The organism is Lacticaseibacillus camelliae DSM 22697 = JCM 13995 (genome assembly GCF_001436615.1).
GTDB classification, from domain to species: Bacteria; Bacillota; Bacilli; order Lactobacillales; family Lactobacillaceae; genus Lacticaseibacillus; species Lacticaseibacillus camelliae.
The window spans coordinates 77,984-134,538 of sequence record NZ_AYZJ01000028.1 but is presented as its reverse complement, the minus strand read 5'-3'; the positions used below and the strand labels follow the sequence as shown (position 1 = coordinate 134,538).

The window sequence follows — 56,555 nt, the reverse complement described above, 5'->3', positions numbered from 1 at the left end:
GTCGCCGGTGCCATGCCAGACGGCAGCATTGGTGAGGACCACCACCCTGAGACGCACCTGATCCCAATTATTTTGCAGGTCGCGGCAGGGACGCGCACCGGACTGCAGATTTTCGGTGATGATTATCCGACCAAGGACGGCACCAACGTGCGCGATTACGTCCATGTGGTCGATTTGGCCGATGCCCACATTCTCGCGCTGAAGTACCTGCGCGAAGAACACGACTCGAACGCCTTTAACCTGGGTTCCGCCACGGGCTTTTCCAACTTGGAGATCCTGAACGCGGCGCGCAAGGTGACCGGCAAGGAAATCCCGGCCACGATTGGGCCGCGGCGGGCCGGGGATCCCAGCACGCTGATTGCGGCGTCTGATAAAGCTCGCGAGATTCTGGGCTGGAAGCCGCAGTACGATGACGTCGAAAAGGTCATCGAAACCGCCTGGAACTGGCACGAAAGTCACCCGAAAGGCTACGGTGACCGGGCATGACAGCAGTCGAGCGCCAGGTTGATTACATTCTCCAGCTGAACACGGCGTACTCCGAGCTGGATCGGACCTTTCTCGTGAATCGAATCCTGAACTTGGTTGGTGATGCCGCCCGCGATTTGCCGGCGCAGGCTGATGCGTTAGCGAACCTCGATCAGCTGGTTGAGGCTGGGATCCAAAGCGGTAGGATCGAAGACCGGCTGAGCGCCCGCCAGATTCTGGAGGCCGAGCTGATGGCCTTGGCCACCCCGACGCCAAGCCAGACCAACGCGGCCTTTTGGCAGAAGTATCAGGCGTCGCCGAAAACGGCCACAGATTGGTTCTACGGTCTGTCACGAGCGAATAACTACATTCAAACCCGTGCGATTGCCAAGAACATCGGCTTCACCACGCGCACGGACTATGGCGACCTGGAGATCACCATCAACCTATCCAAACCAGAAAAGGACCCGAAGGACATCGCTGCGGCAGCTCATGCCAGCGCCACTGCGACTTACCCGGCCTGCCAGCTGTGCATGGAAAATGAGGGGTACGCCGGCCGCAGCGATTATCCGGCGCGGGGCAACCACCGCATCGTTCGTTTCACTTTAGGGGGGCGCACTTGGGGCTTCCAGTACTCGCCGTATGCGTATTTTGGGGAGCACGCGATTTTTCTGGACAGTGTGCATGAGCCGATGAAAATCACGCGCACGACCTTCACGAACCTGCTGGAGATCTTGACGCTGTTCCCGGATTACTTTGTCGGCAGCAATGCCGACCTGCCGATCGTCGGCGGCTCAATGCTGGCGCACGAGCACTATCAGGGCGGCAAGCACGTGTTTGCAATGAACAAAGCTGCCGTGGAGACGCCGTTTAAGCTGACCCAGTGGCCGCAGGTGTCCGCCGGGATCGTGAAGTGGCCAATGAGTGTGATCCGTCTGGAGTCGGCGGACAAGGAGGCGCTGGTTTCAGCGGCCGAGCAGGTTCGTGCGACTTGGGCGGCGTACACCGATGAGTCAGTCGATGTCCGGGCCCAAACAGCAGGTGAGCGTCATCACACAGTGACGCCGATCGCCACGCGCGATGGAGACGTCTTTCGCCTGGATCTAGTGCTGCGGGATAACCAGACCTCGTCTGAATTTCCGGATGGCATTTTTCATCCGCATCAGGACGTTCAGCACATCAAGCGCGAAAATATCGGTTTGATCGAAGTGATGGGCCTAGCCATTTTGCCGGCACGGCTCAAGACCGAACTGGTCGAGGTCAAAAAGTATCTGCTGGACCAGCCCAATCAGATTGCCGCCAGTCACAAGCCCTGGGCGGATCACCTCAAGGAGCAGCAGACCTGGACGCCAGCCAATGCCGATGCCCAGCTTGATGACGCCGTGGGCCACGTGTTTGCGCGGGTGCTGGAAGACGCCGGGGTGTTCAAGCGTGATGCGGCAGGCCGCGCGGCGTTTGGCCGGTTCGTCAAGGCGCTATGACAGGAGGCATGTCATGAGCATTCAAATGCACAAATACGGCACGCTGCGCGGCGAGCCGTTGTATGAGTTCATCCTGACCAACCAGGCGGGAATGGCCGTTCATCTGCTTAACTACGGCGCGACCTTGGCGCGCGTGGTGGTGCCGACTGCACACGGGCCGCTGGATCAGATCCTGACCCTGCCCAGCATTGCCGACTATGCCAAGGAGCGCAACTTCCTGGGCGGGACGGTCGGCCGCGTGGTCGGCCGCTTGCCGGGTCATGTCTGGCACCGTGCGGGTGGGGATGTGACCCTGCTGGCCGGCGAAGGCGACAATGCCATCCACGGCGGTCCGGAAGGGTCGGACACGCAGGTGTTCACCGCCCGTTATCAGGAGAGTGAAACCGGCGACCAGGTGACGTTCACGCTGCTGGATCCGGCCGGCCACAACTGCTTCCCGGGGAATGTCAAAACGACCGTCACCTACACCTTGCATGCGAACAACACGCTGACCTTTGCGCTTCACGCCGTCACCGACGAGGAAACGCTGTACAATCCGACCAATCACGTCTACTTCGCACTGGACGGGCTGACGGCCGGGATTGACGACGCAACGCTGACTTTGGCGGCGGATCATTACGCACCGCTTGACGACCACCACCTGCCCAGCAGCGGCTGGGCGCCTGTGGCCGGGACCCCGTTTGATTTTCGCAGCGGGGCCAAGCTGGGCGACCGAATGCCGCAGGTGCTGGACGAGCAAGGCTTTGACCACCCGTTCCTGATTAAAAAGGCGCAGGCCGTGCTGCTCACGGGTAAGACCGGTCGCAAAATGGCACTGACCACGACGGCGCCGGCGGTGGTCATGTACACCGCCAATCACTTTGACCACAGCGGCATCGCCCACAACATTGGGGCGCACAGCGGCGTGGCGCTGGAGGCGCAGATTGCGCCACCAAGCGGGCAGGACTGGTCCAGCATTACGCTGCTGCCAGGCGAGCCGTATGATCTGGAAACCAGTTGGCGCTTCTTTGAATAACACTAATACCCCTTCGCAGCCGCGAAGGGGTTATTTTTTCATCGCAAAAAAGTCTTTTCGCAATATGGAATCACTGCGAAAAATTCATAATTTACACCTAATTGGCCGATAATCTAATCTCTGTCGTGAAGACGAAATCATTCAGATTGGAGCATCGACCATGAATTTTATTAAACGTGCATGGCTTAACCTGATTGCCAGAAAGGGCCGCAGTCTATTGCTGATCTTGGTGACCGGGGCCATCATGCTGTTCGTCATGGCAGGCTTGTTGATCAAGTCGGCGGCGAGCCAAGCCGTCGCCAACGCCAAAAGCAGCGTGGGTGCCACCATTACCTTGACCGCCAACCGCCAGGCGGCCTTCAAGAAAATGCGCAGTGGCAGCAGCGGTACCCCCGGTGGGCAGCCAGGGGGTCAGCCCCCCAGCCTGACGCTGACCCCGGTCAAACTAAGCAGCGCAAAAGAAATCGCTAAGCTCGACTATGTTTCCGGCTATAGTGTCGCCGTTTCGGCCTCAGCAAACGCCAAGAATTTTGACGCGATCAGTACCTCCTCTGCCAGCAGCCAAGGCCCAAGCGGCATGACGACCAGCCGTGGTGACATCAGTCTCTCAGGGGTGTCGAGTACCAGCAGTAGTAGCAGCTTTGCTGACGGCACAGATAAGCTCACTAAAGGGCGCGGCCTGAAGACCAGCGACGTTGGCACTAATAACGTCGTGATCGAAAGCGAACTCGCCACGCAAAACAGCCTTAAGGTCGGCGACACGATCACAGTCAAGGCGACAAGCGGGACCAAGAAGACGCATGCCCTGAAAATCGTCGGCATCTATAAGGCGAAGAGCACCGCCACGGCAACCATGGGTCCCGGTGCCAGCGACCCGGCCAACACGATATTTACGAGCTACACGCTGGCCAACACGCTTAAAGGTAGTAAATACCAAGGAACGGCGGATTCGGTGGTCTTCACTGTCAGCACCCCGAGCCAGGTCGCTGCAGTCAAGAAGCAGGCGAGCAAGCTGGTCTCCAGTAAGTACAGTCTGAGCCTGGATGACCAGAACTACCAGATGGTCAAAACCTCAATGAGCAGTGTGACGAGTTTTGCGGACAAGGTCGTTTGGCTGGTCGCAATTGCCGGGACCATCATCCTGGCCTTGATCGTGATTTTGATGATCCGCGAACGGCGCTACGAAATTGGAATCTTAATGGCGATGGGCGAAAGTCGCTTTAAGATCATTGCCCAGTTCTTCGTTGAACTGTTTGTCGTGCTCCTGGTCGGCGTTGGCATTGCGGCCGCTGGGGGTACCTTCGTCGGCAACCGGTTGGCCGCGCAAGTGACAGCCAGTGCGTCGAGCACCAGCACCGGCCAAACCGCGAGCCAAATGCTCGGCGGCAAGGGCGGCGCGCCAAGTGGGCAAGCACCAGCTGGCGGTCCTAGCGGCCAAATGCCTGGGAGCGCACGGACTGGTGCGGCCACACAGCAAAAGCAGACCAAACTGGCGGTCAAGGTGACGGCCAAAGACGTCGCGCTGTTGTTCGGGCTAGGGCTTGCCATCATTTTATTGGCGATTCTGGCTGCGGCTGCGGGCATCTTGCGGCTTCAGCCCAAGATGATTCTGATTCAATAGACTGGAGGGTCAACGATGTTAGAAACTGAGAAGATGACTTACTGGTATACGACCGCATCGGACTACTTGTTCAAGGACGTCGACCTGCGGTTTGAGCCCGGGCGCTCCTATGCTATTGTCGGCCAGTCCGGCACTGGCAAAACCACCATGGTGTCGCTGCTGGCGGGGCTAGACGCGCCCAAGGCCGGGAAGATCAAGATTGCCGGGCAGGACATTGCCAAGATGGGTCTGGGCGCTTATCGAAGGCGGCAAGTCAGTGTCGTTTTTCAAGCGTTCAATCTCTTCACCTACATGTCGGCGCTGGAGAATCTGATGACCGCGATGGCCATCACGAAGTCCAGCCGCCGGGGCGATCAGGAATTTTCCCGGGACATGCTGCGCAGGCTGGGCCTGACGGATGAGCAGATGACCCAGAATGTCCAGCGTCTCTCGGGCGGTCAGCAGCAGCGCGTGGCCATCGCCCGCACGATGGTCTGCGACGCGCCGCTGGTGGTCGCCGATGAGCCCACTGGGAACCTGGACGAGGCCAACACGGATGAGGTGATTGCCTTGTTCAACCAAATCGCCCATGAGCAGGGCAAGTGCGTGATCATCGTCACCCATGAACCCAGCGTGGCCGAGCAGTGCGATGGCGTGCTGCGCCTGGCTCAGCGGACCTTCAGGTGGGAGAAAACGCCCACCGCCGCAGCAGTGTGAGGGGTGAACATAGGAATTAACCTGACAAAAAAGCTCAACCCGCTGAGGTTGAGCTTTTTCGCTAGATTTACTTGCGCTCGCTGACGCGCCAGGATTGCGGAATGGCGAAGTCGTAGGTGGTGGTAAGCACCTGGCCATTTTGGCCGGAGCCGGCGAAGAGGAAGGCGGCAAAGGTGTCCTTGTAACGCAGCTCGGTGCGCTTGATAGTCACGTGCGCTTGCCGTGAATTGGTGCGGTGCAGCTTTACATCAGTATTGACGCCGGGCTTTGCCACTGAGACCTTTTTGCTGAGCGGATTCTTGCGGTAGACCACCGCGAGATTTTGCTTGGCGGTGCCGATTGGGACGGTCAGGATTGTGTGATCAGCCGCACCGACGATTTCAGTGGTTTGGGTGAACACTTTGGTGGTCATGCCGAAGCGCGAGGCGTCATTGGCCGCAATGGCGCCGACGCTGGCAATCAGCAAGACGCCGAGCCCCGCGATCCAGATCCGGCGGCGCAGGGAGCGTTGGCCCAGCACCGCGACCAGAAAAAGCGCCAGTGCCGCAACAATTAGGATAACCAGAATCATGAGCGGTCCCCTCCTTGATCAATGGTGTCGTTGGTTAGGCGCAAACTAAGCAGAAACCCGATGGCGGCAAAAATCAGCGACACCACGAAGGCTGCGCGGTAGCCGGCCACGGTCGCAGTTTGCATTTGGCGCGCAAAGGCGATCGGGTTGCTTTTGGCTAAGCCGGCGGTCGGCGTCTGGCCTTTGGTGACCGAGGCCAGTACGGAAACCAGGATCGCGGTGCCAATTGACGCCGCAATCTGGCGCACGGTGTTGTTGACAGCCGTCCCGTGGTTGATCAGGTTGTCCGGCAGGGCGTTCATGCCGCTGGTGGTGACGGGCATGGTGACCATGGTAATACCGAACATCCGGACCGTGTACAGCACCGTCACGAACAGGATAGGCGTATCCGGCGTCAGGGTGATCAGCGGGAACGTGCCGACCAGCAGCAGGAACAGGCCGGTCGTGGCCAGCCGCTTGGCGCCCATGCGGTCAAAAATCCGGCCGGTGATCGGCGACATGATCCCCATCATGATGGCCCCAGGCAGGAGGATCAGCCCTGAGTGGAAGGCGCTTTGGCCGCGAATCGTCTGGATGTACATCGGCAGGACCATTTCCACGCCGACCATCGACATGAAGGCGACGGCCGTCAAGATCACGGACAGGGTGTAGGTTTTGCTGGTGAACACGCGCAGCTCCAGCAGCGGTTTGTCCAGGTGCAGCTGGCGGTAGACAAAGGCCGCCACGACCACAATGCCGAGGACCAAGCTGCCGATGACGATCGGGGAGCCCCAGCCGGCATCGCCGACGCTTGAGAAGCCGTACAGCAGCGAGCCAAACCCGATGGTGGACTCAACGACGGATAGCACGTCGATTTTAGGATTCGTCGTGGTCAGCACCTTGCGCATCGAATAGGATGACAAAATGAGCACCAGCGCGGCGATCGGCAGGATGACGGAAAACAGCGAGCGCCACGAGTGGTTGAGCAGGATCCAGCCAGACAGGGTTGGCCCGACCGCCGGTGCCAGGCCGATGACGATGCCAGCCAGACCCATGGCGGAACCCCGTTTGTTTGGCGGGAAGACTGAGTACATGACGGTCTGGAAGGTCGGCGCGGACATGCCGACGCCCATCGCCTGAATCAGCCGGCCTGTCAGCAGCATCGGGAAACTGACCGCGAAGCGCGAGATCAAGGTGCCGACGAAAAAGATTGAAATGGCGGTCATGTACAGGTACTTCACGTTGAATTTGCTGAGTAACCACGCCGAAACGGGGATCATGATCCCCATCACGAGCATGAACCCGGTGGTTAACCATTGGACGGCCGACGCGTTGATGTGGAAAGTTTTCATCAGCGTGGGAAAGGCCGTGGTCAGGATCGTCTGCGTCAGGAACGTCGTAAACGTCCCAATCAGCATGGTGACAACGAGCAAGTTTCGATTGTAAGGCTTGCCGTTGACGTCTGTGGGCTGAGTCATGTAATTTTCATTCCCTTCAATAATTAAAATTGCAATTAATAAGTCTATCACTAATTAATGGTAAGTTACAACTCTTACGTATGGAAAGCTGATTGCCGACCGCACGCGGTCCCTACCTCAGAGGACAAAAAAATAGGCCTGAGCCCAGGTCTATCCGCTTTTCTGAAACTTAAACTGGTAATTCTTCATCTTCACCGTCGCCGTCAACGTCCATGGCCTTCGGAATCTCCGGCCCCACTGTGACGTTGAACCAGTTGGCAAAGCCGCGGCTATAATCCGTGACAGTGAGATTGAACCGGTCCAGCACCACTGAATCATTGAGCTTGAGGTCGGGGTAATCTTCCATCAAAAAGCCCGCGATAGTGACGATGTTGGCATTTTCAAACTGCTTGAGATCAACGTGGAAGAACCGCTCAAAGTCGTACAGCGTCGTTTTGCCAGACACCTTGAAGACGTTTGCCTGGCCTGTTTTGATGATGTACTCGTCGGACACGTCATCGATCTCGTCCTTGACGGTCCCAAACAGTTCCTCGTAGATATCCTTATCAGTGACGATGCCGCTGGTGCCGCCGTACTCGTCAACGACCACGACAATTGGGGTCTGTTTTTTGATCATCTGCTGCAGGATCGAGTTGATTGGCGTCGCTTCAGGCACCGTGACCATGGCGCGCAGGAGCTTGGACACGTGAACCGTGTCGTCCACTTGCGCTTGTTTGACGAGGTCGTAGATGTAGACGTACCCGAGCACCTTATCCTTGTCGCCGTCAGCCACGACCGGGAAGCGAGAGTAACCCTCTTGCAGGTAGTCGCGAATGACCTCGTGCACGGTCGCGTTGATATCGATCACGACCAGACTGGTGCGATCCACCATAATGTCGTGCGCGGTTTTGTCGTTGAGATCAAAGGCCCGCTGCATATAGGTGACATCGTTTTGCTCCATGTCGCCGTTATCAATGGCGGCCTTGGACAGGTTCAGGATTTCGGCTTGGCTGAAGGCCTCGTTGCTTTCATCGGCCGGTTTCATGCCCATCAGGCGCACCAGCCCGTTAGCGCTGACGTTCAGCAGCCACACGAACGGGTAGAAGATGCTGTGAAAATAGTGTAGTGGGGTGACGACGATCATCAGGACCTTGACGGGAATATCGATCGCGATGTTTTTCGGCACGATTTCCGTGATCACGACTTCTAGGTACGTCAGCACAATGACCCCGAGCACGGCGCCAATCGCGTGGAGACTCCCGTTAGGCAGTGCCAGATGCGTCATTTTCATGACGTCGATCAGCAAAAAGGTGACAAAATCTTCCCCGATCCAGCCGAGGATGATGCCGCAGACTGAGGTGCCGACCTGCGTGGTGGATAGATATTCATTCAGTCGCTGGACCATGCGCAGCGCGCGCTGCAATTTTTTGCGATTGCCCTGACCCTTGTCGATCATGTCTTCCAACGCGCTTGGCCGACTTTGGACCAGCGCAAACTCCGCTGCCACGAAAAAAATGGCAAACACAAACGTAATGACTAACACAACTAGATTAGAGGCAACTTGGCCACCATCCATTGATTCGATTCCTCATTTCTTGGTATTCTTTGAGACTATTGTAGCATTATACACGTACCAGTGAGTTATGCTAGCAAAAGAGGGGAGTGATTCTCGTGGACCAAATCACCATGGTACGAAAAAGCGTGGCAGCGTATCAGCAGGATCCGGTTAAACCGCAAGGCGAGCTGATTTCGGAACGGCTGCCGGAAACGCCAGCCAAGGGCAAAACTTCGCCGCAGTGGCAGGTGATCAACGAGGACGTGGTCAAAACCATGGCTCGCCTGAGCGGTCACATCGGCGTGATGAACTTTGCCAGTCCGACGACGCCCGGCGGTGGGGTCGAGTACGGCGCCCACGCCCAAGAGGAAAGCATCGCCAAGTGCACCTACCTGCTGCCTGTGCTGCAGCAGTTCGAGCAGTCGTATTACCAGCCCAACCGACTAGATGCCAATAGGGGCCTGTTCAGCAGTGCGTTGATTTACGCCGCCCGCGTGCGGCAGGTGTTTGATGACGCCAGCCGCGAGCTCACTGACCATTATGTCGATGTTGCGACCGTGGCGGCACCAAATCGCAGCGCGTATCCTGGCTTGACCGACGCGGATACCACCCCGGACATTACCCTTAAAATCAGCCAGACGCTGCGGGCGTTCAAGACGCACGGCGCTGATCACCTGATTTTAGGCGCGTTTGGCAGTGGGGTATTCGGCAATCCGCTGCCCCAAGTTGCCACGATTTTTCGCCAGCAGCTGCTGCGGCCTGAATTTAATGGGGCCTTTCCAGAAATTGTTTTCTCGATCTATGACCCGGACGGCGGCCGCGTGCAGGTGTTTGAGGAAACCTTGGCTGGGTGGCACGACTAAAAAAGTGCCTCCCGCGATGCGGAAAGCACTGACTGGTTAAACTAGCCACGATTGCGCCGCCACTTAGATGCCGGCGGCGTGATTTTGGCGCGATGGGCGACCACGACAAACAGTTTCGTGCCGGTGGGCTGCTGACTGGGCGCAAAGCATTCACTGACGGTGATCAAGCTGGATAAGTTTGCCTTGACCTGGCTGGCATCGGCGGCGCCAGTGACGGCGAGGACCATCTCGCCGCTTGGCCGCAGCAGCTTGGCCAGGTGATGAGTGCTTTGGCGCAGATCTTCTGCCGGAAAGGCAAAGGGGCCGATAATCACGTCGTAGGGCCCGGTCAAAAGATCGAAGCGCCGGTCCGGCATGATGCGGTAGCGTAGACGATCAGAGCTCGCAACGGCGCGCGCGGCACTGATTGCATTGCGGTCGCGGTCCACACCCAGCACCGCAATCGCACCGGCGTTGATGGCAGCGCGGCAGAAGGCGCCGTCGCCAGAGTGAATCGCAAGGACCCGCTTGCCTTCAAGGTCAGGCGCTTTTTGCGCAAGCACGGGCCACAGCGGCTGGTTGCTGCTCGTCGGCAAGGCGCCTTCAGCAGGTTTCATGGTGGGATAAGGTTCCATATTTGCACAACCTTTCGCTACTATTATACGAGAACTGACCTTAGGGTGCCAGGCTGGCAGTTAGAGATAGCTGAGGTCGTTTTTCGTCAGGTCGGCGTAGCTTTCGCGGCGCACAACGAGTTTGGCCTGGCCATTTTCGGCGAACACGACGGCAGGGCGCGGGTTGCGGTTGTAATTGGAGGCCATTGAGTAGCCGTATGCGCCAGTGGCCAGCACTGCGACCACGGCGCCAGCTTCTAAGTGGGGCAACTTGGCCTGATCGATCAAAATATCGCCCGACTCGCAGTACTTGCCGACCAGCCGCACCGTTTCTGTTGCTTCGGCGTGCGGGTCGGCGGCCGGCACCGCCTGGTAGTCGGCCTGGTAAAGCGCCGGGCGAATGTTGTCGCCCATCCCGCCATCCACGGCAACAAACGGCTTGAGTCCTGGCACGTCCTTGCGACTGCCAACGGTGTAGAGTTGGTAGCCGGCAGGGCCGACAATCGAACGGCCGGGTTCGATCCAAATCGCCGGGGTGGCAAACGGCAGGTCGGCCGCTGCAATGGTATCAAGGATGGCGGCAACAAAATCTTCCGCGGGCAGCGGGTCATCACTGTCGGTGTACGCAATCCCAAAGCCGCCGCCAAGGTTCAGAACCGTAGGCGTGAAATCGAGGGTCTCGTGCCAGTCGGTCAAGATGGCGAGCAGGCGCTTTGCCGCTGCCACAAACCCCTTGACCGCAAAAATTTGGCTGCCAATGTGGGCGTGGATGCCCAGCAGGTGCAGCTGCGGATCGGCCAGCACGCGGGTGGCTGCGGCCTTGGCCTGGCCGGAGTCGACATCAAAGCCAAACTTGCTGTCGGTTTGCCCTGTTTGGTCATACGCGTGCGTGTGGGCGGAAATTCCCGGCGTCACGCGCAGCAGGACGTCTTGGGTCCGGGCCGGCTGCTGCTTGAGCAGATCGGCCAGCAGGTCAAGCTCATGGAAGTTATCGATGATGATGGTGCCGACGTGCGCCGCTAGCGCCTGCTGAAGTTCTGCTTCGCTTTTGTTGTTGCCGTGAAAAGACACATGGGCCATTGGAAACTGCGCGGCCTGGGCCGTGTACAGTTCACCGCCGGAGACTACGTCCACATGGGCGTGCTCCTGGGCGGCGACTTGGTACATCGCGACTGTGGCGAAAGCCTTGCTGGCATAACTGATCGCGTACTTGGCGTGGTGCGCCTTGAAAACCTTGGCAAACGCGCGAAATTGCGCGCGGATCGCCGCGACGTCGTACACGTAGGCCGGCGTTCCAAATTGCTGGGCCAGCGTCAATGCGTCGCAGCCTCCAATCACCAAGTGACCTGCCGCATTCGTTTCAATCTTCATGACAATGCCTCCCGAAGTCAGTTTAAGCAAAGTCTAGCCTTTGCCAGTCGGCTGGTCAATCATCGATGGCAAGCCGCATGCGCTTGTGCTACAATTTAGCCACTTATTATGAGGAGGCTTTCGAATGGCTGAATTGCGCCGCGTCCACGGCTCGGAAAACACTTTTTTTCTATTGGATCAAACCACGCTTGAGCACCAATTATCACGCGCGGAATTGGTGACGCTGACCAAACGGCTGAGCAGCCGGGAGACCGGACTGCTCGGTGGGGCGGACGGTATGCTGATCGTCGACGACGCGGCAGGCGCTGTGGGCCGCATGACCGTCATCAACGCGGATGGTAGTCTAGCCAAGATGTGTGGCAATGGGCTGCGGACCGTTGCGCGCTACCTCAGTGAGAAGACTGGCCAGCAGCAGTTCACCGTTCAAACCGAAGAGGCGGCGCTGCGGGTGCGCCATGTGGCAGATTTTGCTGCCGGCGTGCCAGGCTTTTCGGTGGAGATCTCCCCAGTCAGCTTTGCCTCCAGCGCTTTGCCGTTTGCCGCGTTGGGCACGGATAAAATCGTTGACCAGGTGCTGCCGGCACTAGACCCAGCGTTGCGCTTCACGGCGGTGGCGGTGCCGAACCCGCACCTGATCGCGTTCGTCTCTGAAGCTGAACTTAATGGAGAAAAGATCGGGGCGCTGGGCAAAAAGCTTAACGCGCCCAACCCGTACTTCCCAGAAGGGGTCAACGTCACGTTTGCCGCCATCGAAGGGGCGCACACCTTGTTCGCGCGCACGTATGAGCGTGGGGTCGGCTTCACCAATGCGTGCGGTACCGGGATGGCGGCCACCAGCCTCGCCTTTGTGCTGACGCACCCTGAGGCCGCTGCACTGGATCAACTCAACACGGTTTACAATCCGGGCGGCGTGGTCCAAACCAACGTGCACGGCAGCGGGGCCGATTACTGGATCGAGCTGATCGGTAACGCGACGACGACCCACCTGATCGATGTGCCGGAAACCGCGTTGCACCAGGGCCGGTTTGGCGGCGCCCAAATCGCCGAAACCGGCGAGGAGGCCGCCTACCAGCGATTTGTGGCGACCTTGCCTTACCGCGACGTCATCGCCGCAATCTAAGCTTAGCTAAAAAACGCCCCGGTTCAGTTTTTCGCTGAACCGGGGCGTTTGCGTCTGGCTAGTCCACAAAGACGAGCTGGAACTCATTGTTCTTAGTATCAATGTTGACGGCCACGTGGCGATTGAGGTCTTGAACCATGTTGCGCGCGAAGTTCATTTTATCCTCAAAATCCTTGTAGGCCTTAGTTTCCGGAATACTTGTGTAGTCAAAGTTTTCGCCGATAAAGGCGGGGTCCGTGACAAAGCGCAGGTTGTTCTGGTCGTGGCGACTGCCTGGCTTCAGGACGCTGTCAATGTAGTGGAAAAGCGTCGTCGGCGCAAAGTTCAGCGGCTTGTCGAGCTCCGTTTGAATCGTGAAGTTCGGCGCGTCATCGACCAGCGAGTCGTTCACCTGCACCTGGGTCAATCCTTGGTATAGTTTCATAAGCGCACACTCCTTTCCGCTTTGGGTCTATTATAACGCACATGGGTCAAGACAGGTTTGCACATCACTTCAGGTACAAGGCGCGCAAATCGCGACGTTCGGCGTCGCTTAACGTGAGCTCGTTTTTCAGGTAGTTCGGCAGGTTGCCGTATTCCCGGTTTATGGTGTTAAGCGCGGAGTCCAGGTACTCGTTGGCCACGCCGCCCAGGGACCGGTACGACGATTGCAGCGCTGGTGAGCCGCCCGCCTGAATCACCTCGTCCACCATCCGCTGGCCTTCCGCCACTAGGTAAAGATTCGAAGCCAAATAGTCCTGGCGAATCGTGATGGGATCGACGCCGAGCGCGGTCAGCAGGTACACCGCGCCCATGCCGGTGCGGTCCTTGCCGGCGCTGCAGTGAAACAGGACCGCGCCGTCACTGCCTTGGCTTAAAAGCACATCGAAAAACTGGCGGTACGCTTTTTTTGCGCTGGGCTGCACCACGATGCTGGCGTACGTGTTGACCATGCTGCGAAAGCCGGCGAGCGGGTCCTTGGCCAGCTCGGTGTGGCGCGCTTCTTCCGCCTCTTCGGTGACCTTGGTTTCATCAGTGGGGAAAACCGGATCGAACAGGTCCTGCGCGCCGGCGGGAACCTGGTCAGGGGCATCGGCGCGTTCCTGGGGCGAGCGGAAGTCGACGATGGCTTGCAGCCCGTAATCCGTCAGATAGGTCAGATCAGTTGCGGAAAGCTCATTGAGTCGGCCCGACCGCAGCAGGCGGTGGGTGCGCACCGTTTGGCCGGCCTTCGTCTTGTAGCCGCCGAGGTCGCGAAAATTAAAGCCGTGGTGAATGGGAAGAACGATGGGTGTCACGATAAAACCTCCTTGATGGATTCGGTTTCAGTATACCGAAGGCGGCCAAAATAAAAAAGCCGCCTGGACAGGCGACTTTGTGACGCGCTTAGTCCTGCTCCGCCGCACTGCCGATGATCATACCGGCGGTGAAGGAAGCCACTAAGTCTTTTTTGGTCTGCGGCAAGCGAGAGCCGTTGTACGTCAGTATCGTGTTGTCTGCAAGCAGATCTTCAACGCGGATCACATTGTACTCATCAAGGTCGATCGCATCGCGATTGGTCGCGTACTTGTCCGGGTAGGCAAGTGCGAGGATATTGTTCGCGTCCGTGTTGTAGTACTCCGCAAGCTTGCGGATACTGCGTTCACTGGGAATCGTTTGATCGTTTTCCCACTTGGTAAAGCTGGCCGGGGAGGTGTGCGTGGCCTTAGCGACTTCAACGATGGACTCGCCGCGGCCCTTGCGAATCTGACGCAAGGCACTGCCAACTGTTTCTGTCATATTTTCACCACATTCCTATAAGTTAGAATCACTAAACCAATTGAAATCGGTTCACCGTTCAATTTAGCTTTTTTACTGGGAAAATGCAATTATTCGCGGGCGTTTTTATCGATTTTTTTATTGTCAACATTCAATAGAAACCCTTTGCAAATCTGAAAGCCCCTGTTAGACGATTTTTTTACTCTTAAAAAAGCTTATCTGTGGTCTGCGAAAGCGTCTGCCGCCGTGATGCTTCTGCTTGTTTTTAACGGGCTGATGATTTACGCTTGAAGAAAGAGAGGGTGTGATCACATGGATCAAGAATATACCACGATACTGGTTCCAGTTGATGGCTCCGACGAGGCTGAGCTGGCATTCAGCAAGGCGGTCAAGGTCGCACAGACCAACCACGCCCACCTGGACATCTTGAACGTCCTTGACACGAAGCAGTTTATTGGCGGTTACGGCGGCATGATTTCAGGCGATGCGATTTATCAGCTGACCCAGGATGCGCAAAAGTATCTGGAGGGCTTGCAGGAGCGGGCCGAGAAGGCCGGACTGGCCGACGTGGCGATTCACGTGCGCTTCGGCAATCCGAAAAATGTCATCGCGACTGATTTTCCGCACGATCACAAGACTGATTTGATCATGATCGGCGCCACGGGGCTGAATGCGGTCGAACGCGTGCTGGTGGGCTCGGTCACCGAGTACGTCAACCGCACCGCGCCATGTGATGTGCTGATCGTCAAAACTGAAGCTTAGTCAATCACTGAGGGTCTCGCTGCGGCGGGGCTTTTTTAGGTGGGCCAGTCTGTGTTTGACGACAGCTGGCCCTTTTTTGGTCAGGCCTTGGAAAACTGCTTTTTGGCCGCGTAATCTACCTGCGGAGGTGCTAATATGGAAGAATCAGTTTGGTGGGCCAAAAGCCCGGTGCTAAAAGACTATCACGATCATGAATGGGGCGTGCCCAAGCACAACGAACGCCAGCTGTTCGAGCTGCTCAGCCTGGAAAGCCTGCAAATTGGGCTGAATTGGGAGCTGGTGCTGAACAAGCGCGCCGCGTTTAACGAGGTGTTTCACGACTTTGATATTGAGGCCGTTGCGCATATGACGGATGCAGACATCTTGCCGCTCATGGCAGACGCGCGGCTCATCCGCAATCGGCGCAAGCTCGCGTCGATCCCGCACAACGCCCGCGCGGTTCAGCAGATCCAACAAGAGTTCGGCAGCTTTGCGGCGTATGTGTGGCACTTTACCGACGGCAAGCAGCTGGTCAATAAGCCGCGCCGCTGGGCCGATGTGCCGGCGTACACGGACCTGTCGACAGCGGTCGCCAAGGACATGAAAAAACGCGGCATCACCATGATCGGGCCGACCACGGCGTACAGCTTCCTGCAGGGGGCTGGAGTGATCGACGACCATCTGGCCTGACTGAAAAATTAATTTCTGGTAGGACAATCATGCACAATAAACGGTTACTAGGGTTAGGACTGGCGATTTTTGGCTCGTGCCTGTGGGGCGTGTCAGGGCCGGCCAGTGAAGTGCTATTTCAACAAGGAACGGACGTGGCCTGGCTGATTTCGGCTAAGATGCTGATCGCCGGTATTTTAACGATGGCATTTGCCTGGCTGCGTGAGGGCAAGCAAATTTTTGCCCCGTGGCAGAACAAACATGACGCCTGGCAGATGACGATTTTTATCCTGTTTGGCATGATCACGATGCAGTTCATTTACTTTAAGGCCGTGGAAGTGGCCAACGCACCGACTGCCACCACGCTGCAGTATTTGTCGCCGGTTGTGATCCTTTTGATCCTGGCCGTGCAGACGCGCCAGCTGCCGCGCCGCATTGACGTGCTGGTGATCGCCATGGCCATGTTTGGCACGCTGCTGGTGGTCACGAAGGGCCACCTGACGACACTGGCGATTTCGCCGAGCGCGCTGATGTGGGGCCTGGGGGCAGCGCTGGCCGCGGCACTTTACACGCTGCTGCCGGCGGGGCTGCTTGCGCACTACTCGCCGCTGGTCGTGGTCGGCTGGGCGCAGCTGATTGGTGGGCTGCTGATGACGCTCTATCGGCCGCTGTGGATCGGCGTCCCGCACCTGAACGGCCTGGGCTGGGGTGCGTTCGGGTTTGTCGTCATTTTTGGGACGCTGATCGCGTATCTGGCGTATCTCGCCAGCCTAAGGTACATTTCGGCGACGGCGGCGGGGCTGCTAGACGCCTTCGAACCCATTGGCGCCACCATCACCTCAGTGCTGTTTTTACACTTGCACCTCGGGTTTGCCGAGCTGCTGGGCACGGCGGTGATTATCGGGACGGTGTTCTTGATGGCGGCGACAGGCCCCAAGGCACCCAAGACGGTCAAGCCGCGTGACCCCGCGGCATGATTTTGGCTTTGCGAGTTTGCGCAAATTGGTTTGGTGCAGTACAGTGGCCGAACTGACTTGCGCTTTTTGCTTGTGAAAAATTTAACGCTTATCTGTTGCACTGCTCGGCCTGGGGGTGTACAACTGAGTCCATGAGGTGTCACGACACCTTTTTTATTTAGCAGAATAAAAGTCGATTTGACTAAAAAGCAAAGATTGAGGGCAACGGGTAATGAAGAAAGTGCTAATTATTGGTGGTGGCCTAGCTGGCTGCTTTGTGGCAACGCGGTTGCAGGACACTTGCGCAGTGACGATCGTGACCAAAGGCGACCGGCGTGAAAGTAATTCAATGTTGGCTCAAGGCGGTATCGCTGCTTCACTAGACCCTGGCGATTCGCCGCAGTCCCATGAAGAAGACACAATGAAAGCTGGCGTTTATCACAATGATGAGGCGGCGGTCAAGCAGTTGGTCACGCTTGGGCCCAAACTGATCAAGGCCTTAATTGCGGCAGGCATGACGTTTGATCGCCATCCGGATGGGCCATTGAGCTTCGGCTTGGAAGGCGCGCACAGCCATCACCGGATTTTGCATGCCAATGGGGATCAAACCGGGGAGGCATTGACCAGTTTTGTTCAGCAGCAACTGCATCATGTCATTTGGCAGACGCAGGTTGAGGCACTGCAACTGGTTGTCCAAAACGGCGCTTGCCAAGGGGTTCTGGTTCGGCATCTCGCCACTGGCAAGCAGGAGGTGTTGGTCGCCGATGCCGTTGTCTTGGCCACCGGCGGGCTCGGTAATCTGTTTGATTTTACGACCAATGATCGGACCGTCACTGGGGATGGCATTGCGCTGGCGGCGCGCGAGGGCGTCAAGCTGACAGATATGGCGTTTGTCCAGTTTCATCCCACGCTGCTTTCAATCGACCATCACTGTTATGGGCTCATTACTGAAGCAATTCGCGGTGCTGGGGCGATTTTAGTTGACGAAAATGACACCAAGATCATGGCAGGAGTCCCCTGTGCGGACCTGGCGCCGCGAGATGTGGTGGCCCGCCATCTGACTGCTTGGCAGGCCCAGGGACATCAGCTGTTTCTGGATATTTCTAAGGTGGCTAATTTTGAGCAGCATTTCCCTGGTGTGACCGCTAATTTGGATAAACACCACGTGCCTTTTCGCCAAACCTCCCGCATTCCCATTCAACCCGGCGCACACTTTATGATGGGCGGCGTCGCGGCGGATCTCAATGCCGGCACTTCACTGCCACGGTTGTGGGCGGTCGGTGAAGTCGCTTGCAATCGTGTCCATGGCGCCAACCGGTTAGCCAGCAACTCGCTGCTGGATTGCTTAGTCAGCGGCCAAAAAGCGGCCGATAGCATCCAGCAGATGCCTGAACAGGCGCTGTCTCCCATGACGGTCACGACACCGCCGGCGCGACCGATCCATCTGCCCGCTTTGGCGGCACTTCAAAAGCGAGCGTGGGCAGACCTTGGGGTGGAACGGACCCGCCCCCAGTTGCAAGCATTTTTGCGTTGGCTGCAGCAGTTTAACTACGCTCAGCTGGCCGCCGCTAACCTGTCTGCCGATGAACTGACACGGGCGAATCTATGCTTATGCAGTCAGCTGATCGCACAGGCCGCGCTAGCGGAACCGAAGAGCCTTGGCGCACATTACATGAAGGAGGACGCCCATGCTACTGACTGAGTTGAAGCAAAAGCAGGACTTTTATCGGTATTACGACGAAGCGCCCCAAGCGCAGATTGAGCGGATTTTGGCCATCAAAGCGCGTTTTGGTGACCGGCTGCTGTTAGTGGCGCATCATTATCAAAAAGATGAAGTCTTCCAGTTTGCTGACGCGACAGGCGACTCGTTAAAACTGGCGCAAATTGCCGCCAGTAATCATACTGCTGAAAAGATCGTTTTTTGTGGGGTGCATTTCATGGCCGAAACAGCAGATATTCTGACCAGTGATGATCAAACGGTGATTTTGCCCGATCCCATGGCTGGCTGTTCCATGGCTGACATGGCTAACTCGTATCAGCTGACGACCGCCTGGCAAGCGCTGACCGCGCAGTATGGCAGCAGTATTATGCCCGTTACTTATGTTAATTCGACAGCGGCCATCAAGGCATTTGTTGGTGAGCATGGCGGCGTTGTGGTCACATCCGGTAATGCCCCGAAAATTGTTGCCTGGGCCCTTCAGCAGGCCAAACACGTGCTGTTTTTACCGGATCAGTATCTTGGTCGCAATACGGCGATGGCACTAGGGGTGCCTGACTCGGCAATTGGCCTGTGGAATGCTCAGGATGGCCGCCTCGAAAACCCTGGTGACTATCGGGTGATCTTGTGGAATGGGTACTGTTCAGTGCACCAGCAGTTCAGTGTGGCCCAAATTGATCAGCTTCGGGCCCAGTATCCGGGGATCAAAATCATTGTGCACGCGGAATGCAAGCACGAGGTGGTGACGGCTGCCGATGCTTATGGTTCCACTGGTGATCTCATTCATTACATTCAGCAAGCGCCGAAAAATACTCGAATCGCAGTTGGCACTGATAACAATCTCGTGGGTCGGCTGATCAAAACCTACCCTGAAAAGCGAGTGATGGCCCTCAACCCGTATTCATGTGCTTGTATTTTGATGAACCGCATTGATTTGCCGCACTTGGCCTGGACGATGGACCAGTTAGCTGCTGGCAAACCAGCCAACGTGATCACCGTTGCGCCGCAAACCGCTCAGTGGGCCAAAAAGGCGCTTGATCGGATGCTGGCGCTTAGTTAGGAGATAAAATGATTTATTTTGATCATGCTGCAACAACGCCGATGAGCAAAGATGCCCTCGCGGCTTACAATCAGGTTGCCCAGGACTATTACAGCAATCCCGAAAGTCTACACGAACCGGGCACGGCCGCAGGGGGCTTGGTGCAGGAGGCCCGGCAGTCAATCGCCGACCGTCTGCATGTCGCTCCGGACAGTTTAATTTTTACGAGTGGCGGTACCGAGGCCAATCAGTTGGGTATTGAGGCGTTGGCGGCGGCAAGTGCAAGGCGGGAGCTGTTGATCAGCCCACTTGAGCATTCCTCGGTGTACGAAATTGCTAGCAGGTTAGCCAGCACCCAGGGCTTTCGCGTCAAGGAGCTGCCTGTCGATCACCATGGTCAGGTGACGCCTGCTGGCCTTAACAGTGCGATTTCTGCCGATACAGCACTGATTATTGTCCAGGCGGTGAATGGCATCACGGGAATTGTGCAGGAGATCACGGCACTGAACAGGGTGGCGCAGACGCATCAGGTGCCCTTATTTGTGGATGCTGTTCAAGGAATCGCCAAGGTGCCATTGGCGTTAAGCACAGTGGCGGGCTTTTCTGTGAGTGCCCACAAGTTCAATGGGCCCAAAAGTTGTGGCTTTTTATCTCTGGCGCCGACCGTGCCGTCTAAACCGCGCTTCAACCACGTTTTTCAACAGAATGGGTACTTGCCAGGGACCATGGATACCGCTGCGATTATCAGTGCTGAGACGGCGTTTGACGAGGCGATGACAGCGCAGCCGAGACTTTTTGACCATTTAACGACGCTCAAAAGCCAACTGCTGGCCGGGCTTGCACCTTCCATTACGCCGGTCGCACCATGGGCGGCTTATCCCGGAATCATTGGGTTGATCCTGCCCCACACGCAGGGGCAAGAAGCGGCCACTTGGCTTGGTCAGCACGGCATTTGCCTGTCAACGGTGAGCGCCTGCAGCATTAAGGACCCCCGCCCGGACAAGACGCTGCTGGCATTGGGCCTAACCGCGGCATCGGCTTCACGCTTTATTCGCCTTTCACTGGGGATGAGCAATACCGCTGAAGAAGTGCACACCGTGGTTGCGGCCATCAACTCCGCTTATGCCTGAGCGGCAGTCGATGGGGATTGCCGCAAAAAAATCACGTGGCTTGACCACGTGATCATCACCCCTTATTTGGTGTGGGGATTGTCTTCATGTAAGTTGACGAGATTCGGTAAGCGGGTTTGATGCTGATTGGATGTCAGCGCCAAGATGTAGCCGTTTTTTACGCGCAGTTTGTACGTGATCCGCGGTTTTAGACGCAAGGGCCGGCCTTCCGCATCAAACACCGGCAACGGCCGTTTTTTGATGTCAGGCATAATCATCCCTCCTTAACTCTATTATAGCAGGGGTGGCAAGTCACCGAACCTTGGGCTGGGCTGTGGACAATGGTACAATGTTTTTGATGTTTTGACTCGGCCGGAGCGTTCCGGCACTGAAAGCGTGGAGGACATAATGGATCAATTTGGAATCAGTGAACTGGCTGACTGGCTAGAGGCGCACAATGATCAGTTATTGGATAAGGCGGAGATGATGCCGACGGACAAAGTGCTGGCCGGCGTGGACTACCTGAAGTTGCTCGCTCAGCCGGCCGCTGCGTACCTGGTGATGAAACAGGGCACGTATGACCGCGAAGAATCCGATCACAAGCTCAACTTGATGGCGGATGACCAGGCGCTGGCGCAGGTGGAGGACCGAATCATGGTCAACCATGTGGATGGGTCCATCACCAAAGATGAGCTCAACTTTACTTACAACCATGAGCCGGTGTTCGAGGACGGCTACGAGGCCAAGAAGGACTTAAACATTGTTAAGTTCGGCCTGGAGGTCATCGGCGCGGTGGCAACCTCGGGCCATTTGGCGACTGTGACTGCCGCGCTGTCCAAGGATGCGGCAGTGACGTTGATCGTCGCCTCGGCGCGCTTTCGGCAGTGGCAGGAGGCCAAGTGATTTAGGCTGGGTCTGGCATCAGCCAGTCTGAATCGGTCAACTGATGCAGCCTTGTCGACACTGGAACCCACAAGTGAGCTTTGAGAATAGCGCTGATGGCCTGCCAAAACGCGGGGTCATCGCGCTGTTTTTCGTTGGTTTCAATGGTCAGTGACGACCCGTTCTCTGTGTGGGCAATGATTTTCGGGTATTTGATCGTCTCGAGCTGGGCGGCGACGACATGCTTTTGATTCAGTTCCATAAAACTCATCCTTTCCGCTTTCGATAAATTCATCTTAGCGACGGGATGTGCACAATCCTCAGCGAAATTGTGAAGTTTGTGCGCTTTTACACTTAAGAAATCGTGTCGCGGATACGGTATACTTAACGCATTAACGATTCAGGGAGGAAACTATGGCTTCAGTTGCTCGGTTGACTGCTTCAGATGAGGCTGCGTACTACGCGCTGGCCCGTTATGCCTTTAACTTACCGCAAAGCGCAAGTCGGGACCGCGCGTTTGCCAGCCTGTACGCGCATTCCAGCGCTTGGGGCGTCGGTGAGCCGCTCGAAAGTGGGGTGCTAGGTACTCATTTTGAGGTCGATTTTGCGGGCACTACGTATCAAATGAGTGGGCTCGGCTACGTGGCCTCCTATCCAGAAACCGCCGGCAACGGCGGGATCAGCGCCATCATGAAAGAAGCCTTCAAGGATATGCGGGCAGCAGGCGAAACGCTGTCTTACTTGGCGCCTTTTTCCAGCACTTTCTATCGCCGGTTCGGCTACGAAGGTGCGTTCGATCAGGTTGAGCACATCCTGCCGGCTGCCGCTTTTCCCAAGGTCCCGCAGCGCAGCGCCGAGATCACGGTGCACCGGGTGCCGTTTCGGGCGGCAATCACAGCGATGCAAGAAGTATACGCGCGCAGCTTGGATGCGACCCGTGGCGGCCTGCGGCGGGCCGACTGGTGGTGGCAGAACCTGGCCGACCATTACCCGGCGCGCGAGGTCGCAGTGGCAACGCTGGGGGACCGGCCCACGGGCTATGTGATTTACCAGCGCGACCCGGACACGTTCCGCATTGTGGAGCAGTTTCACGACGACCTGGACACGCTGCTGGCGCTGGCCCGCTTCATTGGCGGCCACCGCACGGCGTATCGGCGTTTCGTTTACACCACTGGCAACCCGGAATCGCTGCACGATTTGCTGCCGGACCCCAGCCAGCTTCAGACTTCGGTTCACGCGTACATGATGGCACGGATCGTGGACGTGGCCGACTTCATGCAGCGCTATCCGTATCAGGTGACGGATCTGGCGCCCACGCTGATTGCGATTACCGACGATTACATTCCCGAAAACGCAGGGGTGTGGTCGCTGGCCCTGGACGATGGTCAGACGACGTTCGAAAAGGCGGCCGGCACGCCGCAGATCTCATTGTCGATTCAACAGCTAGTCAAGGCGACGTTTGGCGTCCGGCCACTTCAGGATGCCTATAACCTTGGCTTGATCGACGGCGATCCGTTCACCATCACCAGCGTCGGTGCGGCTTTCATCAGCCGTCAAGCGCAGCTGTATGATTACTTCTAAGTGAATTCACCAATACCGCTGATCTTATGGCGGTATTTTTTTGCCCATATTAACCGCTTTCTCATCAGATTTTGACTGCCGGTTCACCGAATCTTCCGGCCCATTCCCGTACACTAAACCAGGTTTGTGATTTCAGGTTAAAAGTAGGGGGAATCTTCATGGAAGAAAGCAAAAAGCTGCGCTGGTACAACGTTGCCCTGATCGCCTTCGTGGCCGTGTGGGGCCTGGGCAACGTCGTCAACAATTACGCCCAGCAGGGTCTTTCCGTGGTCACTTCATGGGTGCTCATCATGCTGCTGTATTTTGTGCCGTATGCGCTGATCGTCGGCCAGCTGGGATCGGCATTCAAGGACGAAAGCGGCGGTGTGTCCAGCTGGATCAAGCGAACATCGACGAAGCGCCTGGCCTATTATGCGGCCTGGACCTACTGGGTGGTGCACGTGCCATATCTGGCGCAAAAGCCGCAGGGTATCCTGATTTCGCTGAGTTGGCTCTTTAAGGGCAACGGTAAGTTCGTCAACGAGGTATCTTCGATCACAGTGTCGTTGATTTGCCTGGCGCTGTTTCTCGCGTTCCTCTGGTTATCGTCGCGCGGCTTGACCACCCTGAATCGCATTGGTTCTGTGGCGGGGACCGCGATGTTCATCATGTCACTGCTGTTCATCATTCTGGCGGTGTCTGCGCCGTTCATGGTGAAAGGGACACCAATCGCCACGCCGCGCATGGACCGGCTCAGCACATACCTGCCGAACTTCAACCTGAATTACTTCACCACTTTGTCGATGCTGGTGTTTGCCGTTGGCGGCGCGGAGAAAATTTCGCCATATGTCAACAGCACGAAGCACGCCAGCAAGGAATTTCCGCTGGGGATGCTAGTGCTGGCTGGCATGGTCGCCTTGTGCGCGATCCTTGGCAGTTTTGGGATGGGCATGCTGTTCAACTCGCGCCACATTCCGCAGGATTTGATGGCCAACGGGGCTTACCTTGCCTTTGCCAAGCTCGGTGGGTACTACCACGTCGGCAACTTGTTCGTGATCTTGTACGCGCTGGCCCAAACGATGGCGCAGATATCAGCGCTTGCGTTTTCAATCGATGCGCCGCTGAAAATCTTGCTGGGCGACGCGGACCCGGCCTTTGTGCCGCGCGGGTTGCGCAAGCTGAACAAGAACGGGACACCGGTGAACGGATACCTGATGACAGGGGTGCTGGTCAGTTTGCTGATTGTGGTGCCGGCCTTGGGCATCGGCAACATGAATATGTTGTACAACTGGCTGCTGAACCTGAATTCTGTGGTCATGCCGTTGCGGTACCTCTGGGTGTTCCTGGCCTACATTCTGCTGAACAAGCACCTTGACCGGTTCAAGTCGGATTACGAGTTCGTCAAAAATCCCCGGCTGGGCATGGTGATCGGCGGCTGGTGCTTCTTCTTCACCGCGTTTGCCTGCCTGATGGGGATGATGCCGAAAATCAGTTACGCCGCTGACCCGGAGACCTGGTGGTTCCAGATGGGGTTGAACGTGGTCACCCCGCTCCTGTTCTTGGCGCTTGGCCTGATCCTGCCGGCCATTGCGCGCCGGCAGCAGCCGACTCTTGCAGGTAAATAAGTCGAAAAACGCCACCTTGCTTGCAATTGGCAAGGTGGCGTTTCACTTTTTTGGCGCTGAATCATAGGTAACGTTGATAGTCTTTTTCAAGCCGCGCATGCAGCACGGCTTTTTGCGCTTCAGAGCAGAAAGCCGCGTCGACGGCGGTGTGGTTGAAGGCGAGCAGGTCCTTCAGCGTCACCCCAAAGTTCTGGGCGAAGAGCCAGTACTCGCGCGTCAGGGTGGTGTTGGACACCGTGCGGTTGTCGGTGTTGATGGTGATCTTTGCGCAGGCTTCGTGCAAAGCGCGGTACGGAAATTCTTTGAGACTGCGCGCCGCCTTGGTCTGCAGGTTTGAGGTCAGACAGAGCTCGGCGGTGGCGCCGGCGTTCACAAACTGGTGAATCAGCGCCGGCTGGTCATAAATGGCGGTGGCATGGCCGATGCGGCGAAGGCCAAGCTGCAAGGCCTTGGCAATGTTTGCCGGCTCATGGCACTCACCGGCGTGCAGCGTTAACGGGACACTGAGCTGCTGGGCCTGCTTGATGGCTGGGGCGATGGCGGCGGTAGGGAAGGCGCCTTCGTTACCGGCAAAATCACCGCCGACCAGGCCGTGAGTCAGCAGCGGGGCGGTCAGCTCGAACATGTGCCCCGTTGTCCCAAGTGGCAGCTGGCGCATTCCGCACACCAAGGCGCGGGCGATGATGTCGAACTGGCTCATCGCGCGGTGCAGCCCAGCAACGACCGCGGTAGTGGCTTCGGCGACGGACAATCCTTCGTCAGTCGATTGGTTGGGGGCAAAGCGCACCTCAATGTAGCGGACGTTTTCGGCGGCGGCCTGAGCCACCACGTCATACGCAGCCATCTCGAGGGCTTCTTTGGACTGAAGCAGCGGCCGAATGAAGTCAAAGGTCTTCAGGTAGTCCATCAGGTCTTCACTTTCCGGCGGCGCCGTCACCAGCTTGCGCAGGTCGGCGTCGCTTGCTGGTAGCGCCAAATCGATGCGTTTGGCCAGTTTGCGGATCATTTCCAGGCTCAGCGAGCCGTCGAGATGACAATGAAGCTCCACTTTACCGATGTCATGTAACACTTTTTCGTCCATGTTCGCCCTCCTTAACTACTTGCAGTGTACCATACTGGCCCGGCTGGTAATCGGTTTCAACACGCTTTTCGGATTCTGCTACAATAGATGTATCACACAGGAAAGCAGGGATCGCGATGCGCATGGTGGATCTGATCGCGAAAAAACGCGACGGCCAGACACTGACCAAAGAGGAAATTAACTGGATGATCACAGGCTACGTCAAGGATGAGATTCCTGACTACCAAATGAGTGCCTTTCTGATGGCGACATACTTCAAAGGCATGGGGGACGCGGAACAGGCCGAACTGGCGCTGGCGATGCTCAATTCCGGCGACCGGCTGGATCTCTCGGACATTCCCGGCATCAAGGTCGACAAGCACTCGACTGGCGGGGTCGGTGATAAGATCAGCATCCCCTTGACGCCGCTGGTGGCGTGCCTCGGCGTACCGGTGCCCATGATTTCTGGGCGCGGGCTTGGTCACACCGGCGGGACGCTGGACAAGCTGGAAAGTATTCCAGGGTTTCGCGTGGACTTGTCCGAGCAAGAATTCAAAGCGCAGGTCGCTACCATTCACCAGGCCATCGTCTCCGCTTCCGGCGACCTGGCTCCGGCGGATCGGCGCCTCTACGCGCTGCGGGACGTCACCGCCACGGTGGAGTCGATTCCGCTGATCGCCAGTTCGATCATGTCCAAGAAAATCGCCTCTGGCACCAATGCGTTGGTTTTCGACGTCAAGGTCGGCAACGGCGCGTTTATGAAAACCGAGGCGCAGGCGGAAAAGCTGGCGCAAGCGCTGGTGGCTATCGCCAAGCAGGCAGGGGTCAAAAGTGTGGCGCTGCTGACGAACATGGACCAGCCGCTGGGGATCACGATCGGCAATTCGCTTGAAATTGCGGAAAGCATCGCGATCCTGAAAAACCGCGGCCCCAGGGATGTCCGTGACCTGACCGTGACCTTAGCCGCTCACATGCTGGTGCTTGGCGGCAAGACCCAAAGTCTCGAACAGGCCATTGGCATGGCGGAAGACGCCCTGCGCGACGGGCGCGCCTTAAATGCCTTTAAACAGCTGATCAAGGCGCAAGGCGGCGACCCGGCGGTGGTGGATGATCCCCGTCTGCTGCCTCAGGCGAAGTACCGCGTGGACGTCAAGGCGACGCAAGCCGGCGTCGTGACTGGTATTGACACGGATGCGTTGGGGTTGGCCGCGATGCGCTTGGGCGGCGGCCGGGCGCAAAAGGATGACCAACTCGATTTGGCGGTGGGCCTGGTGTTACACAAAAAGCTTGGCACCCCTGTCAGCGTTGGGGATACGCTGGCGACACTGCACACCGACAGCCAGGACACTTCCGCCATTGAACAGGCGGTGCAGCGGGCTTTCACAATTGGCCAAAGCGCGCCGGCCAAGTTCCAGCTGATCAAAAAAGTGATTCAAGGCTAAGCAAGGCACGGTTTTCCGGCAGGGAAATCGTGTTTTTTTATAGTCCTGGTGCTAAACTGGAACCGTACAAGTGTAAGCACTTTTTTCGACGTGGGGGACGTCGCAAATTTCGGTGCCAAATGCGGCACCGCAAGGAGGTTATGGCGATGATTGCAGGGTTGTCTGTACTTAGTCTTGCACGGTTTCAATTTGCCATGACGACTGTTTTCCACTTCTTCTTCGTTCCGTTTTCGATTGGGATGGCGCTTGTCACCGCAATTATGGAGACCCGATATGTGCGTACGAAGAACGAAATGTACAAAAAAATGACGAAGTTTTGGGGCAGGATCTTCCTGTTGAGCTTCGCCGTTGGGGTCGTCACCGGTATTATTCAGGAGTTCCAGTTCGGGATGAACTGGTCGAATTACTCCCGGTTCATGGGAGATATTTTTGGGGCGCCGCTGGCGATCGAAGCGCTGTTGGCATTTTTCATGGAGTCGACGTTCATCGGCCTGTGGATGTTCACGTGGGATCGCTTTAAGCCCGCCGCCCACGCCGCGTTGATTTGGTTTGTGTGGCTCGGCACGACGCTGTCGGCAATTTGGATTTTGAGCGCGAACTCGTTCATGCAGCACCCGACCGGGTTTGCCATTAATCAGGCGACTGGCCGCGTCAAGCTGGTCAACTTCATGGCCGTGATCAGTAATCCCCAGCTGTGGGTCGAGTTCCCGCACGTGGTGTTTGGCGCCTTTGTCACCGCGGCGTTTGCCGTTTCAGGCATGTCCGCCTGGCGAATCCTCAAGCACGATCACGTTGAGTTCTACAAGAAATCCATGCGTATCGGTCTGACCATTGGGCTGGTCGCCTCAATCGGCGTGGTCGCGGTCGGCGACTTGCAGACACGGTTTATGATGAACGATCAGCCGATGAAGTTTGCGGCCACTGAAGGAATTTACAAGGATACCAAGGATCCGGCGCCATGGGCGGTCGTCGAGTTGATCGACACCAAGAATCACACGGTCAAGGATAACGTCGATGTGCCCTACCTGCTGAGCCTTTTGTCCTATCACAAAATGAGCGGCAGCGTCAAAGGCATGGACACCGTCAACAAGGAGCTGGAGAAGAAGTACGGCGCGAACAAGAATTACTACGTGCCGGTCAAGACGCTGTTCTGGTCGTTCCGGGTCATGGCCGGGATCGGCACGGGCCTAATTATCGGGGCTGCGGCTGTTTTGTGGTTCTCCCGCAAAAAGAAGGACACCATTGAGAACAAGCGGTGGCTCCTCTACCTGACGGGGCTGGCGCTGTGGCTGCCATTTATTGCCAACACCGCGGGCTGGTTCATCACCGAACTGGGTCGTTACCCGTGGGTCGTGTACGGGTTGTACACGATCGCCGATGCGGTATCGCCGACCACTACCGCTGGCGAGCTGTTGTTTACGAACATTGTTTACTTCCTGATTTTCAGCCTGCTGGGCGGGGTGATGATTTATTACAGTCACCGCGTACTGGTAAAAGGGCCGGATGGACCGCTGGACACCGATTACGGGGTCGCCAAGGATCCGTTTGCTAAGGAGGCGTTCGCAAAATGAGCGGCTTACAAATTCTCTGGTTTCTGTTGCTTGCGGTCTTGTTTATTGGCTTCTTCTTCCTGGAAGGGTTTGACTACGGCGTTGGCATGGCCACTAGGCTGCTCGCCCACAACGAGGACGAGCGGACCCAGTTGGTCGCCACGATCGGTCCGCACTGGGATGGCAACGAGGTGTGGCTGATCACCGCCGGCGGGGCGATGTTCGCATCGTATCCGCTTTGGTACGCCAGCCTGTTCTCCGGATTTTACATCCTGTTCTTCCTGGTGTTGTTCGGGCTGATCATTCGCGGCGTGTCGTTTGAGTTTGCCGCTCATGCGGAAAGCGCGCGCGGACGCAGTATCTGGCGCTGGGCGCTGTTCTGCGGCTCACTGATTCCGCCGTTCATCCTCGGAATGATTTTTACGGCGATCATTCAGCCGCTGCCGATCGACGCGCAGGGCAATGTCTTTGCGACGCTGGGCAACCAGATCAACCTGCTGACAATCGTTGGCGGGGTGGCCGTCACGCTGATGTGCTTCATGCACGGGTTGAACTTCATCCGGCTGAAGACCACCGGTCCGCTGCGTGCACGCGCCCGTCAGTACAACCAAGTGCTGTCCTGGGTGCTTTACGCTGGTGAGGTCGTCTTCGCGCTGCTGGTGTTCTTCTTCACGGACTTCTTTGCGAAGCGGCCAATTTCCACCACGCTGATCATTTTGCTGATCGTCTGCGCGGCGGTGATCCAGCATTACGGGGTGCTCAAGGACAAGGAACTGGTGTCGTTCATCGGCTCCGGCATGGGGCTCGCCTTGGTGGTCGGCTTGATCTTCAACGGCCTGTTCCCACGGGTGATGATTGCGCAAAACGCGGCGCACTCGATCATGATCGCCGACGCGTCGGCCAGTCCGCTGACGCTGGAAATTATGACCGGGGTCACCTGCGTGCTGCTGCCGATCGCGCTGGCTTACTTCATCTGGAGTTACGTGGTCTTTCACAAGCGCATCGCACCAAAAGGCAATGCCTGATGTTTAGGTAATCAAAGGAGTTTACAGTATGATCGACAAACGACTGATGCGTTTGCCGGGCATGCGCACGATTATGACAATGCTTGCCGGGCTGGCGCTCGTGCAAGCATTTGTCATTTTAGGCCAAGGTCACTTTCTGGCCGCTGGTATCGTGCACGCCTGGCAGCGCAAACCACTGACCGGCATCTGGGTGTTCGTGATCGGGTTCGCGGTCGCCTACACCTTGCGCCAGTTCATCACCTGGATCCGGAACGTGATCGCCGAGCGGTTCGCTCGCAAGACTGCGGGTAATCTGCAGCGTCAGCTCTTGGCCAAAGTGTACGCCCTGGGACCGGCCGAAGCGGCCACCGAAGGCACCGGGAACTTGGTGACCATGGCGCTGGACGGCATTCCAGAAACGCAAAATTATATTGAACTGATTTTGAATAAAATTCTCAACATGATGATCATTCCCTGGGTGCTGCTTGTTTACATCTTCATGCAGCAGCACCTGACCGGCATCGCGCTGCTCATCATGTTTCCGGTGATCATCCTGTTCATGATCATCCTGGGCTACGCCGCCCGCGATGAATCGCAGAAGCAGTACGCCGGCTTTCAGTCGATGTCCAACCAGTTCATCGACTCGCTGCGCGGGCTTAAGACCTTGCAGCTGATGGGCATTTCCAAGCAGTACGCGGACAACGTCTACCAAGTGTCCGAGCGCTACCGCAAGCAGACGATGAAGGTGCTCAAAATTGCGATGTTGTCGAGCTTTGCGATGGACTTTTTCTCGACGCTGTCGATTGCCATCGTTGCGGTGTTCATGGGCATTGACCTCCTGAACGGGACGCTGGCGCTGTACCGCGCAATGGTCGCGCTGATTCTTGCACCGGAGTACTTCATGCCGATCCGCGAGTTCGGCAACGACTATCACGCCACGCTGAACGGCAAGAACGCGATGAATGCGGTGCTGACGGTGCTGGCCCAGCCGGTGCCGACGCCCACGCCAGGGCTGCCGGAGCTGACCGGCTGGGACCACGACGCAACGCTCGCGGCTTCACACCTGAACTTTACCTACCCTGGGCGGGACACCGGCGTCACCGATGCCAGCTTCTCGCTGCATGGCGGACAAAAGGTCGCCATCATCGGGCCCAGTGGTTCTGGTAAGTCTACGCTGCTGAACCTGATTGGTGGGTTCCTGCAGCCGGCTGAAGGTTCGACACCCTTTACGCTTAATGGGCACGCGCTGCCCCATTTGGCCCAGCCGGCCTGGCAGGACCACCTGTCCTACATTCCGCAGGCGCCGTACATTTTTGCGGCCTCCATTGCGGAAAATGTTAAGTTCTATCGCCCAACCGCCACTGCGGCTGAGGTGGCCGCGGCGGTTGCCCAAGCCGGCCTGACCAGCTGGCTTGAGACGCTGTCTGAGGGGCTGGAAACACGCATTGGCGAAGGCGGTCGGGGGATTTCCGGCGGTCAGGCCCAACGCATCGCGCTGGCCCGGACGCTGCTGGATACCAAACGACAAGTCTGGCTGTTTGATGAACCCACTGCCCACTTAGACATTGAAACTGAGGCCGCGCTGAAGGCGACGCTGGTGCCGCTTTTCAAGGACCGGCTGGTGATTTTTGCCACGCATCGGCTCCATTGGCTCAACCAAATGGACTGGGTGATCGTCATGGCAGAGGGCAAGATCGTGGCCCAGGGGACACCGGCGGACCTGCAAGCCCACTCGCAACCCTATCAAGCCTTGGTTGCAGAAATGCGAGGTGAGTTCAATGTTCAAAAATGACACTTGGGTCAAACCGGACCTCCGTCGGTACAAGAATCTGTTGTTCTGGTCACTGGCCCTCGGCGTACTCACCTATTTCTGCGCCGGCGCGTTGATGTTCACCTCGGGTTACCTGATCGATTTTGCGGCCACCATGCCGCTGTTTGCCGCGATTTACGTGCCGGTCGTGCTGACCCGGGCGTTTGGGATCGGGCGGCCAGTGTTTCAGTACTTGGAGCGGCTGACGTCGCACAATTGGGTCCTCAAGATCACGAGTCACATGCGCCGCAAGTTATACCAAGTCCTCGAAACCGACGCCGCGTTTGTGCAGGAGCATCACCAAACCGGTGACATCCTCAGCCTGCTGAGCGACGACATTGGACACATTCAAAACATGTATCTGCGCGCGATTTTTCCAACTGTGGTCGCCGGCACCTTAACGCTGCTGATCACGCTGGGGCTGGGCATCTTTGACTGGCGCTTTGCGCTTTGGGTCTTGCTGCTGTTGCTGGTGCAAATCGTACTGATCCCGTGGTGGGGACTGCTGATTGAAACCAAACGCAAACTGCGCCAGAAGGAGCTCACCCAAAAAGCTTACGTGGATCTGACCGACGCCGTGCTTGGCCTTTCTGACTGGGCCATTACTCACCGCCAGGACACGTTTGTGGCCCAGGCCAGCGCGGCGACCGCCAAGTTGGCCGTGTCGACTCATCACTCCAAAATGTTTCAGTGGGCCCGCGATTTTGTCTCAGATTTGTTCTTTGGCGCGATTCCAGCCAGCTTGATGGTCTGGGCGAGCTGGTATTTTGCCGGCACGCAGCTGACCGCGGACTGGATCGGGGCCTTTGTCCTCGTGATGTTCCCGCTGTCCATGGCCTTTTCCAACGTGGCCCAAGGGATCGGCGAGTGGCCGACGTACAAGACGGCGCTGGCTCACCTGAACGGCCTGAAGCCCACCACGCGCAGTCTGCCCAAGCAGTTGGCCGCGCCAAAGAGCGTGGGGGCGCTCAACGTGCAAAATCTGGTCTTCCAGTACGATGCGGACAGCGAGGTCCTGATCGATCAGCTGGCGCTGACGGTGAAGGCCGGCGAGAAGCTCGCCATTTTGGGCCCCAGCGGCATGGGCAAAACCACGCTGCTTCAGCTGATCTTAGGCGACCTGACGCCGACGCGCGGGGCGGTCACGCTGGATGGTGTCAACGTGTTGCAGTACCAGGATCAGCGCACCAAGTTGTTTGCGATCCTGGACCAAAGCCCATTTCTGTTCAATACCTCCATTCTGAACAACGTGCGGCTCGGCAACGAGTCCGCCAGCGATGAAGACGTTCAGCGCGTGCTTAAGGAAGTGCAGTTGGATGAGCTGATCGCCGGTCTGCCGAAAGGGATGGACACTCCGGTCGAAGAGGCGGGGTTTGGCTTTTCCGGTGGGGAGCGCCAGCGGCTGTCACTGGCTCGGATCCTGCTTCAGGACGCCCCCATTGTGCTGCTTGATGAGCCAACGGTGGGACTTGATCCCATTACCGAGCAAGCGCTCTTGGATACGATGTTCAGGGTGCTGGCCGGTAAAACCGTGCTGTGGGTGACCCATCACCTGCAAGGGGTCAGCCAGTGCGATCAGGTGATCTTCCTGGAAGATGGCAAGTTGACGATGGCCGGCAAGCCGGCGACGCTGATGGCGAATAACGAGCGGTACCAGCGCCTGTACGCACTGGATGCCGGTGATTAAGTCAAAAAATGACCAGTTGGCGTGAATCGTCAGCTGGTCATTTTGGCATGCGGGCAGCGTAAGGTTTACTTGGTTCTTGCCAGGAGTCGTTTTGTCAGGTCACGCAGCTCGTCGCGCGCGGCCCCGGCCGGAAATGCCGCCAGTGCCGCCAGTGCCTTGCTGGTGTAGGCCGTGGCGAGATTTTCTGCGGCGGGGACCCCGGTTTGGGTGATCAGCGTGGCGGCCTGCAGCAAGGCCTGGTCTTCAGTCCCAATCTGATCAAGCAGGGCCGCCAGCGTGCCGTCGTCCTGTTGCAAGGCGTACAACACCGGCAGGGTGTAGATGCCGTTTTGCAGGTCTTCCAGCCGCGGTTTTTGCGTCTGGGTCGGGCGGCCGGTGAGGTCAAGCAGGTCGTCGATCATTTGAAAGGCCATGCCGACGCAGCGACCGTAGCGATATGCGGCGGTTTGCTCGGCGGCGGAGGCACCAGACAGAGTTGCACCTTGGTAAGCGGCCAGGCCGAACAGCGCCGCCGTTTTGCCGCTGATCTGCCGCAAGTACTGGTGTACCGTCAGTTTGGTGCCGCGGCTGACGGCGTTTTGGTCAAGCTCGCCCATGAAAATGCGGTGCATGATGCGGGCGTTGGTGCCGACGTTGTCGACGGTAGGTGCGGCTTCTGCCAGCAGTTCAAAGTAGACCGAGAAAAGAAAGTCGCCGGCGTAAATGGCAGCCTTGTTGCCGGCAGTGGCGGTCAGCGTCGGCATGCCGCGGCGCGTGGCCGCCGTGTCCAACACGTCATCGTGCTCAAGGGTGGCCAGGTGCAGGGCTTCGATCGCCGCACCGGCCGAAATCAGGGCCGGATTGTCAATGCTATGGAAACGCGCTAGCATGAACATGAGCCCACTGCGGAGCATTTTGCCGCCGGCTTTCACCTGCGCCTGCACGCGGGCGTTGACCGGCGGCACGCGCAGGCGGGTGCGGTCTGCCAGGCGGGTCTGCACCAAGGCGAGTTTTTCATAAACTTCGGGATACTGTTGCCACTGCGGCTGGACCATCACGTTGACCTCCACTTTGTACGTCAACTCTACCCCAGCCACTTTAACAGTGTCAACGCTAAGACCGAGGATTAGGGGGAAAGAATTTGAAGCCAAAAGTGTTTTTTGAACTGGTTGAGATCAAAGCAAAAACCGCGTCCGTGTTTCCTTTTCTGATGGGTACGCTGTACGCTTGGTATCATTATCACACCCTGCACCTGCCGGAGCTGATCGTGTTTTTTATTGCGATGCTTCTGTTCAATATGGCCGTGGACGCCAACGACAACTACCAAGACTACCGCCGAGCCCAGCGTGAGGAGGCCGAGGCCTTTCGCAAAAAGACCAACATCATCGGCCGCGAGCACCTGAATCCAAGTATGATTGGCTGGCTGATCGTGGGCATGATGACAGTCAGTGGGGCGTTGGGACTCTGGATGGTGACCCGGACCGGATGGCCGCTGCTATGGCTGGGTCTGTTTAGCTTCGCAGTTGGCTATTGCTACGCCGGCGGCCCGCGCCCGATCTCAAGCACCCCGACCGGTGAGCTTTTCTCCGGTTTTACCATGGGATTTGTGATCTTCCTGATTGCCGTCTACGTGAATGTGTTTTCGGTCGTCACCTTTAACTGGGCGTTTGTCTGGCCGGTCCTGCTGGCCTCGGGCCTGGCGCAAGGCGCCATCGCCGCGCTACTGCTCGCGAACAACATTGCCGACGAGGAAGAGGACAAACAGTTGAACCGGCGGACAATCGTGTACTACCTGGGCCGCAAGCGTAGTCTGACCTTCTTTGCCGGACTCTACACGGTGGGGTACGCGGCTTTGATCATCGCCGTGTGGATGCGGATTCTGCCGGTGCTGACGTTGCTGACGCTAGTGACCGTGCCCATTGTGGTGCGCAACGTGCGGACCTTTGCTAAGCGGCCGGTGAAAACCGAAACGTTCCCACTGGCGATCAAGAGTCTATTTCTGACGACGCTCGCGCAGGTCGTGTTCATGGGGTTGGGCGTGCTGGTGAACTTCTGATTAAAATGAGTGGCGCCGACGCGGCGCCGCAAGGAGGACAAGATGAGACTGCTGCCGAATATTTCGATTCGCCGTTTTGCCAAGGCTGATCTGACCCAGTTTGCCGAGTGGGTACGGCCTCAGTTGCCGGCCTCGGCGCTGAATCTGGCCGTGATCACGGATACCCATGACCGGACCGCCTTTTCGCGCACCTACTATGGGCCCAACGGCTACTGGCACGTGCAGGAGCAGCACTGGCTGGCCGGCGAGCTGCCGGTGAGCTGGCGCATTCACTTGGGGGATCTGGTTGACGGCTCGGAGCCGGCGTTTATGACCATGTGGCGGCTGCGCAACATCGCCGCGGACTTCAAAGCTGACGATTTGCCGTTTGTGATCGCGAAGGGCAACCATGACGATAATGACAAGTACGCCGAAAAAAATCGCCGGTTTGCCGGCAGTTTTCACCCTTGGGTGTTTAACGACACGGTCTTTCGCCCGATGACGCAGCAGGTTGGCGGCCCGGCCGTGACCCGCCATGGCCTGTCCTTCTTCGACGCCGGCACGGTGCGCGTCATTGTCCTGAACACCTCGGATGTGCCGGTGCGCTGGGTGGGCGGCCGCCGCAACTATGATTTAAAGAAGACCCTGGCCGTCACCGCCGAGCAGCTTCAAGAGCTGAGCGACGCGCTGGCTGGGGCTGGCCGCCGCGACGTGCTGATCATGGCACACGCGCCGGCGATGGTGCGCAGCGGCAAGCCGGGGCTGAAGTTCAACGGTCGCCCGCTGCACGAGTTGTTGCGCGCCTTTAACGCCAAGCTCACCGGCCGGGTCGAATGCGGCACTGATCCTGATTTTGGCGGCAGCGCCCGGTTCGATTTCTCGCAGACGAGCGGCAAAATCATTGCCTATCTGGCGGGGCACTGGCACACAGAAGAAGACTACCGCGTGAACGGCCTGCATTACAGCCTGCTGAACTGCTCGGCGCTGATGGGCCGGCTGCACGGGTTGACGACTAATTACAACCGCAAGTGGAACCGGCTGATCAACACGCCCAGCGAGTATGCAGGGTACATTGTTTCCATTGACCAGGAGGCGCGAATGCTGCGGGAATTCGGCTACGGCGCGGCCAGCCCGCTCCGCCAATTCCGCTACTGACGAGCGCTGGAAAGAACGCAATTTTTCTTCAAAAAATAACGGCGTAAGCGCTTGCACCTTTTCGCGGACCATGGTATATTATAGATGGAGTTAAGGGATGTCACTCGGAGAGATCCAAGCACTAGCACCATCAAGACCTGCTCGAAAGTGCCGGTTGTCCAACACATGATTAGAGCCAAGACACAGTTGATTCTGTGCCACCAAGTGAACTACCTGATAGAACCAGAAAGTTGTCAGTTTAATGGAGGTGTGAGTCTGTTAAAGAGGCTCAATAATCCAAGCGGAATGGCGACGAGATAAAGGTGCATATCGGTTGAATAAAGTAACAACACACAACGCCAAGTTATCTGGCAGCACCAAAGTACTTCAAGTTGTCGGACCGTACAAGTGAATAAGAGATATTAGAGGTGTCGCAGTATCCAAGTTTCTAGTAAGCAACTTAGCAGTACCGAGGATCACCTTAACTCTTAAAGGGCTTCGAATCGTGATTAGTGCAAGATCCGATTTGAAGCCTATTTTTTTGTGCTTTTTTCGGATTGCCGAGGGCGCACGGGTCCGTTATCATGGAGCCAAAGAAGGCGAGCTGGATGCAGCAGGCGTTGGAAGCAAAATTGAACGAGGCGGATCCGCTGACGTTCACAGGGGCCGACGTGGCGTGGCTCATTGCGCATGTTGGAGATTTGGACGGGCACATTCGCGACGACCTGACCTTCACGCTGATTGCGCGTGGCGTGTTGGCTGGCGGTTTTACAGCCGCGCAACAACGACGGGTCAACGACGCAATCGTTGCCTCTAAACAGATTTTCTCCGGCATTGACGCGCCTCAAAACAATGCCGTTTTTCTGCGCAGTTTCACCGCGTTAATCGGGTCCTGCATCTTGCAGGCGGATGCGCAAAGGCCTTTTTTAACCCGCACTGACCGTGGCCTGTGGTTTCAGTGGGCGTTGGAGTACCTTTACCGCGAGCGTGACTGGCGCGGCTATGTGGCCGGCCACGGCTTCGCCCACGCGCTGGCGCATGGCAGCGACCTTTTGGCGGCGGCGCTGGCCCATCCGCTTTTTGGGTCTGCCCGACAGGAAGTGGTGCTGGGCACGGTCCGCGCCGTGCTTGACCGGATCATTCAACCCTTGGCCGAGGATGAGGAGGAGCGCCTGGCCAATGCCTTGAAGCAGGGACTGCAGGCCCATACTTTGAGTCAAGCCACCCTGACCCATTTCTTGACGGCCACGGATCAGGCCCTGTGGCAAGGCGCCGACTCAGAGCGGGCGGCGGGTTATCGCCTCAGTGCCTGGAAGCGGGTGCTTCAGACACTTTATTTTCTCGCGCCGAGCCTGCAGCAGGCCTGTTTACCTCTGCTCAGGCATTACTACCGCGAAAATGGCTACCTCGAAAGTTAGTGGCTTGACGGACTTTTTCCCTCATCGGCTCGGTGCTTTCGGCGCGAGCGATTAGTCCCTTAATGCCGACTGGTGCGGTATAATCAAGGGGAAGCTTCAGCCCGCGGCTTGCCGCGGTCAAACCAAGGAGGAGTGCACATGGCAACTGAACAGGATTTTGAAGTTGAATCAATGCATTACAACCGGCTGCTGCTTGCGGTTGATGACGACGATGACGACTCATCACACAAGGCGTTTAACTACGCGGCAACGCTGGCCAAAATCTACAATATCCCGCTTGGCATCGTCTCGGTCCTGGAAACCGGCGATCTGAACATTTATCAATCGCTTTCCCCGGACTTGTTAGCGGACCGGCGCAGCCAAATGGCCGCCCACCTGAACACCTACGTCGAAAAGGCGGAGGCGTTCGGCGCGCAAGACGTTCAGCCGCTGATTGGGGAAGGCAAACCAGCCGCCGTCATTCTCGACGAGATCGTGCCGGCCTTCAAGCCAGACCTGATTGTTTTGGGCTCGCACGAGCGGCGCGGCCGCTCTCGCTTGGGGCATGTCGCCGCGGAAATTGCGCGCGAAGCGGATGCCTCGGTGATTATTGTTCGTTAACCGGCTGCCGGCAGTGATTGCCGGCTTTTTTGTCAGGTGTGCGAAGCAACCTAGCCATTCGTGCGTTGTGAGTTCGAACTTAGTCGGAGGTCATGGTGAAATATTCAAATGTCGTTATCGGCCGCGTCGTTAAGCGCGTGAGCCGCTTCACGGTCACGGTCGACCTCAAGGGAGAGCACGTGGCAGCACACCTCAGCAACACTGGCCGCAACAAGGAACTCCTGCTTCCCGGCGCGCCAATCAGCGTGCGCAAGGCTGACAATCCTGCGCGCAAAACGCCTTACGACATTCTGGCCGTCCAGCGCGCCCAGCGGTGGATCAACATCGATAGTCTGGCCCCGAACCGCGTGGTGAACGCCGCGCTGAATGACGGCAGCTTAGTGCTGCCGGCGTGCGTCGAACCTTATCAGGTGCGGCCGGAAACGACCTACCTGGACAGCCGGCTGGATTTTGCGGGTCAGGATGCAGGCGGTCAGGACTGGTTTGTTGAGGTCAAAGGCGTGACCTTGGCCAACGGTCCGCGCGCAGCGTTCCCCGATGCGCCGACCGTCCGCGGTCTGAAGCATGTGCACACGCTGACGCATGCGGCCCAAAGCGGCTACCGCGCCTTTCTTGTGTTTGTGGTGCAGCTGCCTGGCATTACCAGCATGACGATTTTCAAGGCTCGGTTTCCGGAGCTGGCCCCTGCCATCACAGCAGCCAAGGCCGCCGGCGTGCAGTTCATCGCCATGACCTGCCACACGGGGCCGGCTGAGATTACCCTCGACCAGCCAATCTTGTTCGATGAAAACTTGCCATTTGAAGAAATCAAACTGGATTAAAAAAGCTCGGCGCCGCTTCCTCAAACTTTTGAGCGAAGCGGTACCGAGCCATTTTTTAGTTAGGCAGCTTGTTTTCCAGCATGGTCAACCCCAGCAGTAGGCCGACCACGCCGACCGCCGCAAAGACGAAGAAGGTGGCCGTGAAGCCGGCATTCTGGCTGCCAGTCGCCGCCTGGACAGTACTCAGGATCATGGTGGCCACGGCAACGCCGGTGGAGCCGAGCAGCTGGCGAATCGTGGTGGTCACCGCGGTGCCGTCGGAAATCAGCGATTTGGGCAGCGCATTGGCGCCAGCGGTCACCGCCGGCATCATGACAAACGCGTTGCCGGCCTCAGTGAACATGGCGCCAATGATTGCGACAATCAGCGGCATGCGGCCGACGAGCAGCCCCAGCATGATGAACCCGATGACAATCAGGCTCATGCCGATGGTGACCACGCGCCGCGGCCCAATTTTATCCAGCAGCGACCCAGCGCGCGGATTCAGCAGGCTAAGCAGGACCGCGGCAGGGACTAGTGACAGCCCGGAGATCAGCGGGGAGACCTTCAGCACGTCCTGGAAGTACAGCGGCATCACAATGGTCGTGACGATCAACGCAATGTAGGAAATGCCCGTCATCAGCACCGCTTTAGTGAACAGCGAGGTTTTGAACACGCGCAGTTCCAGCAGCGGCTTTTTCATCTTCAACTGGCGGGCGGTGAACCAGAGCGCGGCCAGCACCGAGACGATCAGGATGGTCCACAGCGCCGCGTTCATGCCGGCGTGGGTGGCTTCAGACAGTACGTACAGCAGGGCCGGGAAGCTGGCGGCGAGGATCACCGACAGCCAGTCCAGCGTGGACAGGTCCTTGGGCATCACATCGGTGATCGTGACAGTGGAGGCTGCCAAGACCATCAGCGCAACGATCAGAAACAGGGCGAACAGCGCCTGCCACGGGAAGAAGCTGAGCAGCACCCCGGAAATGATGGGACCGACCGCTAGGGCCGAACCCATGACCAGACCGGCGAGGCCCATGGTCCGCCCGCGTGCTTCGCGCGGCGTGATCGTCAGCAGCACGGTTTGGTAACTGGGAAAAATGATCCCCACGGCCAAGGCCTCCATTAACCGCCCGATCATCAGGACCGTGAAGCTTGGGGCCCAGATGCAAAAGACCGTTCCCACCGCGAACAGGGCGACAATGCTTTGAAACAGCCGCTTAAACCCAACGTTGTTCAGCAGCCATGGCGAGACTGGAATCATCAGGCTCATCACCAGCATGAAGCCGGTGGTCAGCCAGGAGACGGTGCTGGCGCTGAGGCCAAAGCTTTTCATGAAGGCTGGATAGGCGGTACTCAGCGATGACTGTGAGATCGACATGGAAAACGTGCCGGTCAGCAACGTCACGATAAACGCGGTGTGCTTGGTGCCTGAAACCGATTGTGATTGCGACAAAAAACTCATCCTCTCTAAATGCTTTGGGTCACTTATTAGGCAACCCTTAATCCCGAGTTCAATTATAACTGTTCCAATTTGCAGCGCAAGTGGCTTCGTTGTGCTCAATTAATTTACGGGTTATAATCAGCACAAGAGTCAGTTCAAACCAGTCTGTGGGAGGTAGTAGGATGGCAAAAGCGCCAAAGCAGCCGAAGAAAAGTTCGAAAGCCAAGACGTGGGCGTGGCGCGTCTTTTTGACCCTGGGGCTGTTGCTGGGCCTCGCACTGGTGTTCAACGAGCAGATCAAGTTGTTCGTGGTTGACTGGATGAGCCGCTCGACCTTGAGTGCGGTCGACAAGCAGTCAGTTGAAAAGAACAATAAGAAGAAGGCCACGTACGATTTTTCAAAGGTCAATGATCTGGACCTGGGGACCGTTGGCAACGCCGCGATGAACACGAAAAACGCCATCGGGATGATCGCGATTCCCAAGGTTTCGCTGCGCCTGCCAATCATGAAGGGGCTGGCCAATGACAACCTGTCTGTCGGCGCTGCGACGATGACCGCAGACCAGAAAATGGGTGAGGGCAACTACGCCTTGGCCGGGCATGACACCTCGCACAAGGGCGTGCTGTTTTCACCGCTGGGTTACGTTAAAAAAGGCGATAACATTTACCTGACCGACATGAAAAAAGTCTACCGCTACAAGGTGACCCTGAAGAAAAACGTTGATCAGTACGAGGTGCACTGGGTCGATCCTGTGCCGAACCAGAAGCTGATTACGCTCATCACCTGTGAGGTCAGCACGGCCAGCCGTGCCGACCGCATTATGGTGCGCGGTGAGCTTAAAAAAGTGTCGAAGGCGACCAAGAAGCACCTCAAAGTCTTTAAAGCGGATAAGTGACTGCTGCGAAGCGTCGGCAACTGAGCCGGCGCTTTTGTGCTTGCTAGGGTATAATAACGGCTGATGGGAGGGGTTTGATGACCAAGTATGAACGGTTTGTGGCGAATGTGAAACTGCGGCGCTGGGTGGTGCTGCTTAGCTTAGTGATTGTTCTATGGCTGGTGCGCTCGGTGATGAGCACCATTTTGCTGACGTTCATTTTCTCGTTTCTGGTGACCCGCCTGATCCGATTGATTCGCCGGCGCGTGCACTTGCCCGCCATGGTCGTAGTGGTGCCGCTGTACCTGCTGATCATCGCCGGCATGGCGTACGCGGTGATTCACTACGTCCCGGCAGTGGTGGCGCAGACGATTCATTTGGTCAACTCCGTCAGCGATTTTTACAACAGCAAGGCCTTTGCGAATAACAAGGCCATGCAGTGGGTCGTGCAGGCCGCCAACCAGATGAACCTGAACGAGCAGATCAAGACGTCGGTGACCGCGCTGCTGCAGTACGCCGGGAGCCTGACTGCAATGGGCGTGACGTTGGTGTTATCCCTGATCCTCAGCTTCTTCTTTTCGATCGAAATCGATGAGCTGATGCGCTTTGGCCGCAATTTCACGAATTCGACGTTTGGCTGGTACTTCCAGGATGTCACCTACTTCGCCAAGAAGTTTATCGATTCCTTCGGGGTCGTCATCGAGGCGCAGCTGTTCATCGCGCTGGTCAACACGGCCATCACGACGGTCACGTTGATTTTCCTGAAAATGCCCAACATTCCCAGCTTGGCGGTCATGGTCCTCCTCCTGTCCCTGATTCCCGTCGCCGGGGCGCTGATCTCGGTGGTTCCACTGGCCATCATTGCCTACACTGTCAGTGGGTGGCAGGGCGTGCTCACGATTATCATCATGATCATCGTCATCCACCTGCTCGAAACTTACGTGCTGAACCCGAAATTTATGAGCAGCCGCACCAAACTGCCGGTATTCTTCACGTTCGTCGTGCTGATGGCGGGCGATTGGTTGTTTGGCACCTGGGGCTTGATCGTCGGCATTCCGATCTTCACGTTTATCTTGGATCTGCTGGGCGTCAAGAAGTTGCCAGACACGAAAAAAACGCCACCCGCTAAGGCCGCGCCGACTAAATGAGCCATCAACCAGCCGCAACGGGCTGGTTTTTTACTTGCGATGAAAAATTTTATGCAACAACCCGGCGATGATGGCAATGCCGCCGCCAATCAGCAGCAGGTCCATCAGGCCGTGCAGCATCGACAAGGCGGTGCTGGCATCGACGGCGGTGCGCAGGGCCGGACTGTTGACGTAGACGAGAAAATAAACAATGCTGAGCAGCCACAGCACGACCACGGTCAGCCACCAATATTTACGCATAAATTCGCCTCCGCTTAGAGTTTACCAGAAATCTGGCCTTGAGGATGCCACGGCGGGTAAAAGGCGTCGCGCTTTTTCTGCAAATGGTGTATCATTAAGTGTCGAAAACAGCTGTGAATGCAGCAAAATTAAAAAGTGAGGTAATCTCTCGATGGCAAAATTAGTGCTTATCCGTCACGGTCAAAGTGAATGGAACCTGTCCAACCAGTTTACCGGCTGGGTCGATGTTGACCTGTCCGAAAAAGGAACTGAAGAAGCGAAGGAAGCAGGTCGTCGCATCAAGAAGGCCGGCCTTGAATTCGATCAGGCGTACACTTCCGTTTTGACTCGTGCGATCAAGACTTTGCACTACGCACTGGAAGAATCCGACCAGCTCTGGATCCCAGAAACCAAGACCTGGCGCCTGAACGAACGTCACTACGGCGCTTTGCAGGGCCAAAACAAGGCCGAAGCAGCCAAGAAGTGGGGCGATGAGCAGGTTCACATCTGGCGTCGTTCGTACGACACTTTGCCACCGCTTTTGAGCGCTGACGACGAAGGCTCTGCTGCTAAGGACCGTCGTTACGCGAACCTCGACCCACGCATCATTCCTGGCGGCGAGAACCTCAAGGTCACGCTGGAACGGGTTATCCCATTCTGGGAAGATCACATTGCGCCAGACCTGCTTGACGGTAAGAACGTCATCATCGCTGCCCATGGCAACTCACTGCGCGCCTTGACCAAGTACATCGAAAACATTTCCGATGAAGACATCATCAACCTGGAAATGACCACTGGCGAACCTGTTGTTTACACATTCAACGACAAGCTGGAAGTTACCGACAAGGTTAAGCTCAGCAAGTAATTTCAGTCTACACCATCAGCCGTCTGCTTATGCAGGCGGCTTTTTGTGTTGAGCAAGGCGAGCCGGTAACCCGTGACTGAAATGCGCCGCTGCCGGTTAAATGGCCTATAATAAAAGTGCTAGCAATGTGTAAGCGCAAACATCAATTGTCCTTGGACCTGGGACGATCAGGCTGATGTCGCAGCTGCCGCGTTCAGGGGTGCAAAGAAACGCAGGTGAAACCGTGGTGCTATGATGAGTTTAGGAGCGGTCATCCAGCAGTGGCACAAAAATGATTGGCCGGGTCAACGGGGAGCGCCAGGCAACAGATTAAAAAATCACATGATCATGGAGGCAGAAAGATGAGTATTGCAGTAAGGTATTTTTCTAAGACCGGGAACACGCAAAAGGTCGCTGATGAACTGGCTCAGCACCTGAACGTCGAGGCGCAAACCGTTGACACGCCTTTGCCGGAGCACGTTGATCAGCTTTTCTTAGGTGGCGCCATTCACATGGGCAGCATCGACAAGGAGTTGAAGGCGTTTGTCGCCAAGCTGGACCCGGCGCAAGTCGGCACGGTCACCATGTTCGGGACCTCAGGCGGCGTGATGTCGATCGGCCACGGGCTGGAAAAAGAGCTGAAGGCCCAGCACCTCAACGTTTCGCAGCACCGGTTGTTCCTGCACGGCATGATGCCAAGCAAAAAGGCGCTCAGTGATGACGAAAAAGAAAAGATTGCCGCCTTTGCGCAGCAATCCTTGAAATGAGCATGGATTAAATTTGAATCTCGGTTCAGGCGGTGGGGCAAAAGTCCCATCGCCTATTTGTCATTACCCTTCTGTGTAAGGATGATCCGGGTCGTCGTGTTTTTCCGGTGCCTCGCTGGCCTGAGAGCCTTTCGGAGTCTCAGGTGCCTTGGGTGCTTGTGGTGCAACACTGGTAGTCGGCGCTGCAAAGACGTTAGGATCGATCCGCGAATCTAAGTCGGAACGGGTACCGGTGTCATCAGCAGGCAAATTTGGTAATGGTTTGGACGGCAGTAAGGTGAGAATCAGGATCGACAGGGAGACGGCCCAGGACAGGAGGCTGGCGACTGTCGAGTCCTTCGGCATGAAGTTAGTGGAGGCGTTTATTAACAGTTGGACCAGGTAGATCCACCATGGAATCCCCGCATCGCGGTAGCGCCGAATGAGCAGGGCCAAGGATGGGACCAGTAGCACCAGTGCTACAAGAATGACCAACAGTAGAAAAATCACAAGGCCGATTCCCATGTGGCCAAAGATTTTGGCCGGGCTCATGGTGTCCGGGTCGAGGCCAATCGCAGAGCCAACCACCGCAACGATAAAGCCAATCATGGCGACAATGCTTAGGATGGCACCAAACAGAATGACCCACCAGTACTCACTGCGACTGGAGCGTCCCGTAAAGTTGAAGTAGTTACCGAAAAATGCCTTAATTGTTGAAAAGCCCGTGGCGCGGTAGTACTTGTTGTTCGCGGCGGCCTGCTCCTGTGCACTAGACTTGATTGCCATTTTTTCTCACTCCTTACCCAATTTTACTGAATCGTAGCATAACGCCGTGGTGCACGCAATCGCTTCCGCCTAGAGGTGGTTAGTTTTGCGCCGTTATAAATGGTATACTGGAACGGATGGTGCGCTGATGCACCGCTGATTGGAGGCTGTTGCATGGACATTTTAAAGTGGCGCGTGCTGCCGCCCCCATGGCGCAAGGCCAGTCGGACGCAGCTTAGCTTTTAAGGAGAGATAAATAATGACGCAAGCAATCGATTTACGTGCCGGCATGACGTTCGTGAAGGACGGCAAGCTGATCAAGGTTTTGGAAAGCAATCACCACAAGCCGGGCAAGGGTAACACCTTAATGCAGCTGAAACTCTACGACGTACGGTCCGGCTCCACGGTCCAAACGACCTACCGCCCGACGGAAAAAATCGAGCTGGCCGAGCTGATCACCAAGCCGGCTCAGTACCTGTACACGCAGGATGACACCGCGATTTTCATGGACCTGGAAACGTACGAGCAGTATGAGATCCCGACGGCTAGCTTGGAATCGGAGCGCAAGTACCTGCTAGAAAACATGAAGGTCGCTATCGAGTTCTACGGCACCGAGGTCATTGGGGTTACCCTGCCAAGCACGGTAAACTTGAAGGTGGTTGAGACCCAGCCGTCGCTTAAGGGTGGGTCAGTGACCAACGGCGGCAAGCCGGCTACGATGGAAACTGGATTGGTCGTGAACGTCCCCGACTTTGTTCAGGCGGGCGAAACAATCGTTGTCAGCACCCAGACTGGGAACTACGAGAAGCGTGCATAGGTTACCGAAGCACCGCTGCGGCGGCGCTTTTTTTGTCCCTTCTGAAGGCGTTTAATGGAAAAAACGCACACAATCTTGACAGGCACAACCTACTTATGAGAACCCGCTGAGAGTAATTGGTCTACTTCTAACAGCATTGTTAGGTCAAATCACCTCCTTTCCCCTTATACTGAAAAGGTAACAGGGAAGGGCGGAGGATAATGAGAAGGAGACGACGCCGCAACATCAGATGGGGCCTAGCGTTAGGCGGCGTGGGGGCGCTTTTGGTCGGACTTGGGTTGTGGACGGCCACCAGGGTGAATCACCCGGCGGTGCAGCCCGATTCGCTGAGCCGGGAAGAAGCCTCGCTGCTCAGACATCACGTAGGCAAGTCGATCAAAGTGACGCTGCCTGAGGGGCGTGCGCGATTTGTGCTCCCTGATAGGCAAAAAACAGTGGCCCCAGCGCTTAAACAGGCTGCTGCGGCGGTGCTTTCGCAGCTGCCGAAAAAGGCGCGAAACAAGACTGTAATCGTGACGGCTCAATCGCAGCCTGCACCGCTGGGGTTGGTGACGTGGAACGCAGATATTGAAAGCCTGTACGCACAGGGCAAGCGTGTCCAGCAGCGGCAACTGACTCGGGAGCTGACGACTACCGCTCAGGGGACGCTGGCGCGCATTGGGGATTTAGTCGCTGATGACAATGCACGACGGGCGGTCAACTACGCGGCACAAACGCACCAGGCTGAAACGCACCGGCTAGATGAGGCACAGCTGAATCAGTTGATACAGGCCCCGCTACTGGCGTCATTGACCGCAACCAATTTCAAACTGACCGCAGCGGCGTTGACCATCACCGCGGCAGCCGGCCAGGCGGTCGCGACAGTGCCATACCCGAAACTTGCTCCTTACCTGAAGGGCGCGACGCCCCACGCGCCTGCCGGGAAGCTGATTGCCCTGACTTTCGATGATGGGCCTAACCCGCAGACGACGCCCAGCATTTTAAAGACGCTGGCCGCGGCTCGAGTCAAAGCCACATTTTTCGAGGTGGGGACTGGTATTGCCCAATTCCCGGCTCTGGCCAAAAGTGTGAAGGCAGCAGGCCACGAAGTCGGGACCCACACCTATGATCACCCATACCTGCCCAAGCTGGCCCGGCCTCAGCTGCTGGATGAAGTTTACGGCAAGAATCTTTGGACTTATTACCAGGCGTTCGGGACGCTGCCACCGTTTATCCGGCCGCCGTACGGGGCGATGTCCAAGGCAAACGCCGCTCTGGTGGGGATGCCCGCCATTCAGTGGTCGGTCGACTCACAGGACTGGCGGTCAAAGAGCAAACCTGCAATCATTGCGCGCGTCCAGGCGACGGCGCGGCCAGGGGCCATCGTTTTGATGCATGACATCCAGCCGGCCGAGGTTGAGGCGCTGCCGGTCGTGATCACGAAGCTGAAAAGCCAGGGTTATCAGTTCGTGACGGTCAGCCAGCTGCTGGGTCAGCGGCTGCTGCCGGGCCATCAGTACTTTGGTCAGGGCGACGAGCGGTTGATCAGTTAGGCCCAGAAGCGTTTGCGAGAGCAGACGCTTTTTTGGTAGAATCACCCCGGAGGCGGCTCATGACAGAGTTTTATTTAGTGCGGCACGGCGAAACGGAAATCAATCAAAAAGGGGCCTTTAACGGCGGCCTGGTCGACTCGCCGCTGACGGCCAAGGGCGTGGCCGGGGCTGAGGCGGTCGGCGCGGCCTTGGCGCAAGTTCGCTTCACGCAAGCACTCAGTTCGCCGCTGCCGCGGGCGTTGACCACGGCCAAGTTGATCTTGGCCGCGAATCGCTTTCGCCGTCAGACCCCACTGCAAGCGGCATGGGGGCTGCATGAAATGCGCTTGGGTCAGTGGGATGGCCAAACCATCCAGAAGGTGGCGGCCCCTGAGGCCCTTGACCTTTACTTCCACCGGCCGCTGGAGTTTGATGCGGACTGCGCGGCCAAATTTGGTGTCGAACCTTATGAAGCAGTCGCTCGGCGCGCGGTGCCGGTGTTTGAAACGGCTGCGCTGGCACACCCCACGGGAAAGATTTTGGTGGTGGGGCACGGCCTGCTGTTTCAGATCCTGACCACGGTGCTGCTGGGGTTGCCCCTGGCACGGTTGCGCGAGGCGCCAATGCTGAAGAACACGACGGTGACGAAGCTGATGACACGGAATGGCAAAACTTTTTCTCAGGTTTATCGGGACCGTCAGCCGGTTGGCACAACGCCGCTTCAGCCCTAGCAGCACGGGCCGAGCACGGTCGGTCCCGCCAGAGTTCGGCTACGCGGCAAAAATAAATTTTTACTTTGGCCTTGACATTGTTTTCTAATTTTTGTATTCTCTTGTCATACCAGTTCAACTGGTGCGAAGGAGTGTTGAGCATGACAACAAATAAACCAACACAACTAAATCGCTTGTATTACTACGGCTATTACGGATAGCGGCTGCATCGCTAATTGGATGCAGACCGCGCAGCAGGTTTGCATCCATGATAGGCGCAGCGTTTAAGCATGATTTTTAAGCGGCCACATGGATGAGAGGATCTCTTCCATGTGGCTTTTTCTTTCCGGAAAGAAACTGGCCGGCCACAGGAGAAATCCTGCGGCCGGCTTTTCTGTTTCGCGGCAAACGAGTGAGCGCAATAAATTCTGGAGGAAAATTATGATGAAAATGAACAAAGTCTTGTTATCGTTAGCAGCAGTCGGGATGGTCGGGGCGCTTGCCGCCTGCGGGAATAGCGCCAGCGCCAGCAGCGCAAATAAAACCGTTAAGGTCGGAATCTTACAGCTGATCGATCAGCAGGCCTTGAACGCGGCCAATAAGGGGTTCAAGGAACAGCTGGCCAAGGAAGGCTTCAAGGGCAGCAAGGTCAAGTTTGATAACCTCAACGCGCAAGGCGATCAGGGCAACCTGAGCTCCATGTCCGCCCGCCTGAAGAGTGACAAGAACACTGTTAACTTGGCCATCGCCACTCCGGCCGCCCAGGCGCTGCTGAAGGCCGATAACCAGACGCCGATGGTCTTCACCGCCGTCACCGATCCGAAGTCCGCAGGCCTGACCGGCGACCCGAAGAAGCCCGACAAGAATGCCACCGGGGTCACCGACATGGTCGACGTGAAGGGCCAGATCGACTTCACTCACCAGCTGTTTCCAAAGGCCAAGACAATCGGCCTGCTGTACAACGCGGCCGAGGAAAACTCTGTCGTTCAGATCAAAATTGCGCGCCAGGAAATCGCTAAGCTTGGTCTGAAGGCCGTCGTCAAAACCGCGGCCACCACCAACGACGTTCAGCAGGCGGCCGAAACGCTGGCCGGACAGGCTGATGCCATCTACATTCCAACAGACAACACGGCTGCCGCCGCAATGCCGACCATCGGTAAGGTGTCTGCCGCTAAAAAGGTGCCAGTCGTCACCGCTGATGCCACCATGGTCAAGCTGGCCGGGGTCGCAACGGTCGGGATCAATTACGAAGACCTGGGCAAGCAGACCGCTAAGCTGGCAGTGAAGATCATCAAGGGCAAGAAAGTTTCTAGTCTTGCCGTTCAGGCGCCAGCCAAGGCAACCCTGGTCACCAACAGCAAGCGCATGGCACAGTTCGGTGTCACCAAGGCGCAGGCGGAAAAGGCGGCGAAGGCCGTCGAATAACCTTTCTACGTGGTGAGCCGGAGCAAAGCTTGTGATTAATTCCCAAAAGGTCCTTGACGAGTTAGTGTGATGAGTGTATTCTCATTTACATAGCAAAGGTTAATCTTTGCCAGTAAAGGACGTGTTGATTATGAACCAAGTCATCTCAACACAGCTTAATCGCAACTTTTTCGCCGGCTTTTTCGGATAGCGGTTTGCATCATGGATGCAAGCCGCGGGCTTACATCCATGATGGCCGGCACCTTTAAACGTGCAATTTACCGCCACATGGAGCAACTTCATTCCATGTGGCTTTTGTTTTTCCTAGGACAAAAACAGACGCCAGCCACTGGAATGAAACCGAGTGGCTGGCGTTTTCTGTTTCGCGAACAGTGCGCTTGCCGCGGCTCATCCGGATCCGGCACCACATTCTAGGAGGAATTCATGATGAAGTTGAAACACATCGCATTAGGGTTAGCCGCCGTCGCCGTTTTGGCCTTGGCCGGGTGCAGCAGCAGTGCCAAAGCCAGTACCGGCAAGAAAACGGTCAAGATCGGGATTTTGCAACTGATCAACCAAACCGCGCTGGATGATGCGCGTCAAGGCTTTGAGCAGGAACTGGCCAAGGAAGGTTACAAGAGCGACAAGATCAAAATCGATTACGTGAACGCGCAAGGCGATCAAAGCAACCTGCAGAGCATGAGCCAGCGCCTCAAGCAGGACAAGAATGACGTCAACTTGGCGATTGCGACGCCGGCCGCGCAGGCCCTGATGAAAGCCGACAAGGACACGCCGATGGTCTTCACGGCCGTCACTGATCCCAAAGCCGCCGGTCTGGTTGCCAATCCCAATCATCCGGAAGCCAACGCCACCGGGGTCACCGACATGACCGACATCAAGGGCCAGCTCGAGTATCTCAAGCAATTGTTCCCCAAGACCAAAACGGTGGGCCTGTTGTACAATGCCGCCGAGCAGAACTCCGTTGTTCAGATCAAAACAGCGACCAAGGCGGCCAAGCAGTTGGGGCTGAAGGTGGCCAAGGCGACGGTGGCCTCGACCAACGATGTGCAATCTGCGACCGAAACGCTGGCGGGTAAGTCTGATGCGATGTACCTGGTCACCGACAACACGGTTGCGGCCGCGATGCCGACGGTCGGCAAGCTCTCGCTGAGCAAGCATGTTCCAGTCGTCTGCGCGGCATCCACCATGGTTGAGGACGGTGGGGTCGCCACCAAGGGCATTTCGTACAAGGAACTTGGCAAGCAAACCGCGCGCATGGCAATCAAGATCCTGAAGGGGAAGAAAGTGGCCGATCTGCCGGTGGAAAAGCCGGCCAAGACCACTGTGGTCAAGAACGAGAAAATGATGAAGGCGTTCGGGCTGACCGACGCGGACGTCGAAAAGTAATCTGTCACTCAGTTTTTGGAGGTTAACATGGACATCCTGACATCGAATATATCGACCGGTTTTTTATGGGCAATCATGGCGATCGGCGTTTACCTGACGTTCCGCATCTTGGATATCGCCGACATGACCGCTGAAGGGAGTTTTCCCTTGGGTGCGGCGATCACGGCGCACACGCTGGTTTCCGGCGTCGGTCCGATTCCGGCGACGCTGCTGGGTTTTTGCGGCGGGGCGCTGGCGGGCCTGGTTTCTGGTCTGCTGCACACCAAACTGAAAATTCCTGACCTGCTCACCGGGATTTTAACGATGACGGGACTGTATTCGGTGAACCTGTTCATCATGAAGGCGGCCAACGTGTCGCTTTTGGCCGACATCAAAACGGTCTTTACGATGGTTAATATTGGGGACGCCACGATGACCACCATCGTCATCGGACTGATCATCCTGCTGATTGTGATTGGCCTGCTAGTGCTGTTTTTCAATACTGAAATGGGCCTGGCAGCGCGCGCCGTGGGGAACAATCAGGCGATGGCGGCGGCCAATGGGATCAATAACGACAACATGAAGATCATCGTCTACATGATCTCCAACGGCCTGATTGCCTTGTCGGGTTCGCTGATGGCACAGACCAACGGATATGCCGATGTGTCAATGGGAATCGGCACCCTGGTCATCGCGCTGTCGGCCATTATCATCGCCGAAATTCTGGTGCGTAACGTCAGCTTCGGCCAGCGCCTGCTGATGATCATCGTCGGGGCGATCATTTATCGCCTGATTATCGCTGGCGTCCTGCAGCTCGGGGTCGATCCCAACTACCTGCGCCTGTTCTACGCGCTGATGCTGGTGGTCTTCCTGGCGCTGCCGCTGGTCGAAAAAGAAGTCAAGAAGGCACGCGAGCGTGCTGCGAATAAACGGGAGATGAATAACTGATGACAACGCCAGCCTTGGAAGTACACAAGTTGAATCAGTGGTTCGAAAAAGGAACTCCGAACGAGAACCACGCCCTGAAAGACGTTGAGTTGACGCTGCAGCCCGGCGAATTCGTCACTATCATTGGCGGCAATGGGGCGGGCAAGTCCACGCTGCTCAACAGCGTGGCAGGCTCGCTTCAGGTGACGCAAGGCCAAATTAAAATTGCGGGCAAGGACGTGACCTACCAGTCCGTGGCCAAGCGGGCCAACCTGATCTCGCGGGTCTTTCAGGATCCCCGCTCAGGGACCGCACCGCTGCTCACCGTCAAGGAAAACCTGGCCTTGGCGTTGAAACGCGGTTCCTGGCGCAACTTCTGGCGCCGCGGCGTGAAGCGCGATGATTTGGCGCTAATGAAAGAAAAACTCGCCAGCCTCAACCTGGGACTGGAGGATCGGCTGGACACCGACATTGGCCTGCTTTCCGGCGGCCAGCGCCAGGCCATCACGCTGCTGATGGCCACGATTAACCTGCCGGAGCTGCTGCTGCTTGACGAGCACACCGCGGCGCTGGACCCAGCCACTTCCGCGACCGTCATGGATCTGACGCAGCAGATCGTTTCGGCGCAGCACATCACCACGCTGATGATCACGCACAACATGCAGGACGCCTTGAAGTACGGCACGCGTCTGATCATGCTGGACCACGGCCGGATTGTGGTCGACCTGCCGGCAGAAAAGAAGCGCGGGCTGACGATTCCCGACCTGCTTGCGCTGTTTAAGGAACAAAGCGGCGAGGAAATGAATGATGATGCTGTTCTCCTTAGTTGATCATTTCCGCCTCAAAAAAGATTGCCCACTGGTGGCAATCTTTTTTTGCAGAAATATTAGCGCTCATGTTGTAAGAGTGCTAATTTCGTGGTACTATATATTATGTAAACAAGAAGGCGTGCGAAGCGGTGCGACTGACTATATATAACCTCAGACATCGCCCCGCGGCGGTGTCTTTTTTGCAAGGACGCAGGTTTGGCGTTATTAGGGGGATGATCATCCTAGCTTGCCGCTTTGCTCGGGGTGTGAGCGAAGGGAGGGCGTAGGCGAGCGCTTCCTTGTGGCCGAACCGGCACCTGCTCACTGCACCCGCCAACTTGTGAACAACTGACTAGACGAATGAACCTGTCCCGCGTTGCCAAACGCAGGGCCAAAGGAGGAGTTTTTATGGCACAATTTAATGATCCATTCTTCAATGATGGTATGGATGATTTTCTGAATCAGGTCCTGCATCAAATGGGCGCAAACGGTCAGCGCCGCTACGTGGTCAACGGTCATGAGCTGACGCCTGAAGAGGTGGCGCAGCTGCAACAAAGTGGCCGCATGCCAGCGCAAAACGCGCAGGAGATCCCGGTTCAAGAAGGCAAGCCGCAAAAGAAAGGAATCCTGGAAAAGCTCGGCCGCAATCTGACCAAGGAAGCTGCGGCCGGAACGCTGGATCCAGTCATCGGCCGCGACAAAGAAATTCAGGAAACCGCGGAAATTTTGAGTCGGCGGACCAAGAACAACCCAATCCTGGTAGGGGATGCCGGCGTTGGCAAGACGGCGGTAGTTGAAGGGCTCGCCCAGGCGATCGTCAAAGGTAACGTGCCCGAAGCCATCAAGGACAAGCAGATTATTTCCATCGACTTGTCCAGTTTGGAGGCTGGCACTCAGTACCGGGGCAGTTTTGAACAAAACATCGAGGATCTGATCAAGGAAACCAAGAAGGCTGGCAACGTGATTCTGTTCTTCGATGAGATCCACCAAATCTTGGGCGCCGGCTCGACCGGCGGTGAAGACGGCAGTAAGGGCCTGGCGGATATTATCAAGCCGGCGCTGTCCCGTGGTGAGATCACGGTGATCGGCGCAACGACGCAGGATGAGTATCGCAACACCATCATGAAGGATGCCGCCCTGGCGCGGCGGTTCAATGAAGTGACAATCAACGAACCGAGTCCGGCAACGACGGTTGAAATTTTGAAGGGGGTCAAGGGCCTTTACGAAAAGCATCACAACGTCAAACTGCCTGATGATGTGCTGAAGGCCGCGGTCGACTACTCGATGCAGTACATTCCGCAGCGGTCACTGCCTGACAAGGCCATTGACCTGATCGACATGACGGCCGCGCACCTGGCGGCTAAGCACCCAGTGGTGGATAAAGTCACCCTGGAAAAGCAGATCGATCAGAAGACGAAGGAAAAGGACGAGGCGGCGAAGGCCGAGGACTTCGAAAAGGCGGCCAAGCTTAAGACGGAGCTTGAAGCGCTTGAGAAGCAGAAGAATAGCGCCAGTGCCCAGGCCGAGCCTGTGGTGGCCACGCCGGACGACGTCGCGCAGTCCGTTGAGCGCCTGACCGGCATTCCGGTCGCGCAAATGGGCGCCAACGACATTGAACGCTTGAAGAACATTGGCAAGCGTCTGAAGGGCAAAGTCATCGGCCAAGACGAGGCCGTGGACATGGTCGCGCGGGCGATTCGGCGCAACCGGGCCGGGTTTGACGAAGGCAACCGGCCGATTGGTTCCTTCCTGTTTGTCGGCCCCACCGGGGTCGGCAAGACCGAACTGGCTAAACAGCTGGCGCTTGACCTGTTTGGCAGCAAGGACGCGATCATTCGCCTTGATATGTCCGAGTACAGCGACCGCACCGCCGTCTCCAAGCTGATCGGCACCAGCGCCGGTTACGTCGGCTACGAGGACAACGGCAATACGCTGACCGAGCAGGTTCGGCGCAACCCTTACGCAATCGTCCTGCTGGATGAAATCGAAAAGGCCGACCCGCAAGTCTTGACGCTGCTGCTCCAGGTTATGGACGATGGCCGGCTGACAGACGGCCAAGGCAACGTGGTCGACTTCAAGAACACGGTGATCATTGCGACCTCCAACGCCGGTTTTGGTGAAGAGGCCCTGACCGGTGAAAAGGCCAAGGATGAGCCGCTGATGCAGCGGCTGGCGCCATACTTCCGGCCTGAGTTCCTGAACCGCTTCAACGGAATCGTCGAGTTCAGCCACCTGACTAAGGATGACCTGGGCAAGATCGTCGACCTGATGCTGTCTGATGTCGACAAGACGCTGGCGAAGAAAAGCCTGACGCTGACGGTCACCCCGCAGGCGAAGACCTGGCTGATCGCGCAGGGCTATGACGAGGCGATGGGCGCACGCCCACTGCGCCGGGTCATTGAGCGGCAAATTCGCGATAAGGTCACGGATTATTACCTGGATCACCAAGCCGAAAAGCACCTGCAGGCTGACGTGGTTGACGGGACCATCGCCATCAGCGCGGTCAAGGACGCCCAGCCAGTGGCCTAAGCGTTTAAAGTTAGGTTTGCCAAACAGTCATGCAAAAATGGACATCACCACAATGCAATGCGGTGATGCCCATTTTTTATGGCCAGAGGAAGTGGTCGACTGCGGAGATTACTGCCGGATTGGTCCGCAGCAGGCGGTGCTGGGCCAGTGGGCCGGAGAATTCCAGCGCTTGGTAGCTTTTTAGCCGAGGCCCAAGCAGATACCGGAGCGAACGCGATGAGACGTTGTTGATTTTGCCGTCCCAGTGCCGACCATCGCCAAGGTCGCCGTATATGTTGAGGACTGAGACCTGGTGCTTGGGAAAATGGCGCCGGAGTCCCAAGGCCCGCTTATAGTCCGGCGCGACCCACGGCGGCTTGCCGCCAGGCCCTAAGCGGTGCTTGCGCCGCGGCCGGTGGACGCCGGGGATGCCGTCGAAGTTGCCGGCGATGGCGACGTATTTTTGCAGCTGCGGCAGCTGCTGGTATTGGCCGTATCGCAGCTCGTAAAACAGGACGGCGGCGTTGCCCAACGAGTGGGCGACAACGTTATACCGAGTGATGCCGTACTGCTTTTGCAGTGCCATCAGGACGTCGCGCAGCCAATCCGAGATGCGATTGTAGCGTAGCGTGCGATTGTTCAGGAAGACCACCTTGACCAGCGGCCGGTGGCTGGTCGCCGGCCAATTGCCGGTGAACGTGACCTGACCGGTGTTGTTGACGGTGGCGGTCAGCACACTGGTGGCGTGGTCCTCGCGCTCCGCAGTCTGCATCAGCGCATTCATCGCGTTGGGGCCCGCGCGATGGCCATGCAGGTACAGGGTGGGGACATGACGCACCGTGGCGGCGTGTAGTGTGTGCCCGGGTGCCAGCCCGAGTCCCAGCGCCGTGATCACGACCAGCATAAGGATCATCAGCCGTTTTCGCATGTCTGTCGCCCCCTGTTGCCTTTACCTTACGGATATTCTCTGCGTGAAGCAATAGTCGTTGGCGCACCTTAGTAAAGTTGAAAAATGTGTTAAACAGGCTTAGACAAAATTAGCCTAGTCGCGTTCCACAAAGCAACGCCCAGACACGCAAACGCCCCTGCATCTCGATTCGAAGC

At 57.1% G+C, this 56,555-nt stretch carries 54 protein-coding genes (1 of these 54 cut by a window edge); 38 read left to right on the top strand and 16 right to left on the bottom strand.

The window, feature by feature from the left end; translation table 11 throughout:
- The 5 genes from galE to FC75_RS05970 form a co-directional block, all read left to right on the top strand.
- On the top strand, positions 1-486 hold the end of the coding sequence (galE, locus tag FC75_RS05990) for a UDP-glucose 4-epimerase GalE (RefSeq protein WP_056989391.1). It extends 510 nt beyond the left edge of the window; the window shows 486 of its 996 coding nt (coding positions 511-996); the start codon falls outside the window, past its left edge; its stop codon occupies positions 484-486.
- Positions 483-1,946 carry a UDP-glucose--hexose-1-phosphate uridylyltransferase gene (locus FC75_RS05985; protein ID WP_054662142.1) on the top strand — a complete coding sequence of 488 codons (1,464 nt, stop codon included), beginning with the start codon at positions 483-485 and terminating at the stop codon, positions 1,944-1,946. Before galE ends, FC75_RS05985 begins: the two co-directional genes overlap by 4 nt.
- Before the next feature lie 13 nt (positions 1,947-1,959).
- Positions 1,960-2,961, top strand: coding sequence for an aldose epimerase family protein (locus FC75_RS05980; RefSeq protein WP_054662145.1), 1,002 nt, complete (start codon positions 1,960-1,962; stop codon positions 2,959-2,961).
- Positions 2,962-3,121: 160 nt separating this feature from the next.
- Complete coding sequence (locus FC75_RS05975) at positions 3,122-4,582, top strand: ABC transporter permease (protein ID WP_054662148.1); 1,461 nt, start codon at positions 3,122-3,124, stop codon at positions 4,580-4,582.
- Between the two features lie 15 nt (positions 4,583-4,597).
- Entirely contained in the window at positions 4,598-5,278 is a 681-nt protein-coding gene (locus FC75_RS05970; RefSeq protein ID WP_056989390.1) for an ABC transporter ATP-binding protein, read from the top strand.
- Positions 5,279-5,345: 67 nt separating this feature from the next.
- Here the strand turns inward: FC75_RS05970 and FC75_RS05965 are convergent, their stop codons facing one another.
- The 3 genes from FC75_RS05965 to FC75_RS05955 all read right to left on the bottom strand — a co-directional run bounded on the left by FC75_RS05965 (position 5,346) and on the right by FC75_RS05955 (position 8,861).
- The gene (locus FC75_RS05965; protein ID WP_054662151.1) at positions 5,346-5,849 is read right to left on the bottom strand and encodes a DUF4811 domain-containing protein; all 504 of its coding nucleotides are present in this window, start codon (positions 5,847-5,849) and stop codon (positions 5,346-5,348) included.
- The gene (locus FC75_RS05960; protein WP_056989389.1) at positions 5,846-7,306 is read right to left on the bottom strand and encodes an MDR family MFS transporter; all 1,461 of its coding nucleotides are present in this window, start codon (positions 7,304-7,306) and stop codon (positions 5,846-5,848) included. Before FC75_RS05960 ends, FC75_RS05965 begins: the two co-directional genes overlap by 4 nt.
- A gap of 169 nt (positions 7,307-7,475) precedes the next feature.
- The gene (locus FC75_RS05955) at positions 7,476-8,861 is read right to left on the bottom strand and encodes a hemolysin family protein (protein WP_056989388.1); all 1,386 of its coding nucleotides are present in this window, start codon (positions 8,859-8,861) and stop codon (positions 7,476-7,478) included.
- Between the two features lie 95 nt (positions 8,862-8,956).
- Here FC75_RS05955 and FC75_RS05950 point away from each other — a divergent pair, with 95 nt between their 5' ends.
- Positions 8,957-9,703: a TIGR02452 family protein gene (locus FC75_RS05950; protein WP_056989387.1), complete on the top strand. Its 747-nt coding sequence runs from the start codon at positions 8,957-8,959 to the stop codon at positions 9,701-9,703.
- A gap of 41 nt (positions 9,704-9,744) precedes the next feature.
- Here FC75_RS05950 and FC75_RS05945 read toward each other — a convergent pair whose 3' ends face one another.
- Both FC75_RS05945 and lysA read right to left on the bottom strand, forming a co-directional pair.
- On the bottom strand, positions 9,745-10,317 hold the full coding sequence (locus FC75_RS05945; protein ID WP_054662154.1) for a class I SAM-dependent methyltransferase: 573 nt from the start codon (positions 10,315-10,317) through the stop codon (positions 9,745-9,747).
- 60 nt (positions 10,318-10,377) lie between these two features.
- Complete coding sequence (gene lysA, locus FC75_RS05940; RefSeq protein WP_056989386.1) at positions 10,378-11,667, bottom strand: diaminopimelate decarboxylase; 1,290 nt, start codon at positions 11,665-11,667, stop codon at positions 10,378-10,380.
- 124 nt (positions 11,668-11,791) lie between these two features.
- Here lysA and dapF point away from each other — a divergent pair, with 124 nt between their 5' ends.
- The gene (gene dapF / locus FC75_RS05935; protein ID WP_054662156.1) at positions 11,792-12,787 is read left to right on the top strand and encodes a diaminopimelate epimerase; all 996 of its coding nucleotides are present in this window, start codon (positions 11,792-11,794) and stop codon (positions 12,785-12,787) included.
- 58 nt (positions 12,788-12,845) lie between these two features.
- On the opposite strand, the gene FC75_RS05930 is transcribed toward dapF, so the two are convergent.
- The 3 genes from FC75_RS05930 to FC75_RS05920 form a co-directional block, all read right to left on the bottom strand.
- On the bottom strand, positions 12,846-13,211 hold the full coding sequence (locus tag FC75_RS05930; protein WP_056989385.1) for a hypothetical protein: 366 nt from the start codon (positions 13,209-13,211) through the stop codon (positions 12,846-12,848).
- Positions 13,212-13,275: 64 nt separating this feature from the next.
- Positions 13,276-14,064 carry a tyrosine-protein phosphatase gene (locus tag FC75_RS05925; RefSeq protein WP_054662159.1) on the bottom strand — a complete coding sequence of 263 codons (789 nt, stop codon included), beginning with the start codon at positions 14,062-14,064 and terminating at the stop codon, positions 13,276-13,278.
- Between the two features lie 88 nt (positions 14,065-14,152).
- Complete coding sequence (locus FC75_RS05920; protein WP_054662162.1) at positions 14,153-14,545, bottom strand: helix-turn-helix domain-containing protein; 393 nt, start codon at positions 14,543-14,545, stop codon at positions 14,153-14,155.
- A 291-nt stretch (positions 14,546-14,836) separates the two neighbouring features.
- Here FC75_RS05920 and FC75_RS05915 point away from each other — a divergent pair, with 291 nt between their 5' ends.
- The 6 genes from FC75_RS05915 to FC75_RS05890 all read left to right on the top strand — a co-directional run bounded on the left by FC75_RS05915 (position 14,837) and on the right by FC75_RS05890 (position 20,776).
- Positions 14,837-15,286 carry a universal stress protein gene (locus tag FC75_RS05915; protein WP_056989384.1) on the top strand — a complete coding sequence of 150 codons (450 nt, stop codon included), beginning with the start codon at positions 14,837-14,839 and terminating at the stop codon, positions 15,284-15,286.
- Positions 15,287-15,421: 135 nt separating this feature from the next.
- The gene (locus tag FC75_RS05910) at positions 15,422-15,955 is read left to right on the top strand and encodes a DNA-3-methyladenine glycosylase I (protein WP_056989383.1); all 534 of its coding nucleotides are present in this window, start codon (positions 15,422-15,424) and stop codon (positions 15,953-15,955) included.
- Positions 15,956-15,984: 29 nt separating this feature from the next.
- Positions 15,985-16,911, top strand: coding sequence for a DMT family transporter (locus FC75_RS05905; RefSeq protein WP_054662165.1), 927 nt, complete (start codon positions 15,985-15,987; stop codon positions 16,909-16,911).
- Between the two features lie 211 nt (positions 16,912-17,122).
- On the top strand, positions 17,123-18,592 hold the full coding sequence (gene nadB, locus FC75_RS05900; RefSeq protein ID WP_054662229.1) for an L-aspartate oxidase: 1,470 nt from the start codon (positions 17,123-17,125) through the stop codon (positions 18,590-18,592).
- The gene (nadA, locus tag FC75_RS05895; protein WP_054662168.1) at positions 18,579-19,667 is read left to right on the top strand and encodes a quinolinate synthase NadA; all 1,089 of its coding nucleotides are present in this window, start codon (positions 18,579-18,581) and stop codon (positions 19,665-19,667) included. The genes nadB and nadA overlap by 14 nt, the downstream gene beginning before the upstream one ends.
- An 8-nt stretch (positions 19,668-19,675) precedes the next feature.
- Complete coding sequence (locus FC75_RS05890) at positions 19,676-20,776, top strand: cysteine desulfurase family protein (RefSeq protein WP_054662171.1); 1,101 nt, start codon at positions 19,676-19,678, stop codon at positions 20,774-20,776.
- Positions 20,777-20,838: 62 nt separating this feature from the next.
- Here FC75_RS05890 and FC75_RS05885 read toward each other — a convergent pair whose 3' ends face one another.
- Complete coding sequence (locus FC75_RS05885; protein WP_056989382.1) at positions 20,839-21,027, bottom strand: hypothetical protein; 189 nt, start codon at positions 21,025-21,027, stop codon at positions 20,839-20,841.
- A 136-nt stretch (positions 21,028-21,163) separates the two neighbouring features.
- Here FC75_RS05885 and FC75_RS05880 point away from each other — a divergent pair, with 136 nt between their 5' ends.
- Positions 21,164-21,658 carry a hypothetical protein gene (locus tag FC75_RS05880; protein ID WP_056989381.1) on the top strand — a complete coding sequence of 165 codons (495 nt, stop codon included), beginning with the start codon at positions 21,164-21,166 and terminating at the stop codon, positions 21,656-21,658.
- A gap of 1 nt (position 21,659) precedes the next feature.
- Here the strand turns inward: FC75_RS05880 and FC75_RS05875 are convergent, their stop codons facing one another.
- Entirely contained in the window at positions 21,660-21,899 is a 240-nt protein-coding gene (locus tag FC75_RS05875; protein WP_054662174.1) for a hypothetical protein, read from the bottom strand.
- A gap of 152 nt (positions 21,900-22,051) precedes the next feature.
- Between FC75_RS05875 and FC75_RS05870 the strand changes: the two genes are divergently transcribed.
- Both FC75_RS05870 and FC75_RS05865 read left to right on the top strand, forming a co-directional pair.
- Positions 22,052-23,218 (top strand): GNAT family N-acetyltransferase, encoded by a 1,167-nt coding sequence (locus FC75_RS05870; protein ID WP_054662177.1) that lies wholly within the window; start codon positions 22,052-22,054, stop codon positions 23,216-23,218.
- A gap of 158 nt (positions 23,219-23,376) precedes the next feature.
- Positions 23,377-24,822 (top strand): amino acid permease, encoded by a 1,446-nt coding sequence (locus FC75_RS05865; protein WP_054662180.1) that lies wholly within the window; start codon positions 23,377-23,379, stop codon positions 24,820-24,822.
- Between the two features lie 61 nt (positions 24,823-24,883).
- Here FC75_RS05865 and add read toward each other — a convergent pair whose 3' ends face one another.
- Positions 24,884-25,903 carry an adenosine deaminase gene (gene add, locus FC75_RS05860; RefSeq protein WP_054662183.1) on the bottom strand — a complete coding sequence of 340 codons (1,020 nt, stop codon included), beginning with the start codon at positions 25,901-25,903 and terminating at the stop codon, positions 24,884-24,886.
- Positions 25,904-26,019: 116 nt separating this feature from the next.
- On the opposite strand from add, the gene FC75_RS05855 reads away from it, so the two are divergent.
- From FC75_RS05855 to cydC, 5 genes are all read left to right on the top strand, one after another.
- Positions 26,020-27,324, top strand: coding sequence for a pyrimidine-nucleoside phosphorylase (locus tag FC75_RS05855; protein ID WP_054662186.1), 1,305 nt, complete (start codon positions 26,020-26,022; stop codon positions 27,322-27,324).
- A gap of 146 nt (positions 27,325-27,470) precedes the next feature.
- Positions 27,471-28,895 (top strand): cytochrome ubiquinol oxidase subunit I, encoded by a 1,425-nt coding sequence (locus tag FC75_RS05850; RefSeq protein ID WP_056989380.1) that lies wholly within the window; start codon positions 27,471-27,473, stop codon positions 28,893-28,895.
- Complete coding sequence (gene cydB, locus FC75_RS05845; RefSeq protein ID WP_054662188.1) at positions 28,892-29,899, top strand: cytochrome d ubiquinol oxidase subunit II; 1,008 nt, start codon at positions 28,892-28,894, stop codon at positions 29,897-29,899. The genes FC75_RS05850 and cydB overlap by 4 nt, the downstream gene beginning before the upstream one ends.
- Positions 29,900-29,927: 28 nt before the next feature.
- Positions 29,928-31,670: a thiol reductant ABC exporter subunit CydD gene (gene cydD, locus FC75_RS05840; protein ID WP_056989379.1), complete on the top strand. Its 1,743-nt coding sequence runs from the start codon at positions 29,928-29,930 to the stop codon at positions 31,668-31,670.
- Positions 31,657-33,375 (top strand): thiol reductant ABC exporter subunit CydC, encoded by a 1,719-nt coding sequence (gene cydC / locus FC75_RS05835; protein WP_056989378.1) that lies wholly within the window; start codon positions 31,657-31,659, stop codon positions 33,373-33,375. Before cydD ends, cydC begins: the two co-directional genes overlap by 14 nt.
- A 65-nt stretch (positions 33,376-33,440) precedes the next feature.
- Here cydC and FC75_RS05830 read toward each other — a convergent pair whose 3' ends face one another.
- Positions 33,441-34,409: a polyprenyl synthetase family protein gene (locus FC75_RS05830; RefSeq protein ID WP_056989377.1), complete on the bottom strand. Its 969-nt coding sequence runs from the start codon at positions 34,407-34,409 to the stop codon at positions 33,441-33,443.
- Positions 34,410-34,495: 86 nt separating this feature from the next.
- Between FC75_RS05830 and FC75_RS05825 the strand changes: the two genes are divergently transcribed.
- From FC75_RS05825 to sfsA, 5 genes are all read left to right on the top strand, one after another.
- Positions 34,496-35,410, top strand: coding sequence for a 1,4-dihydroxy-2-naphthoate polyprenyltransferase (locus tag FC75_RS05825; RefSeq protein ID WP_056989376.1), 915 nt, complete (start codon positions 34,496-34,498; stop codon positions 35,408-35,410).
- A 42-nt stretch (positions 35,411-35,452) separates the two neighbouring features.
- Positions 35,453-36,544 carry a metallophosphoesterase family protein gene (locus FC75_RS05820; protein ID WP_056989375.1) on the top strand — a complete coding sequence of 364 codons (1,092 nt, stop codon included), beginning with the start codon at positions 35,453-35,455 and terminating at the stop codon, positions 36,542-36,544.
- Between the two features lie 563 nt (positions 36,545-37,107).
- Positions 37,108-37,941, top strand: a complete 834-nt coding sequence (locus FC75_RS05815; RefSeq protein WP_082397678.1) for a DUF2785 domain-containing protein — start codon at positions 37,108-37,110, stop codon at positions 37,939-37,941.
- Between the two features lie 138 nt (positions 37,942-38,079).
- A complete protein-coding gene (locus FC75_RS05810; protein ID WP_054662194.1) occupies positions 38,080-38,541 on the top strand; it encodes a universal stress protein in 462 nt (153 codons plus the stop codon).
- Positions 38,542-38,636: 95 nt separating this feature from the next.
- Entirely contained in the window at positions 38,637-39,362 is a 726-nt protein-coding gene (sfsA, locus tag FC75_RS05805; RefSeq protein WP_056989397.1) for a DNA/RNA nuclease SfsA, read from the top strand.
- A 55-nt stretch (positions 39,363-39,417) separates the two neighbouring features.
- On the opposite strand, the gene FC75_RS05800 is transcribed toward sfsA, so the two are convergent.
- Entirely contained in the window at positions 39,418-40,803 is a 1,386-nt protein-coding gene (locus FC75_RS05800) for an MFS transporter (RefSeq protein WP_056989374.1), read from the bottom strand.
- A gap of 161 nt (positions 40,804-40,964) precedes the next feature.
- Here FC75_RS05800 and FC75_RS05795 point away from each other — a divergent pair, with 161 nt between their 5' ends.
- Positions 40,965-41,678 (top strand): class A sortase, encoded by a 714-nt coding sequence (locus FC75_RS05795; RefSeq protein ID WP_054662200.1) that lies wholly within the window; start codon positions 40,965-40,967, stop codon positions 41,676-41,678.
- A gap of 77 nt (positions 41,679-41,755) precedes the next feature.
- Positions 41,756-42,805 (top strand): AI-2E family transporter, encoded by a 1,050-nt coding sequence (locus FC75_RS05790; protein WP_056989373.1) that lies wholly within the window; start codon positions 41,756-41,758, stop codon positions 42,803-42,805.
- A gap of 30 nt (positions 42,806-42,835) precedes the next feature.
- Here FC75_RS05790 and FC75_RS05785 read toward each other — a convergent pair whose 3' ends face one another.
- Positions 42,836-43,045: a hypothetical protein gene (locus tag FC75_RS05785; protein WP_054662206.1), complete on the bottom strand. Its 210-nt coding sequence runs from the start codon at positions 43,043-43,045 to the stop codon at positions 42,836-42,838.
- A gap of 151 nt (positions 43,046-43,196) precedes the next feature.
- Here FC75_RS05785 and FC75_RS05780 point away from each other — a divergent pair, with 151 nt between their 5' ends.
- Together FC75_RS05780 and FC75_RS05775 are read left to right on the top strand one after the other, a co-directional pair.
- On the top strand, positions 43,197-43,889 hold the full coding sequence (locus FC75_RS05780) for a 2,3-diphosphoglycerate-dependent phosphoglycerate mutase (RefSeq protein WP_054662209.1): 693 nt from the start codon (positions 43,197-43,199) through the stop codon (positions 43,887-43,889).
- Positions 43,890-44,230: 341 nt separating this feature from the next.
- Entirely contained in the window at positions 44,231-44,635 is a 405-nt protein-coding gene (locus FC75_RS05775) for a flavodoxin family protein (RefSeq protein ID WP_054662211.1), read from the top strand.
- Between the two features lie 63 nt (positions 44,636-44,698).
- Here the strand turns inward: FC75_RS05775 and FC75_RS05770 are convergent, their stop codons facing one another.
- Entirely contained in the window at positions 44,699-45,400 is a 702-nt protein-coding gene (locus FC75_RS05770) for a DUF805 domain-containing protein (protein ID WP_054662214.1), read from the bottom strand.
- A gap of 238 nt (positions 45,401-45,638) precedes the next feature.
- Between FC75_RS05770 and efp the strand changes: the two genes are divergently transcribed.
- The 8 genes from efp to FC75_RS05730 all read left to right on the top strand — a co-directional run bounded on the left by efp (position 45,639) and on the right by FC75_RS05730 (position 55,472).
- Positions 45,639-46,196 (top strand): elongation factor P, encoded by a 558-nt coding sequence (efp, locus tag FC75_RS05765; protein WP_056989372.1) that lies wholly within the window; start codon positions 45,639-45,641, stop codon positions 46,194-46,196.
- A gap of 200 nt (positions 46,197-46,396) precedes the next feature.
- Positions 46,397-47,728, top strand: coding sequence for a polysaccharide deacetylase family protein (locus FC75_RS12460; RefSeq protein ID WP_082623116.1), 1,332 nt, complete (start codon positions 46,397-46,399; stop codon positions 47,726-47,728).
- Positions 47,729-47,787: 59 nt separating this feature from the next.
- Positions 47,788-48,438 (top strand): histidine phosphatase family protein, encoded by a 651-nt coding sequence (locus FC75_RS05755; protein ID WP_056989371.1) that lies wholly within the window; start codon positions 47,788-47,790, stop codon positions 48,436-48,438.
- Positions 48,439-48,861: 423 nt separating this feature from the next.
- The gene (locus FC75_RS05750; protein WP_056989395.1) at positions 48,862-49,842 is read left to right on the top strand and encodes an ABC transporter substrate-binding protein; all 981 of its coding nucleotides are present in this window, start codon (positions 48,862-48,864) and stop codon (positions 49,840-49,842) included.
- A gap of 423 nt (positions 49,843-50,265) precedes the next feature.
- Positions 50,266-51,228: an ABC transporter substrate-binding protein gene (locus FC75_RS05745; RefSeq protein WP_056989370.1), complete on the top strand. Its 963-nt coding sequence runs from the start codon at positions 50,266-50,268 to the stop codon at positions 51,226-51,228.
- Between the two features lie 27 nt (positions 51,229-51,255).
- A complete protein-coding gene (locus tag FC75_RS05740) occupies positions 51,256-52,155 on the top strand; it encodes an ABC transporter permease (protein ID WP_056989369.1) in 900 nt (299 codons plus the stop codon).
- Positions 52,155-52,964 carry an ABC transporter ATP-binding protein gene (locus tag FC75_RS05735; protein WP_054665982.1) on the top strand — a complete coding sequence of 270 codons (810 nt, stop codon included), beginning with the start codon at positions 52,155-52,157 and terminating at the stop codon, positions 52,962-52,964. The genes FC75_RS05740 and FC75_RS05735 overlap by 1 nt, the downstream gene beginning before the upstream one ends.
- A 387-nt stretch (positions 52,965-53,351) precedes the next feature.
- Complete coding sequence (locus tag FC75_RS05730; protein WP_056989368.1) at positions 53,352-55,472, top strand: ATP-dependent Clp protease ATP-binding subunit; 2,121 nt, start codon at positions 53,352-53,354, stop codon at positions 55,470-55,472.
- Positions 55,473-55,548: 76 nt separating this feature from the next.
- Here FC75_RS05730 and FC75_RS05725 read toward each other — a convergent pair whose 3' ends face one another.
- On the bottom strand, positions 55,549-56,379 hold the full coding sequence (locus FC75_RS05725) for an alpha/beta hydrolase (protein WP_056989367.1): 831 nt from the start codon (positions 56,377-56,379) through the stop codon (positions 55,549-55,551).
- Positions 56,380-56,555 lie beyond the last annotated feature (176 nt).

What these genes read in the sequence shown, in the direction of transcription:
- FC75_RS05810 (WP_054662194.1), top strand. Translation starts at nt 38,080, where the DNA reads ATGGCAACTGAACAGGATTTTGAAGTTGAATCAATGCATTACAACCGG.
- FC75_RS05770 (WP_054662214.1), bottom strand. Translation starts at nt 45,400, where the DNA reads ATGGCAATCAAGTCTAGTGCACAGGAGCAGGCCGCCGCGAACAACAAG.
- lysA (WP_056989386.1), bottom strand. Translation starts at nt 11,667, where the DNA reads ATGAAGATTGAAACGAATGCGGCAGGTCACTTGGTGATTGGAGGCTGC.
- nadA (WP_054662168.1), top strand. Translation starts at nt 18,579, where the DNA reads ATGCTACTGACTGAGTTGAAGCAAAAGCAGGACTTTTATCGGTATTAC.
- FC75_RS05970 (WP_056989390.1), top strand. Translation starts at nt 4,598, where the DNA reads ATGTTAGAAACTGAGAAGATGACTTACTGGTATACGACCGCATCGGAC.
- FC75_RS05815 (WP_082397678.1), top strand. Translation starts at nt 37,108, where the DNA reads ATGGAGCCAAAGAAGGCGAGCTGGATGCAGCAGGCGTTGGAAGCAAAA.
- FC75_RS05920 (WP_054662162.1), bottom strand. Translation starts at nt 14,545, where the DNA reads ATGACAGAAACAGTTGGCAGTGCCTTGCGTCAGATTCGCAAGGGCCGC.
- FC75_RS05780 (WP_054662209.1), top strand. Translation starts at nt 43,197, where the DNA reads ATGGCAAAATTAGTGCTTATCCGTCACGGTCAAAGTGAATGGAACCTG.
- FC75_RS05785 (WP_054662206.1), bottom strand. Translation starts at nt 43,045, where the DNA reads ATGCGTAAATATTGGTGGCTGACCGTGGTCGTGCTGTGGCTGCTCAGC.
- FC75_RS05730 (WP_056989368.1), top strand. Translation starts at nt 53,352, where the DNA reads ATGGCACAATTTAATGATCCATTCTTCAATGATGGTATGGATGATTTT.
- FC75_RS05870 (WP_054662177.1), top strand. Translation starts at nt 22,052, where the DNA reads ATGGCTTCAGTTGCTCGGTTGACTGCTTCAGATGAGGCTGCGTACTAC.
- FC75_RS05850 (WP_056989380.1), top strand. Translation starts at nt 27,471, where the DNA reads ATGATTGCAGGGTTGTCTGTACTTAGTCTTGCACGGTTTCAATTTGCC.
- FC75_RS05955 (WP_056989388.1), bottom strand. Translation starts at nt 8,861, where the DNA reads ATGGATGGTGGCCAAGTTGCCTCTAATCTAGTTGTGTTAGTCATTACG.
- FC75_RS05930 (WP_056989385.1), bottom strand. Translation starts at nt 13,211, where the DNA reads ATGAAACTATACCAAGGATTGACCCAGGTGCAGGTGAACGACTCGCTG.
- FC75_RS05890 (WP_054662171.1), top strand. Translation starts at nt 19,676, where the DNA reads ATGATTTATTTTGATCATGCTGCAACAACGCCGATGAGCAAAGATGCC.
- FC75_RS05735 (WP_054665982.1), top strand. Translation starts at nt 52,155, where the DNA reads ATGACAACGCCAGCCTTGGAAGTACACAAGTTGAATCAGTGGTTCGAA.
- cydB (WP_054662188.1), top strand. Translation starts at nt 28,892, where the DNA reads ATGAGCGGCTTACAAATTCTCTGGTTTCTGTTGCTTGCGGTCTTGTTT.
- add (WP_054662183.1), bottom strand. Translation starts at nt 25,903, where the DNA reads ATGGACGAAAAAGTGTTACATGACATCGGTAAAGTGGAGCTTCATTGT.
- FC75_RS05905 (WP_054662165.1), top strand. Translation starts at nt 15,985, where the DNA reads ATGCACAATAAACGGTTACTAGGGTTAGGACTGGCGATTTTTGGCTCG.
- FC75_RS05885 (WP_056989382.1), bottom strand. Translation starts at nt 21,027, where the DNA reads ATGCCTGACATCAAAAAACGGCCGTTGCCGGTGTTTGATGCGGAAGGC.
- FC75_RS05980 (WP_054662145.1), top strand. Translation starts at nt 1,960, where the DNA reads ATGAGCATTCAAATGCACAAATACGGCACGCTGCGCGGCGAGCCGTTG.
- FC75_RS05915 (WP_056989384.1), top strand. Translation starts at nt 14,837, where the DNA reads ATGGATCAAGAATATACCACGATACTGGTTCCAGTTGATGGCTCCGAC.
- efp (WP_056989372.1), top strand. Translation starts at nt 45,639, where the DNA reads ATGACGCAAGCAATCGATTTACGTGCCGGCATGACGTTCGTGAAGGAC.
- FC75_RS05960 (WP_056989389.1), bottom strand. Translation starts at nt 7,306, where the DNA reads ATGACTCAGCCCACAGACGTCAACGGCAAGCCTTACAATCGAAACTTG.
- FC75_RS05750 (WP_056989395.1), top strand. Translation starts at nt 48,862, where the DNA reads ATGAAAATGAACAAAGTCTTGTTATCGTTAGCAGCAGTCGGGATGGTC.
- FC75_RS05790 (WP_056989373.1), top strand. Translation starts at nt 41,756, where the DNA reads ATGACCAAGTATGAACGGTTTGTGGCGAATGTGAAACTGCGGCGCTGG.
- FC75_RS05985 (WP_054662142.1), top strand. Translation starts at nt 483, where the DNA reads ATGACAGCAGTCGAGCGCCAGGTTGATTACATTCTCCAGCTGAACACG.
- cydD (WP_056989379.1), top strand. Translation starts at nt 29,928, where the DNA reads ATGATCGACAAACGACTGATGCGTTTGCCGGGCATGCGCACGATTATG.
- FC75_RS05755 (WP_056989371.1), top strand. Translation starts at nt 47,788, where the DNA reads ATGACAGAGTTTTATTTAGTGCGGCACGGCGAAACGGAAATCAATCAA.
- FC75_RS05855 (WP_054662186.1), top strand. Translation starts at nt 26,020, where the DNA reads ATGCGCATGGTGGATCTGATCGCGAAAAAACGCGACGGCCAGACACTG.
- FC75_RS05740 (WP_056989369.1), top strand. Translation starts at nt 51,256, where the DNA reads ATGGACATCCTGACATCGAATATATCGACCGGTTTTTTATGGGCAATC.
- cydC (WP_056989378.1), top strand. Translation starts at nt 31,657, where the DNA reads ATGTTCAAAAATGACACTTGGGTCAAACCGGACCTCCGTCGGTACAAG.
- nadB (WP_054662229.1), top strand. Translation starts at nt 17,123, where the DNA reads ATGAAGAAAGTGCTAATTATTGGTGGTGGCCTAGCTGGCTGCTTTGTG.
- FC75_RS05945 (WP_054662154.1), bottom strand. Translation starts at nt 10,317, where the DNA reads ATGGAACCTTATCCCACCATGAAACCTGCTGAAGGCGCCTTGCCGACG.
- FC75_RS05745 (WP_056989370.1), top strand. Translation starts at nt 50,266, where the DNA reads ATGATGAAGTTGAAACACATCGCATTAGGGTTAGCCGCCGTCGCCGTT.
- FC75_RS05975 (WP_054662148.1), top strand. Translation starts at nt 3,122, where the DNA reads ATGAATTTTATTAAACGTGCATGGCTTAACCTGATTGCCAGAAAGGGC.
- FC75_RS05875 (WP_054662174.1), bottom strand. Translation starts at nt 21,899, where the DNA reads ATGGAACTGAATCAAAAGCATGTCGTCGCCGCCCAGCTCGAGACGATC.
- dapF (WP_054662156.1), top strand. Translation starts at nt 11,792, where the DNA reads ATGGCTGAATTGCGCCGCGTCCACGGCTCGGAAAACACTTTTTTTCTA.
- FC75_RS05965 (WP_054662151.1), bottom strand. Translation starts at nt 5,849, where the DNA reads ATGATTCTGGTTATCCTAATTGTTGCGGCACTGGCGCTTTTTCTGGTC.
- FC75_RS05865 (WP_054662180.1), top strand. Translation starts at nt 23,377, where the DNA reads ATGGAAGAAAGCAAAAAGCTGCGCTGGTACAACGTTGCCCTGATCGCC.
- FC75_RS05830 (WP_056989377.1), bottom strand. Translation starts at nt 34,409, where the DNA reads ATGGTCCAGCCGCAGTGGCAACAGTATCCCGAAGTTTATGAAAAACTC.
- FC75_RS05910 (WP_056989383.1), top strand. Translation starts at nt 15,422, where the DNA reads ATGGAAGAATCAGTTTGGTGGGCCAAAAGCCCGGTGCTAAAAGACTAT.
- FC75_RS12460 (WP_082623116.1), top strand. Translation starts at nt 46,397, where the DNA reads ATGAGAAGGAGACGACGCCGCAACATCAGATGGGGCCTAGCGTTAGGC.
- FC75_RS05795 (WP_054662200.1), top strand. Translation starts at nt 40,965, where the DNA reads ATGGCAAAAGCGCCAAAGCAGCCGAAGAAAAGTTCGAAAGCCAAGACG.
- FC75_RS05800 (WP_056989374.1), bottom strand. Translation starts at nt 40,803, where the DNA reads ATGAGTTTTTTGTCGCAATCACAATCGGTTTCAGGCACCAAGCACACC.
- FC75_RS05880 (WP_056989381.1), top strand. Translation starts at nt 21,164, where the DNA reads ATGGATCAATTTGGAATCAGTGAACTGGCTGACTGGCTAGAGGCGCAC.
- FC75_RS05725 (WP_056989367.1), bottom strand. Translation starts at nt 56,379, where the DNA reads ATGCGAAAACGGCTGATGATCCTTATGCTGGTCGTGATCACGGCGCTG.
- FC75_RS05775 (WP_054662211.1), top strand. Translation starts at nt 44,231, where the DNA reads ATGAGTATTGCAGTAAGGTATTTTTCTAAGACCGGGAACACGCAAAAG.
- FC75_RS05820 (WP_056989375.1), top strand. Translation starts at nt 35,453, where the DNA reads ATGAGACTGCTGCCGAATATTTCGATTCGCCGTTTTGCCAAGGCTGAT.